Raw genomic sequence first — 56366 nt, forward strand, 5'->3', positions numbered from 1 at the left:
CATCCGGCGCAGACATCATACCGTCAACGCCGCCACCAGTTTCTCCAGTGCTGGCGTTGCCTGCTGCTGGTCATACACAATATACAAATCCGCCGGAATACGTTCCTCTAACGGACGGAACACCACACCCGGCCAGCTCATTTGCGCATAGCCATCAGCCATCAACGTAATCCCAATCCCCATACTGATCATCGCCAACACCGTTTGCGGCTCAACCACTTCCCGAATAATCATTGGCGAGAAACCCGCCTGTTGGCATACACGTTGTAAAAATCCCCAATCAGAATGCACGGAAGGCAGCGTGACAAAATATTCATTGCGCAACGCCGCCAGCGGCACAGAATCTCTGGATGCCAGATCGTGATCTTCCGGAACTGCAACCATGAATGCAGATTCATGCAAACGTATGCTGGTAAAACCGACTGCCGGTTCGATAGCCATACGCCAGATCCCTGCATCAAGCTCCCGACGCTCTAACAACGCCATTTGCATACCTGGAGACTTTTCGCGAAAAAGTACTTCAACATTGGGGTTTGCTTTCAAAAAGTGACGCATTGCAGGACGCATTCTTCCCCACAGCGCCGTACCAACCACACCCAGTTCAATGCGCCCCGCTTCACCGCGACCAATCTGCTCCACTCGCGCCAGCGCCTGATTTGCATTGGCTAACAAGCGACGTGACTCTTCCATCAAAACTTTCCCGGCATGGGTTAATGCAACGCTGCGGGAATGACGAATAAACAACAATGTACCCAGTTGCTGTTCAAGTTCTTTGATATGGATACTCAAGGGAGGTTGTGACATATTTAACCGGGCAGCAGCCCGGCCAAAATGCAATTCTTCTGCAACAGCGAGGAAATAACGTAATAGCTTTAGATCAATACGATGGGCTCGTTCCATCACTATCGCACTCCAGCAATAAGGGATAACGTCTGGAATTTACCATATTACCTAGTAAAAAATAGATTTAACGACAAGATACCCAATATACATAAATACAATAGATAACACCCCGGGTAAAACATTTGGTGCAGGAATAGGTATACGGCATAAAGTAAAAAATGCGCCAATACCAAATCCAATACCGGAGGAGAGAATAATTTCTTTCATGTTGTGTCCTTGTTCATAAAAATGGACTGGCGAACATCCTCTCGCCAGTCAAATAAAATTAATGTGCTAATGATTTGGTCGACAGTTTTTCTGGATGGTGCTGATATTTAAAGAACAATGCAAAAATAACGGCCAATGCCAGAGCGTAGGCGGCAAAGACCAGCCAGATGGTTTGCCAATCTTTTACACCATCAATAGAAAAATAATCCACGGCCATACCACTTAAAAGAGACCCAATCCACGCCCCCACGCCGTTAACCATGGTCATAAACAGCCCCTGCGCGCTGGCGCGAATACTTGAGTCCACTTCCTGCTCTACAAATACCGACCCTGAGATGTTGAAGAAATCAAATGCGCAGCCATAAACAATCATCGACAGCAGCAATAGCACAAAGCCAAACGGGGATGGATCGCCAAAGGCAAAGAAGCCGAAACGCAGCGTCCATGCCAGCATGCTCATCAGCATTACCGTTTTAATACCAAAGCGTTTAAGGAAGAACGGAATGGTGAGGATAAAGCCCACTTCCGCCATCTGCGAAACTGAAAGCAAGATAGAGGGATACTTCACCACAAAACTATCGGCAAACTCAGGATTACGGGCAAAATCATGCAGGAACGGATTACCGAAGACATTGGTAATTTGCAGCACCGCCCCCAACATCATCGCAAACAAAAAGAAGATTGCCATGCGTGGATTTTTAAACAGAACAAAAGCATCCAGTCCGAGCTTACTGGCAAGCGTGGTGTTCGCCTTCTTCTCGGCTACCGGAATTTTCGGTAACGTCAGTGCATACAGGGCCAGCAATAACGATGCGCCAGAAGCGATGTATAATTGCGCACTGCTCAGTTCCAGCCCCATCAGACTCACCGTCCACATCGCAACAATAAAACCTATTGTGCCGAAAACGCGCACAGGCGGAAATGACGTTACCGGATCCTGACCTGCTTTCGCCAGACAGGAGTACGAAACGCTATTGGATAATGCAATCGTTGGCATATACGCCATCGCATTAACCAACATCACCCAGAACATCGTCTGGGGATCGGTAACGGTGGTGGCGTACAATAACGCCCCCGCGCAAACCAGATGGCAAAGCATATAGGCTCGCTCAGCGCGCAGCCATTTATCAGCAATGATCCCCATAATGCCCGGCATGATAATCGCTGCCAGCCCTTTTGAGCTGTAGACCATACCGACATTCGCGCCGGTAAAATCCAGTGTATTGATCATGTAAGAGCCCAGGGTAACCAGCCAGCTCCCCCAGATAAAATATTGCAAGAACGACATGACTTTTAAGCGGGACGTAATACCCATTTTTTATTCCTTGCCGTGAGATAAAGCCCCAATACGGGGCCGTAGTCATTGTGTTTAGTCCAGCTTACGTAAAAAGCCGCAAATCAGATTTATAAAGTTCTGCCGAGAAAGTTCAGCCGCAGCCAGTGTTTGCGCATGGGAGAGTTTTACATCGCCCAGCCCTTCCGCCAGATTGGTGATCGCTGAGACAGCAACAACTTTGAGACCACAATGACGTGCGCTAATCACCTCAGGGACAACGGACATTCCGACCACATCGCCGCCAATAATCTGCATCATGCGGATTTCTGCCGCCGTTTCGAAGTTCGGACCCGGATAAGAAACAAATACGCCTTCAGTGAGGGGGAATCCCTCCTCTGCCGCAACGGACTGAAGCATGGCGCGATAATCTGCGTCATAAGCATTAGCCAGCGAGAAGAAGCGATCGCCATAACGATCATCGTTTGGCCCCACCATCGGCGTACCGGGCATCGTATTAATGTGATCGCTAAGCGCAACCAGGCTACCCGGCCCCACTTCCGGACGCAGAGATCCTGCCGCATTGGTGCAGAACAACACTTCACAGCCCAGTAATTTCAACGTGCGAATGGCATCGGTCATCACCGCCATTCCACGCCCTTCATAAAAATGCCCGCGGCCTTTCATACAGGCCACCGGAATACCCGCCAGATGGCCGAGCACCAGTTCACCAGCATGGCCGTGTACGGTGCTGACGGGAAATCCCGGCAATTTCTCGTAAGAAATGGCTACCGCATCTTCGATTTGGTCCGCCAGAGCACCCAACCCGGAGCCTAAAATAAACGCGACTCGCGGGGTAAATGCCGGTTTATGTGCATGAATAATATCAACACAATACTCAGGATTATGAGAAAAAAGAGCGTGAGGCATAAGTTTCCTTGTTCTATCGGATTTAATTTGACTCCTTTTTATAACGACCATCGCCCCTTGCTGACCAATACACTTTTCACGTGTCATCAATAGCCATTTAATATCGATAGATTTAGATCGCTTCTGTATTAATACAGAGGGAAAACAGTATTGGTTTTTGCTTGCACTTCATATTAACAATATGCCGCTTTCATATTTATAAACTGCCTCTTTTTAATTAACCCATTAATAATTATCGGCATAGGGAAATATGCTATGAAAAAAATCCTTACTCTGACGCTTTCTTCTTTACTCATTATTCCCACACTCATCCATGCGGAATTTAAAGGCGGGTTCGCCGATATCGGCCTCCATTACCTCGACTGGACATCAGACACCACGGAAAAAACCAGTAAAAAATCCCATAAAGATGATTTTGGGTACCTGGAACTGGAAGGCGGAGCGAATTTTAGCTGGGGAGAAATGTACGGGTTCTTCGACTGGGAAAATTTTTACAATGGCCGCCACGCCAAACCCGGCAGCGAACAGCGTTACACCTTTAAAAATACCAACCGTATTTATCTGGGCGATACAGGATTAAACCTCTATCTCCATGCCTACGGGACGTACGGTTCACCTCATCGCGCTAATTTCCATGATGACATGTTTCTCTATGGTTTAGGCTATAACTTCACAGGTAACGGTTACTGGTTTAAACCCTTCTTTGCCAAACGTTATACCGATCAGACCTACTACACAGGCGATAATGGTTATGTATTAGGTTGGGTGGCCGGCTATAGCTTCTCGTTGGGTAGTGAGAATTTCAGCGTAACGAACTGGAATGAGTATGAGTTTGACCGCGATGCGTCCTACGCTGCGGGCAATGGCGGGAAAGATGGCATTAATGGCGCAGTAGCGCTGTGGTGGAATGCGACTCCTCACCTGACCACAGGAGTACAATATCGTTACGCTGATAATAAGTTAGGAGAATCCTTCCTGCAGGATGGCATTATTTATTCCATCAAATACCTGTTTTAATACACTGCCCTGTCAAAAATGGCAGGGCAAGACCGCACCTCACGCACGGACAGATAGATATTTATAGCTGATACAGTGGATCTTTCGCCCTCGCGGCGGTTAATTCGCTGGCCTGGGTGCGTACTACATCCCATAACGCCTGCGCCGCGGTGGATAAAGAACGGTTTTTTCGCCGCGCCAGCATGAGCTGCCTTTCAACTACGGGCGTCAGCCGTTTAACCTGTAAGTGGCTGCCCTGCGGGAGCGGTAACGCCAGCGCGGGCAGCACGCTGATGCCGATTCCCGCTTCCACCATTGGAAAAAGCGTGGCCGGGTGACCAATCTCCTGAACAATATTGGCATCAATCGAAAAATGGGCCAGCGCCGCATCAATCAGCGGTCGACTGCCGGAAGCGTAATCCTGTAAGACCAGCGACGCCTGTTTAAGATCCTGCCAGCTTACCCATTCCTGATGCGCCAGCGGATGATCCTGGCGACACAACAGTAAAAAAGGCTCTGATAAGATGGCTTCACACTGTAAATCCACCGCTGCACCGGGATCGATAACGATGCCAAAATCCACTTCTCCCTGGCGGATACTCTCCAGCACCCACTGCTGCGGACGATCGTGCAATACAAAATCAATAGCGGGATAACGTGAATTACTTTGGGCAATGCATTGCGGAATAAGATGCGCAGAAATGGTTTGGCTCGCGGCAACGCGCACGGTGCCGGTTAATTGTGTCCCTACTCTGCCTGCATCGCGCAGTATGCTGTTCAGTTCATCAAGCACCCGCTCCAGACGCGTCGCCAGTTGTTGCCCCGCCTCGGTCAGCACCACCTCACGCGTAGTGCGATCCAGCAGTCTGACGCCGGTTTGCCGCTCCAGCTCTTTTACGCTATGACTGACCGCAGACTGGCTCAGTCCAATCCTGTCCCCTGCCCGACTAAAACTTTTGGCCTGGGCGACGGTAATAAAAATACGCAGTTGACGCAGTGAATAATTCATCGACTAGATTCATATATAGATGCAATAAATCAATTTTATTTCTCAAAGCGAAAAACGCAAAATAGCTGCACCGACTTTCAGGAGTTTTTATGAAACTTTTTCGTATCCTTGACCCTTTCACGCTGACACTTATCACCGTGGTACTGCTGGCCTCTTTTTTCCCGGCGGAAGGTGGCTTTGTGCCTGTCGTTGAAGGCATTACGACAGCGGCCATCGCTCTGCTGTTTTTTATGCATGGCGCGAAGCTTTCGCGTGAAGCGATCATCGCTGGCGGCAGCCACTGGCGGTTGCATCTGTGGGTCATGTGCAGCACTTTTGTGCTCTTTCCTGTCCTCGGCGTACTGTTTGCCTGGTGGGCGCCTGTCAATGTCGACCCTATGCTCTACAGCGGCTTTCTGTATCTGTGTATTTTGCCCGCCACCGTGCAGTCTGCGATTGCGTTTACTTCACTCGCGGGCGGTAACGTCGCGGCCGCGGTGTGCTCAGCGTCTGCGTCCAGTCTGCTGGGCATTTTCCTGTCGCCGCTGCTGGTCGGTCTGGTAATGAATATTCATGGCGCGCAGGGCAGTCTGGAAGAGGTGGGCAAAATTATGCTGCAACTGCTGCTGCCTTTTGTGCTGGGACACCTGTCTCGCCCGTGGATCGGCAACTGGGTCGCGCGCAACAAAAAGTGGATCGCGAAAACGGATCAGACCTCTATTCTGCTGGTGGTCTACTCGGCGTTCAGCGAAGCGGTGGTCAACGGCATCTGGCACAAAGTCGGCTGGGGATCGCTGCTGTTTATCGTCGTGGTCAGCCTCATACTGTTGGCGATCGTCATCGCTATTAACGTCTTTGTCGCCCGTAAATGCGGCTTCAATAAAGCCGACGAAATCACTATTGTTTTCTGCGGTTCGAAAAAAAGCCTGGCCAACGGGATCCCGATGGCCAATATTCTTTTTCCGACGTCAGTGCTGGGTATGATGGTATTACCGCTGATGATCTTCCACCAGATCCAACTGATGGTCTGCGCAGGGCTGGCGCGGCGCTACAAACGCCAGACCGAGAAGTTACAGGCGCAGCAGGAAAGCCGCGCCGCGAAAGCTTAAAGCGGGCGTTTCAGGGGCTGTACCAGTTGCGTCAGCCCCTCGGTTTTAATCAGCAGAGTGATTTGCATCAACTCCCCCAGTTTACCCGCCGGAAATTGATCTTTACGGGCAAACCACAGCAAATACTCTTCCGGAAGGTCGATCAATCGACGTCCCTGATATTTGCCGAACGGCATCACGGTGTTGGCGATTTCAACCAGCTGCTCTTTTTCCATCTCAGGCACCCAGTAAGCGGATCATTTCCGCTTCATCAATCACGGTAATACCCAGTTCCTGCGCTTTGGTCAGTTTGGAACCCGCCGCTTCACCGGCAATCACCAGATCGGTTTTCTTCGATACGCTGCCTGCCACTTTCGCGCCCAGCGCCACTAAACGCGCTTTAGCGTCATCGCGGGACATCTGGCTCAGGCTACCGGTTAGTACCACGGTTTTACCGGCAAACGGGCTATCGATCTCTTGCACATTAATGACTACCGGCGCGGGCCAGTGAACCCCTTCCGCCAGTAGCTGCCCAATCACGTCACGATTACTCTCTTCGGCAAAAAAGTTAAAGACGTGCGTAGCGACCACAATCCCCACGTCAGGTACTTTCTGCAACTCGTCAATGGTGGCGGCCTGCAGCGCCTCCAGCGTGCCGAAATAAGCCGCCAGCCCCGCCGCCGTCGCCTCACCCACTTCACGGATGCCCAGCGCATAGAGAAAACGCGCAAAGGTCGTCGCTTTGGCTTTTTCCAGCGCGTTTACAACATTTTGCGCGGACTTTGGCCCCATTCGGTCCAGGCCGGTCAGTTTACCCGCCGTCAGACGGAACAGATCCGCTGGCGTATGGACATACTCCCTTTCCACCAGTTGGTCGATGATCTTATCGCCCATCCCGTCTACATCCATCGCCCGGCGCGACACAAAATGTTTCAGCGACTCTTTACGCTGCGCGCCACAAATCAGCCCGCCGGTACAACGGGTAACGGCTTCGCCTTCAACGCGCTCTACGTCCGATCCGCACACCGGACAGTGCGTTGGAAACACAATCGGACGCGTCTCTTCAGGGCGTTCGGACAGAACCACGTTGACCACCTGAGGGATCACATCTCCTGCCCGACGGATAACCACCTTATCGCCAATACGCAAGCCAAGCCGTTCAATTTCATCGGCATTATGCAACGTGGCATTGCTGACCAGCACACCAGCCACCTGAACCGGTTCCAGACGCGCCACCGGCGTAATCGCCCCGGTGCGCCCGACCTGAAACTCAACATCGCGCACAAAAGTCATCTGCTCCTGAGCAGGGAATTTAAACGCCACCGCCCAGCGCGGCGCGCGGGCCACAAAGCCCAGCTGTTCCTGCAAAGCCAGCGAGTTGACCTTAATCACCACGCCGTCGATATCAAAACCGAGCGTGGGGCGATCTTTTTCGACGTTGCGATAAAAATCCAGTACCGCCTGGGGAGAATCGCACAGCGTCACGCGATCGCTGACCGGTAACCCCCACGCTTTAAATTGCAGCAAACGTCCCAGATGCGTATCCGGCAACTCGCCGCCTTCCAGAATACCGACGCCGTAGCAGAAAAATGTTAGCGGTCGCTTCGCCGTAATACGCGGATCGAGCTGACGCAGCGAGCCCGCCGCCGCGTTACGCGGGTTAGCAAACACTTTGCCGCCAGTACGGCGCGCGTCTTCATTGATCTTTTCGAACCCGGCCTGCGGTAAAAATACCTCTCCGCGAACTTCAAGACGCGCCGGAATGTTATCGCCATGCAGCTTTAAAGGAATGGCGCGAATCGTGCGCACGTTTGAAGTGATATCTTCACCGGTGGTGCCGTCGCCACGCGTCGCAGCGCTCACCAGCACGCCGTTTTCATACAGAATGCTGACCGCCAGGCCATCCAGTTTTAGCTCGCAGCACCAGATGACATTTTCCGTGCTTTTTAGACGATCCTGCACTCGCTTGTTAAACGCCAGGAAGCTTTCTTCATCAAATACGTTATCGAGCGACAGCATCGGTACTTCATGGCGAATCTGGTTGAATGCCGTCAGCGGCGCCGCGCCAACGCGCTGCGTGGGCGAATCCGGCGTGATAAGGTCCGGACGTTGCGCCTCCAGCTCTCGCAGTTCCCGCATCAGGCGGTCATATTCGGCGTCGGGAATCTCCGGCGCATCCATCACATGATACAGATATTCATGATGGCGAAGCGTGGTTCGCAGTTCTGTCAGTTGTTGTTCGATTGGTTCCATATCACACCATCAATGATAAAAAACCCCCGACAGGCGGGGGTTACGTTAAAAATGTCACACCTGCGTTAACCTCAGGCGTTAGCGTCCATCACCTCGCGGATGCGGTCCTGATATTCGCGCAGTTTCTGCGGCGTCATCATCCGACGCTGGTCATCCAGCACGACGCCGCCGACCTCATCAGCGATATGCTGCGCGGATTGCAGCATCAGCTTGAAGTTCTGCAGCGCATCGCCGTAAGACGGTACCTGCATAAAGATAGTGACGCCAGGCGTAGTGAAGTCCGTCATTTCAGGATCGAACGTTCCCGGATTGACCATATTCGCGAGACTGAACAAGGCCGGGCCGCTGCCGTCCGGGCTCAAATGACGATGGAAAATATTCATATCGCCAAATTTAAAGCCTGACTGCTGAATACTGTTCAGTAACACTTCACCATTAAGCTCGCTGCCATGATGGGCCGCGACGTTCATAATGATGACCGCCTCTTTACGCTGCGGTTTTTCCACAACCGGCGCTTCTTCCACTACCGGTTCTGCCTCAACCACAGGTTCCGCAGGCTGGAAGGTTTGCGCTGATGGCGGCGGCGCGGGCTGCGCAACAGGCTGCGGCGTTTGCGACGGCGGTGCAGGCTGCTGTTGCGGCGGCTGTACCGGCGGCGCAGATGGCTGAACCTGCTGAGGCTGCGGCGCAGGTTGGACCGGTTGCTGAACCGGCTGTTGCATCGGCGCTTGCGGCTGCGGCGGCGCCGCTGGACGCGGTTGCGCAGACGCATAAGGCGGCTGGTACTGGTGTTGCGGCGACTGACGAGGGGCATCATGCTCCTGCGGCTGGCCGGGGGCATGATTTACGCGGTGAACACGAACTTCACCCACGCCTTCGTCTTCTTCAACATCGTCGTCATACGAGTCGTCGTCGCGTTTCGATTTCATGCGTTTTAGTGGACGATCGCGGAACATAGAAGATCGTTCTTTACGGCTGGTCCAGAAACCATGTACCAGTAAAGCGATTATGGCGATCGCGCCAACAATGATTAATATCAGACGCAAATCCTGCATCATTATATTCTCTGTTGTTCTAACACCTTGCCACCACGGCAAACATTTACTCACTAAGAGTATTTGCCGATTACGTCAAGTGCAAGTGTACTGTTGGCTTTCGCAGCATAAAGATGAAGGAAAATGTACTTTTTGCTGTTTTTTCGAACATTTCCGAACTATCCACCGTCTGATAACCGGGTAAGATATCCCACGTTTACCCAGGGCTTTAAGAAAAAGGAGTATGTCCTGAATATGGTTTCATCATCCACAACCGTACCACGTAGCGGCGTCTATTATTTCTCGCAAGGATGGAAGTTAGTCACCCTACCGGGAATCCGCCGCTTTGTTATTTTACCTTTGCTGGTCAACATTGTGCTGATGGGCGGCGCATTTTGGTGGCTGTTTACGCAGCTTGACGCCTGGATACCTTCGTTGATGAGTCATGTGCCGGACTGGCTGCAATGGCTGAGCTATCTGCTGTGGCCGATTGCGGTTATCTCTGTTCTGCTGGTCTTTGGCTATTTTTTCTCTACCCTCGCCAACTGGATCGCCGCGCCGTTTAACGGCCTTTTAGCCGAACAGCTTGAGGCGCGGTTAACCGGCGCCACGCCGCCAGATACCGGCATACTCGGCATCATGAAAGATGTACCGCGCATTATGAAACGTGAATGGCAAAAGCTGGCGTGGTATCTGCCGCGCGCTATTGTGCTGCTGGTTCTCTATTTCATTCCTGGCATTGGCCAAACCATCGCGCCGGTGTTGTGGTTTTTGTTCAGCGCCTGGATGCTGGCGATCCAGTATTGCGACTACCCGTTTGATAACCACAAAGTGCCGTTTAAAACGATGCGCGCCGCGTTGCGCACGCAGAAGGTGGCGAATATGCAATTTGGCGCGCTCACCAGCCTCTTTACGATGATTCCGGTGCTTAACCTGTTCATTATGCCTGTCGCCGTCTGTGGCGCGACGGCAATGTGGGTTGATTGCTGGCGTGCTAAGCACGCGTTATGGAAATAACGTAAAAATGTATAAATAAGAGATGGCTTATGCTGTCTCTTATTCCATACTGATAACCATTATTTCCCATCAGCATATAGATATGCGAAATCCTTACTTCCCCATATCTGGCTGGAAGGTATGCTGGGAAGGTATCCCAATTTCATACAGTTAAGGACAGGCCATGAGTAAGATTTATGAAGATAACTCGCTGACTATCGGTCATACGCCGCTGGTTCGACTGAACCGTATCGGTAATGGACGCATTCTGGCGAAGGTGGAGTCGCGCAACCCGAGCTTCAGCGTCAAGTGCCGTATCGGCGCCAATATGATTTGGGATGCCGAAAAGCGTGGCGTACTGAAACCTGGCGTGGAACTGGTGGAGCCGACCAGCGGCAACACCGGTATTGCGCTGGCGTATGTCGCCGCCGCGCGCGGTTACAAACTCACCCTGACCATGCCGGAGACCATGAGCATTGAACGCCGCAAGCTACTCAAAGCATTAGGCGCGAATCTGGTGCTGACCGAAGGGGCGAAAGGGATGAAAGGCGCTATTCAGAAAGCCGAAGAAATTGTCGCCAGCGATCCGCAAAAATATCTCCTGCTCCAGCAGTTCAGCAACCCTGCCAACCCGGAAATCCATGAAAAAACTACCGGCCCGGAAATCTGGGAAGACACCGATGGTCAGGTGGATGTGTTTATCTCCGGCGTCGGCACTGGCGGTACGTTAACCGGCGTCACGCGTTATATCAAAGGGACGAAGGGTAAAACCGATCTTATCACCGTTGCGGTAGAACCCACTGACTCCCCGGTTATCGCCCAGGCGCTGGCTGGTGAAGAGATCAAACCAGGCCCGCATAAAATTCAGGGCATCGGCGCAGGCTTCATCCCGGGCAACCTGGATCTGAAACTGATTGATAAAGTGGTTGGCATCACCAATGAAGAAGCCATTTCTACCGCGCGCCGTCTGATGGAAGAGGAAGGTATTCTGGCAGGAATTTCTTCCGGCGCCGCGGTTGCTGCAGCGCTTAAGCTGCAGGAAGATGAAAGCTTTACCAATAAGAATATTGTGGTTATCCTACCTTCATCGGGTGAGCGTTATCTGAGCACCGCGTTGTTCGCCGATCTCTTTACTGAGAAAGAACTGCAACAGTGATGCCAGCATGTTAAAAACGCGTAAAAAAGCACCTTTTTGGGTGCTTTTTTGTGGCCTGCTTCAAACTTTCACCTCACCTGGCATTGATTCACCCTGCCGGAACTGGTATTTAACCAGACTAATTATTTTGATGCGCGAAATTAATCGTTACAGGAAAAGCGTTAGCTGAATCGATTTTATGATTTGGTTCAAATCTTCCTTTCGCGGCATAATGTTTAATGACGAGCGAAACGTCAGCGGCCATAAGTTGCCAGCAACGGATTGCGTAGAACACCTTTTGTGTCGCGTCCCGTTTACGCCGGCGCTAACAATACAGGCTAAAGTTGAGCCGCCAGGCTAGACTTTAGTTCCACAACACTAAACCTATAAGTTGGGGAAATACAATGTTCCAGCAAGAAGTTACCATTACCGCTCCGAACGGTCTGCACACCCGCCCTGCTGCTCAGTTTGTTAAAGAAGCAAAAGGCTTCACTTCTGAGATTACTGTGACTTCCAACGGCAAAAGCGCCAGCGCGAAAAGCCTGTTTAAACTGCAGACTCTGGGCCTGACTCAAGGCACCGTCGTCACCATCTCCGCAGAAGGTGAAGATGAGCAGAAAGCGGTTGAACATCTGGTCAAACTGATGGCGGAACTCGAGTAAGTTTTTTTCCGGGTTCTTTTAAAAATCAGTCACAAGTAAGGTAGGGTTATGATTTCAGGCATTTTAGCATCCCCGGGTATCGCTTTCGGCAAAGCACTGCTGCTGAAAGAAGACGAAATCGTCATTGACCGGAAAAAAATTTCTGCCGACAAGGTTGATCAGGAAGTTGAACGTTTTCTGAGCGGTCGTGCCAAGGCATCTGCGCAACTGGAAGCGATCAAGACAAAAGCTGGTGAAACGTTCGGTGAAGAAAAAGAAGCCATCTTTGAAGGGCATATTATGCTGCTCGAAGATGAGGAGCTGGAGCAGGAAATCATAGCCCTGATTAAAGATAAGCACATGACGGCTGACGCAGCCGCACATGAAGTTATCGAAGGTCAGGCCACTGCCCTGGAAGAACTGGATGATGAATACCTGAAAGAGCGCGCGGCTGACGTACGTGATATCGGTAAGCGCCTGCTGCGCAACATCCTGGGTCTGGCCATTATCGATCTGAGCGCGATTCAGGAAGAAGTTATCCTGGTTGCCGCTGACCTGACGCCGTCAGAAACCGCGCAGTTGAACCTGCAGAAAGTGCTGGGCTTCATCACCGACGCGGGCGGACGTACGTCTCACACCTCCATCATGGCGCGTTCTCTGGAACTGCCGGCGATCGTAGGTACCGGTAGCGTCACCGCTCAGGTGAAAAACGGCGACTATCTGATTCTGGATGCCGTAAACAACCAGGTTTACGTCAACCCGACCAACGATGTTATTGAGCAACTGCGCGCCGTCCAGGAGCAGGTTGCGACCGAGAAAGCGGAACTCGCAAAACTGAAAGATCTGCCGGCAATCACGCTGGATGGACATCAGGTCGAAGTTTGCGCCAACATCGGTACCGTTCGCGACGTTGAAGGCGCTGAGCGTAACGGCGCGGAAGGCGTTGGTCTGTATCGTACTGAATTCCTGTTCATGGATCGCGACGCGCTGCCGACAGAAGAAGAGCAGTTTGCCGCCTATAAAGCGGTCGCTGAAGCGTGCGGCTCGCAGGCGGTTATCGTCCGTACCATGGACATTGGTGGCGACAAAGAGCTGCCTTACATGAACTTCCCGAAAGAAGAGAACCCGTTCCTGGGCTGGCGCGCCGTGCGTATCGCCATGGATCGCAAAGAGATCCTGCGTGACCAGGTTCGCGCGATTCTGCGTGCCTCCGCTTTCGGTAAATTGCGCATTATGTTCCCGATGATCATCTCTGTTGAAGAAGTTCGCGCGCTGCGCAAAGAGATTGAAATCTACAAACAGGAACTGCGTGACGAAGGTAAAGCATTTGACGAAAGCATTGAGATTGGCGTGATGGTGGAAACACCGGCTGCGGCGACAATTGCGCGTCATTTAGCCAAAGAAGTTGATTTCTTTAGTATCGGTACCAATGATTTAACGCAGTACACCCTGGCAGTTGACCGTGGTAATGATATGATTTCACACCTTTACCAGCCAATGTCACCGTCCGTACTGAACTTGATCAAGCAAGTTATTGATGCTTCTCATGCAGAAGGTAAATGGACTGGCATGTGTGGTGAGCTTGCAGGCGACGAACGTGCTACACTTCTGTTGCTGGGGATGGGTCTGGACGAATTCTCTATGAGCGCCATTTCTATCCCGCGCATTAAGAAGATTATCCGTAACACGAACTTCGAAGATGCGAAGGTGTTAGCAGAGCAGGCTCTTGCTCAACCGACAACGGACGAGTTAATGACGCTGGTTAACAAGTTCATTGAAGAAAAAACAATCTGCTAATCCACGAGATGCGGCCCAATTTACTGCTTAGGAGAAGATCATGGGTTTGTTCGATAAACTAAAATCTCTGGTTTCTGATGATAAGAAAGACACCGGAACTATTGAGATTGTTGCCCCGCTCTCTGGCGAGATCGTCAACATCGAAGACGTGCCGGATGTAGTTTTTGCTGAAAAAATCGTTGGTGATGGCATCGCTATCAAACCAACCGGTAACAAAATGGTCGCCCCTGTTGACGGTACCATCGGCAAAATCTTTGAAACCAACCATGCGTTCTCTATCGAATCCGATAGCGGCATTGAGCTGTTCGTTCACTTCGGTATCGACACCGTTGAGCTGAAAGGCGAAGGCTTCAAGCGTATTGCTGAAGAAGGTCAGCGCGTGAAAGTTGGCGATCCGGTCATCGAGTTCGATCTGCCGTTGCTGGAAGAAAAAGCCAAGTCTACCCTGACTCCGGTTGTTATCTCCAACATGGATGAAATCAAAGAACTGATCAAACTGTCCGGTAGCGTGACCGTGGGTGAAACTCCGGTTATCCGCATTAAGAAGTAATTCTTGCCGCAGTGAAGAATGGCGCCTTTGGGCGCCATTTTTTTGCCTGTACTTGCGCCGCCATCCGGCGATGGTGCGGCGTACTGCCTGATGGCGCTACGCTTATCAGGCCTACAAGGTTGCGAACATTTCAGCGCCAATCCACGGGTTACAACTGCGAGGTCACCGGGCGAAAGCACTTCTCGCGCATCAGGATCTTCATCCCATCCGGGCCACTCTCCAGCATCCTGCGTTCGGAATCGGACACTTGCAACTCGCACTGATAGCCGCCAGTGATGCCAAACATCGCCCGCGCCACGCAGATATCTTCCAGCGCGTCCAGCCCGCTCGTTTCAAAATGCCCCACGATACGTCCCTGCTGGCGAACTACCAGCCGATAACTCTTCATCGCGCCTCCCCTGCCGGCGGCAGAATTAACTCATCACAGCCACACTGCTGTGTCCAGGTCATCACTTCCAGCACGCGCTGCGCCGCATCTTTTGCCGCGGTCGTCAGTTTTTTTCCCTGCACAATACCGCTGACCAGGTCGGCGCAGAAGAGATCTCCCGTCCCTTTTAATTCCGTCGCCACCCGCGGGTGGGCAAAGACCTCCACGACCTGCGCGGTAACGACGGCAACCGTTATGGTCTCCAGAGATTCGCCCGGCGCGCTGGTGATAACCACCCATTTCAGCGTATCGGAAAGCAGCGATTGCGCCGCCGCCACCGCCTCTTCCAGCGTGCGACACGGTTTACCACTCAGCATCTCCAGCTCAAATACGTTCGGCGTTAGCCCCTGCGCCTGCGGCAACAAATGTGTGCGATAAGCCTGCGGAATTTCCGCCTGCACATACATTCCACTGTCGGTATCGCCAATGACCGGATCAACAAGAATACACACATCCGGATGCGAAGCCCGGATCGCCATTAGCCACTTCGAAAGCAAGACAATTTGGTCTGCGCTGCCCATGTAACCGGTGGTAATCGCTTTTAATTCACGTAGCGCATCGCGCTCATTCAACGCCGTAAGGTAGCCTGCAAACCACTCGGCGGGAATAATGCCGCCATAAAACGTTTTATAGTGCGGCGTATTGCTGAACAGCACCGTCGGGACAGCCGCCACGCGTAATCCCTGCGCTTTAATGGCCGGAACAGCGATGCTGTTGCCTACGCTGCCGTACACGACCTGTGACTGGACGGCGACGATATCGGTCTGTAACGCCCGATGGTTGTCGTCGAAGAGCACTGACTGAATATCACTCTCTTGTCCCATAAAATTTTCCTCTCGCTGGACAGCAGGCTACCGCCTCATTATCATTGTCATATGCTAAAATTCATTTTGTCATAGGTCAATAATGATCGACGGAAAAACCGCTAACGAAATTTTTGACAGTATCCGTCAACACATTATCGCCGGCACGTTACGGGCGGAGGATTCGCTCCCGCCGGTACGGGAGCTGGCAAGCGAATTAAAGGTGAACCGCAATACCGTCGCAGCGGCGTATAAACGGCTGATAACGGCGGGACTGGCGCAAAGTTTAGGCCGCAATGGGACGGTGATTAAAGGCAGTCCGTCTCCCGTAGCGCTGGAAGGCGGCGATCCACATACGCCTCTGCACGACCTTTCCGGCGGCAATCCCGATCCGCAGCGTCTGCCTGACCTTAGCCGTTATTTTGCTCGTCTCAGCCGCACGCCGCATCTCTACGGCGATGCGCCCGTTTCCCCTGAACTACACGCCTGGGCGGCGCGCTGGCTACGGGATGCCACCCCCGTCGCAGGCGAAATTGATATCACCAGCGGAGCTATCGACGCTATCGAAAGACTGCTTTGCGCGCATCTGCTGCCGGGCGACAGCGTCGCGGTGGAAGATCCCTGTTTTTTAAGCAGTATCAATATGCTGCGCTATGCCGGTTTTAGCGCCAGCCCGGTCAGTGTGGATAGCGAAGGAATGCAGCCTGAAAAGCTGGAACAGGCGCTAAACCAGGGCGCGCGGGCAGTGATCTTAACGCCGCGCGCACACAACCCTACCGGCTGTAGCCTGAGCGCTCGCCGCGCCGCTGCGCTGCAAAATATGCTGGCGCGTTACCCTCAGGTACTGGTCATTATCGACGATCACTTCGCTCTACTTTCTTCGTCGCCCTGGCAGCCGGTTATTGCGCAGACAACGCAACACTGGGCGGTGATACGCTCCGTTTCCAAAGCCCTCGGCCCCGATTTACGTCTTGCTATTGTCGCCAGCGACAGCGCGACCTCGGAAAAACTTCGGCTGAGGCTAAATGCCGGTAGTCAGTGGGTCAGCCATCTGTTACAGGATCTGGTCTACGCCTGCCTGACCGACCCTGAGTATCAGCACAGGCTGGCGCAAACGCGGCTGTTTTACGCCGCCCGGCAACAAAAACTGGCCTGCGCCCTACAGCAATATGGCATCGCCATTTCTCCCGGCGACGGCGTGAATGCCTGGCTCCCGCTGGACACCCATAGCCAGGCTACCGCGTTTACGCTGGCAAAATCCGGCTGGCTGGTACGTGAGGGAGAAGCCTTTGGCGTAAGCGCGCCGTCTCACGGTCTACGTATCACGCTGTCGACATTAAATGACGGCGAGATCAACACGCTGGCGGCTGATATCCATCAGGCGCTAAATCGCTAACAGGAGAAAATAACGTGCGAGTTCATTTTGTTGTCCATGAGTCGTTTGAATCCGCTGGCGCTTATCTGAAATGGGCTGAAGATCGCGGTTATACCATTTCATGGTCGCGCGTCTATGCCGGAGAAGCGCTACCGCCCAATGCCGATGAGTTCGATATGCTCGTGGTATTTGGCGGTCCGCAGTCGCCGCGCACCACCCGCGAAGAGTGCCCGTACTTTGACTCTCGCGCCGAACAGCACTTAATTAATCAGGCGATTACGGCCCGGCGAATGGTTATCGGCATTTGTCTTGGTTCGCAGCTCATTGGCGAGGCGCTGGGCGCCGCTGTGTGCCAAAGTCCGGAAAAAGAGATTGGCCACTACCCTATTACGCTCACTGAAGCCGGTCTGCGGCATCCGCTTATCGCCCACTTTGGCTCCCCGTTAACCGTCGGCCACTGGCACAACGATATGCCAGGACTCACCGATCAGGCGACCGTGCTGGCCGAAAGCGAAGGCTGTCCACGTCAGATAGTGCAGTACGGCAATTTTGTCTACGGCTTCCAGTGTCATATGGAATTTACCGTCGAGGCGGTTGAAGGATTAATCCAACATTCGCAGCAGGAGCTGGCCGACGCGCAAGGGAAGCGTTTTATCCGCTCGGTTGCCGAAATGCGCGCATGGGATTACCAGCAGATGAATGAAAAGCTGTGGCGTTTTCTGGATGAACTCACGCTGGCGCACTCACAGAAATAACCCCACCAGGAGTGCAACTTATTACCCGGCTAACGGTCTGAGGTGCAGTGATTCTCGCATGAAAAAGGATTTTACCATGAAGAAAATTGTCTGCGCCGTCGTTGCGCTCCTGCTGACCCTACCCGCCTGGGCGAAGCTGAACGCCCATGAAGAAGCGCGTATTAACGCCATGCTGAATGCGCTGGCGCAGAAACAGGATCTGACATTCGTTCGTAACGGTGATGCGCATAACTGCGAGGAAGCCGTATCGCACCTGCGCTTAAAACTGGGTAACACGCGCAATCGTATCGACACCGCCGAACAGTTTATCGATAAAGTCGCGTCGTCGTCGTCCATCACCGGAAAACCCTATATCGTAAAAATTCCTGGTAAAAGCGATGAAAACGCGCAGCCTTATTTACATGCGCTTATTGCGGAAACGGATAAGAATGTTGAGTAAGAAAAAATCATAATGCCAGGCGTGTTACTGTGGTTTTTTAAAGGCGTTATCGCGCTTCTGTTAGCGTTTGCTGTAGGGTTAACCGTTTACTATTATCTGGAAATTCGTCCCATAGCCCAGACCGCATTACAGAGCGCCTCTTTCTGGTTGTCCGAATCGCCGCAGACGCATTTTTTGCGCCGCGCTGCGGCCAAAATACACCCCAAATCTTATACTGCCAGATTGCTCTATACCCAAGCCGGCGTGGATGGGCATTTCAGGACCGCGATCTGGGTGTTCTGGTTGGACAGCCTGTACCGCGACGACGAGCTGTATGCCATGATGCTGGCGCAAGCGTATTATGGCCGGGATTCGCAGGGTAACGCGGTTTACGGTACGAAAAATGCGGCGTTAACGTTATTTCACGTACCAGTGACAGAGATGACCTGCCAGCAACAAGTACAACTGATTTATATGTTTAAAGCACCGTCACTTTACCGGCCTGGTTCAGCCAGGCTGGTAGAAAGCAGCAAGCATTACATGACGCTTTGCCAGGAACAAATACAACAATAAAAACAACAGACGAGCTTTTATTATAAAAGACGGCGGTAATGCGCTGGCGCACATAGAAAATCGGCAGGATATTCCCACTTGTCAAAGGCGGCCGTTGCCTGTGTTTATTCCAATCAGTTGAACCCGTTAGTTTAAATCCCTGCCCCCTGGCTGAAATGCTCTTCACCAAACACGCCGGTAGACAAGTAACGGTCGCCGCGATCGCAGATGATCGCCACCACTACCGCGCCGGGCGTGGCTCGTGCGACGCGTAACGCGCCCGCTACCGCGCCGCCAGAGCTGACGCCGCAGAAAATGCCTTCACGAACGGCCAGTTCACGCATGGTGTTTTCGGCATCATTCTGATGAATATCCAGCACCTCATCTACCAGCGAGGCGTTAAAAATGCCCGGCATATATTCCGCAGGCCAGCGGCGAATGCCCGGAATACTGCTGCCCTCTTCCGGCTGCAGGCCAACGATAGTGACCGGCTTTTCCTGCTCGCGCAGAAAACGCGACACGCCGGTAATGGTACCGGTCGTCCCCATACTGGAGACAAAATGGGTGATGCGACCTGACGTTTGCCGCCAGATTTCCGGGCCGGTGGTCGTGTAGTGGGCGTAGGGATTATCAGGATTATTAAACTGATCGAGCAGTTTGCCCTCGCCTCGTTCAGACATAGCGAGCGCTAAATCGCGCGCCCCTTCCATTCCCTGCTCTTTAGTGACCAGAATCAGTTCCGCGCCATAGGCCCGCATTGCCGCCCGACGCTCCTGGCTCATGTTGTCCGGCATCAACAGCTTCATGCGATAACCTTTCAGCGCGGCGATCATCGCCAACGCAATGCCAGTGTTGCCGCTGGTCGCTTCAATCAAGACATCGCCCGGTTTAATTTCCCCGCGCTTTTCCGCCTCGACAATCATCGATAGCGCCGCGCGATCTTTCACCGATCCTGCCGGATTATTGCCTTCCAGCTTGACCCAGATTTCACTGCCATTATCCGGCGCCAGACGTTGTAATTTGACCAGCGGCGTATTGCCGATGGTTTGTTCTAATGTATTCACGTTTTCAGCTCGTAAAAAAGCCCGGTATGCGTAGCGCCACCGGGCGATAACTATACAAATTAACCTATCAGGCCGATTGCGCCAGAGCAAGTTCCTCTTCACGCGTTTCAATACGCTGGTCGCCGTTATACAGACGCGCTTTTTGCAGTCCAACAAACAAACGCTCGCCGCGAACCGGAACATCCTCACCCGCCATCACCACCGTCAGCGGATCGTGATACCACCCCAGCGGCTGTACCACTAACTGTGTATAATGACCTTTCGGGCTGGCCTCAATGACCTGTACTGGTAGCGGAGAATCCAGGCTGGTGCGGCGGCTAATATCCACCTCCCACGGACGCAGGAACAGATCGACCGGCCCCTGGTACGCGGGCGTATAACCCAGCGGCCAGCGATGCGCGCCAACGTGAAACTGCCCGCCGCGGACGGTGCCTGTCAGGCGGTTCACCTCGCCCATAAACTCCAGTACGAAGCGGGTTGCCGGTTCACGCCACACCCGATCCGGCGCATCAGCCTGTTCGATATTGCCCTGACTCATCACCACCACCCGATCCGCCACTTCCGTCGCTTCTTCCTGATCGTGGGTGACAAAGACGCTGGTGAATTTCAGTTCTTCATGTAGCTGGCGCAACCAGCGACGTAACTCTTTACGTACCTGGGCATCCAGCGCGCCAAAGGGTTCATCCAGCAGTAGAATTTGCGGTTCCACGGCAAGCGCGCGCGCCAGCGCCACGCGCTGTTTTTGTCCGCCGGAAAGCTGGGCGGGGAAGCGATCCGCGAGGTGCGCCAGTTGCACCATCTCCAGCAATTGCGTCACTTTAGTTTTAATCGCCGCCGCAGTTGGGCGGTCGCGTCGCGGCAGCACCGTCAGGCCAAAAGCGATGTTGTCAAACACCGTCATATGGCGAAACAGCGCATAGTGCTGAAACACAAAACCGACTTTACGCTCACGCGCGTGCAGGCGGCTAACGTCCGTACCGTGGAAACGAATATGGCCGCTGGACTGATGTTCCAGCCCGGCAATAATGCGCAGCAGCGTCGTTTTACCGGAACCTGACGGCCCCAACAAGGCAACCATCTGGCCGGAAGGAATATCCAGCGAGATATCATTCAGTACCTGAGTGCGACCAAACGATTTCTTAATTCTGGCGATCTCAATGCTCATGATTTTCCTCCTGTTGCGCGCGTTTTTCCTGATTCTCCAGACGCCATTGCAACATGCTCTTCAAAAACAGGGTAATAATCGCCATTAGCGTCAACAATGCGGCGGCGGTAAAGGAGCCGACGGTGTTGTAGTCCTGCTCCAGTAATTCAATCTGTAACGGTAGCGATAACGTTTCGCCGCGAATCGAGCCGGACACCACCGACACCGCGCCAAACTCGCCAATCGCGCGGGCGTTGGTTAACACCACGCCGTAGAGTAGCGCCCAGCGAATATTCGGCAATGTCACGCGGCGAAACATTTGCCAGCCGGATGCGCCCAGTAAAATCGCCGCCTCATCTTCCTGACTGCCCTGGCTGAGCATCACTGGCACCAGTTCGCGCACCACAAACGGACAGGTGACAAAAATAGTGACCAGTACCATCCCCGGCCAGGAGAACATCATTTGCAAATTATGCTCATCCAGCCAGCCACCCAACGGGCCGTTGGAACCATAAAACAGCAGATAAACCAGACCGGCCACCACTGGCGAGACGGCAAAGGGAATATCCAGCAGGGTCAGCAATAGCTGACGTCCGGGGAAGTTAAAGCGCGTCACCAGCCACGCCAGCAGAATGCCGAACACCAGATTCACCGGCACTGCGATCAAGGCAATCAACACCGTCAGCCAGATGGCGTGCAGCATGTCCGGATCGGCCAGATTTTGCAGTACCGGCATTAACCCTTTGCTGAACGCCTGCACGAAGATGTAAATCATCGGCACCAGCAGGATAAACGCCGAGACCAGCATCCCGACGCCAATCAAAAACCACTTTCCCCAGTTAATGCGGGGGACGTCGTATCGCTTCAATTGAGTCACTTCCGTCATTAATGACCTACCACACGTCGACCAAAGCGACTTTGCAGAGTGTTAATTGAGAACAGCAGCAGCAGTGATGCCGCAAGGATCACCGAGGCAATGGCGCTGGCGGCGGGGTAATCAAACTCCTGCAAACGCACAAAAATCATCAGCGAGGTCACTTCTGTTTTCCAGGCGATATTTCCGGCGATAAAAATCACCGCGCCAAACTCGCCCAGGCTACGGGTAAAAGAGAGCGCCACGCCGGCAATCAGCGCAGGCGACAGCTCAGGCAGCACGACTTTGCGAAAACTTTGCAGGCGGGTGGCCCCCAGCGTTTGTGCCGCTTCTTCATATTCCGGCCCCAGCTCTTCCAGTACCGGCTGGACGGTTCGTACCACAAATGGAATGCTGGTAAAGGCCATCGCTACCGCAATACCGAGCCAGGTATAGGTCACTTTGATATCAAACTGCGCAAGAAACTGACCGTAGAAACCGTTCACTGAGAACAGCGAGGCCAGCGTTAACCCCGCCACCGCTGTCGGCAGCGCAAACGGCAGATCCATCAGCGCATCCAGTAACGTGCGCCCTGGAAAACGGTAGCGGGTTAAAATCCACGCCATCAGCAGGCCAAACACGCCGTTAAAAATCGACGCCACAAATGCCGCCAGCAGCGTCACTTTATAAGCAGCCACCACCTGTGGGTTGGTCACGACATCCCAGTATTGCGACCAGCTCATCTGTGAGAGCTGCATCACCAGCGCGCTCAACGGCAACAGCAGGATCAGGCAGACAAACAGCAAACTGGTGCCGAGGCTTAACGTAAAGCCGGGCAGCACGCGTCGGGAAGAAACGGCAAGCATTACTTACGCCCCGCCGCCAACAGTTTGTCCAGCTCGCCGCCGCTGGCAAAGTGCGTTTTCATCACTTCCGGCCAGGAACCAAACTTGTCTTCCACGCGGAACAGTTCGGTCTGCGGGAATTTATCTGCTTGCTTGCCCATGATTTCCGGGTTATTCACGCGGTAGTAGTAATGGGTGATGATGGTCTGCGCCTGCGGGCTATACAGCCAGTTCAGGTAAGCTTTGGCGGCTTTTTCTGTGCCGTTGGCCTTCACGTTTTTATCCACCCAGGCAACCGGGAATTCAGCAAGAATGTTCGTTTTCGGGATCACCACTTCAAATCCCTGGGCTTCATATTGTTTGCGGATGTTGTTCACTTCCGATTCAAAACTAATCAGCACATCGCCCAGACCACGCTCGGCAAAGGTAGTCGTAGCGCCGCGACCGCCGGTATCAAACACTTCGACGTTTTTCAGGAACTGGGTCATAAACTGTTCGGTTTTGGCTTTATCGCCGCCGTCCGCGTTATCCGCCGCGCCCCATGCCGCCAGATACGTGTAACGGGCGTTGCCGGAGGTTTTCGGGTTAGGGAAAATCAGCTTCACGTCGGAACGTACAAGATCGCTCCAGTCGTGAATATTTTTCGGGTTCCCCTTGCGCACCAGGAAGCCCATCGTGGAATAGAATGGCGAACTGTTGTTCGGCAGACGGCTTTGCCAGTCGGCAGGGATCAGTTTGCCTTTATCATGAAGAATCTGTACGTCGGTCACCTGATTGTAGGTCACGACGTCTGCCTTCAGTCCCTGCAAAATCGCCAGCGCCTGTTTTGATGACCCGGCATGAGACTGCTTAATCGTCAGCTTATCGCCGCCGTTATCCTTCGCCCATTGTTGCTCAAACGGCGGGTTAAGGGCGGCAAACAGCTCGCGGGAGACATCGTATGAGCTGTTCAGCAGCTCCGTTGCCTGCGCCTGCCCTGCCAGTAACAGCATTGCTGCCAGCGTCAGGGGTCTCTTTTTCAGTAAGTTAACGGCCATTGCGCACCCTTATAAATTTAATGACTTTCTTATGGTCATCATATTTATAACCAGCGCTAAAGGAGTAACGGTTTTATATACCGTTTGATGATTTGAAAGTTGAAAAGGGAATAAGAGAATCCCTCCCCACGCGGCGCGGGGAGGAGACCGGCATCAATCAGACGCCTACGCTTACGCTTTCAGGCAGGGTACTGCCGCCATCAATGACGTTTTGCGTTCCGGTAAGATAGCTGGACTCATCGGAAGCCAGAAATGCCGCCAGTTCCCCTACTTCCAGCGGATCGGCAAGACGGCGTAGCGGAATAGCTTTTGCCATTTCCGTTAATACCGATTCCGGATCGTCAGGGTTAGACTGACGGGCAATGCTTTCCGCCATCGGCGTTCTTACATAACCGGGGCAAATGGCATTCACACGAATACCGGACTGCGCATACTCTACCGCCAGCGATTTGGTTAAACCGACAATGGCGGCTTTTGACAGCGCATAGGCCGTTTCACCCGGGTCCGCCACCATATCTCCCGTGACGGAAGACATCATCACAATGCGGCCATCTTTACGTTTAATCATCTCCGGCAGGACGGCTTTGGTGACGTTCCAGACACCTTTAATATTAATATCAATGTGGAAATCGCGATCTTCTTCACTCATATCGAGGAAGTTGCCCAGACGGCACACGCCAGCGTTATTCACCAAAATATCAATTCTACCTTCAGTCTCTTTGGCGCGCGCAACCGCCGCCTGCACCGAAGCAAAATCTCTGACGTCAGCCTTAACGGCAGTACAGCGATGTCCGCGCCCGCCCAGCTCATCCGCCAGCTTTTCAATCTCATCGGAGATATCCAGCAAGATTAAGTTCGCGCCGTGGCGTGCGAATACGCGAGCGATCCCTTCGCCAATGCCCTGCGATGCGCCCGTAATCAATGCTGTCTTGCCCGTGAGTTTACCCATTTTCAATGTCTCCTTTTGAATATGGAGTCTTACACTCCATTAACACTGAAAATACAGTAATAACAAATAAGTGCTGAGGAATAGCTCACTAATTCAGGTAAATATTAGGTAAAAAAATCCCCGCGGAGGCGGGGATGGGCATTTTTATGCTGTTCTGCCTGATGGCGCTGCGCTTATCAGGCCTACCAATCGTAGGTCGAATAAAGCGTTTGCGCTGCCATCCGACAGGGTTTTACCTTATAGCGCTAACAGGCGATCCAGCGACGGCGCAAAATAGTAGCCGCCAGTCACCGGTTTGGTGAAGCGCAGCATCGCGTCGCGTTTACCGTCGGTATCGCCGAACATACTCAGAAGCTGCTGTTCGATATTGTGCAGGCGTGCGCAGTAAGCGCAGAAATAGAGACCATGAGTACCGCTGGCGGAGCCGTATGGCAGGCTCTGGCGCACAATCTTCAGCCCTTTGCCATCTTCTTTGAGATCCACGCGGCTCAGGTGAGACGTTGCCGGACGCGCATCGCCGTCAATCTCTTCATTGGCTTCTTTGGTACGCCCAATCATCATCTCCTGATCGTGAATACTCATCCGGTTAAGTTGCTTGAGATTGTGTTCCCAACGTTGCACGAACACATAACTGCCGCCGGCATCCACGCCATCTTTGATCACCGCCACTTCACGACGCGTCTCTTCGCCCGCTGGGTTCTCTGTCCCGTCGACAAAGCCGCTCAGATCGCGTTCTTCCACCCAACGGAAGCCGTGAACTTCTTCTTTCACGTCGATACAGTCGCCGAAGGCTTCCATCGCCGCCTGGGCAACAGAAAAATTCACATCGTGGCGCAGGGAAAGGATATGGATCAGCACGTCATACTGCGTGGCCGGCGCCAGCCCTTTACCATAAGGAATAAAATCTTTCAGTTCTTCCGCCCCGACGCCGCCGCTCAGGGCGCGCCAGGTGTTGTTGCCAAACGCCACAACGGCCCCAAGATGGGCGTCCGGAAATTTGACTTCGAAGGTCGCCAGTTTATCGGCAAATGTTCTGCTGGCCGCGCGCAGGGCGTCCAGGTCGCCTTTCACATTGGCTTCAATCCAAATTGCCGCACGGCAATGTTCCGGCAAAATGCCACTTTGAACCTGAGACATGATTCCTCCTGAAAATGAGAATGCCACGCAGTCGTGGCATTAATGGAGGCTATTTTACCTTGTTTTTAAGCGAAGCGGTTTGTTCAGGCGCAAATTAACGACGCCAGATAATTTTGCGCACGTCCCAGTTTTTTAAGATGTCATCAGGAGGCATTAAGCCTTCCGGTCCGCTCCACTCGCCGGAGAAAACATAGCTAATATGCTGACTTCCCTCGGCTTTACATTCGACGCTGGTATGGCTATCGCTGGAAACCGGCTCGCAGTGACCAAACGCTTTGCTATAAAGGTCGCTAAACGGCGTACCGATTTTGCCCCCCGCGGCGGTTGGGATATCGCTGTCCAGCACATCAATACGGCTCACGGTTCCCTGCTCGCCGTTGATCACCATCGCGACATTGTCGCCCTTCATCGCTTCGAAAAAGCGCACCACGTTGCCGTTATCGGTTTTCATACCGCTACGCAGGCGATAATCGCCATCTAATGCCTCTGCAATAGCCGGCTCTTCCAGCGGCGTGGCGGCGGTCAGCGCTCCCACGCCTTGCTCAGTGACTTCTGTCGAGGAACCAAACCAGTTCCATGGATTTGCGGCAGACCAGTTGACCGAGGAGAGCGTTGAGCAGCCGGTCAGCGCCAGCGGCAGTGCGAGTAAAGTCAAACGCAGCGATTTCATCTCACTTCCTTTCTTTTATTAATTAACGTTGGTTGGAGTGCGGGTTCGCCAAAAAGTGCCGTTATTCTTTCTCAAGGGAAAAACAGGCACGCAAACGTTGATTGGTTAACAGCCAGATCAGCGCGACGATGTCCGCCAGCAGCAGCGCCAGCCCGACGCCGTTGACCGGGTCGCCACCCAGCCACATCACCGGCAGCCAGCACAACGACACCAGTTGAGCAAGGATCAGGAGTCCGCGCAGCCAGCGCCACACACCAGGAACCGCTTCACGCCGCCCGCTGAGTAAAAATGCCACTACCGCCGGAACGCCGGGCAACAGCCCCAGCCAAAAATTGTCATGGTCGGGATAAAAAAAGTTTAACAAAGTATTACCCTGTCCACGGGATGAACCGGCAATGACAAAGAGTACCCAGGCGCGCGCCTGAAGTAGCAGTACGCACCAGAACAGAAACGGCAGGCGTAAACGTCCGTGTACATCATAATCGGCTGGATGAAACTCAGTACTCTTCATCTTCAATCAGGCGTTTACCCAAACTTAGGGCGTCAGAATGCTCATACCCCAGACGTTCATACATGCCCAGCACAACGTCGTTATCATCACGCACCATAATTTGGATTTTCGGACACCCGCGGGCGATGAGTTTTTTTTCCAGCCGGTTAAGCAACGCATTCGCAATGCCGCGCCCGCGGAACTCCGGGTGAACGCCCAGGTAATACGCCGAGCCGCGATGCCCGTCATAACCGCCCATTACCGTACCGACGACTTCGCCGCTAACTTCCGCAACGAGGAACAAGCTGACATCGTGATTCACCTTGCGTTCAATATCCATTTCAGGATCGTTCCATGGACGCAGCAGGTCGCAACGCTCCCAGAGGGTGATCACCTCTTCGAAATCTTCCTGGCGAAAAACGCGTATTTCCATGGTATTCGTTGCCTTTTCGGGTGGAAAAACCAAGATTATGGCGCAAACATCTGATTCAGCCAATATCTGACGCGATGTAGCGGAAAAAATGGCATAATGGCGATGTGTCACGTATTGAAATGAAAAGTAAAACAATTCTCATCACCAACCGTCGTAACGGATTACGCGATACGATATAACATCTTGAACTTAATTTTCACAACTCAGGCCGTATGAGCACTTTTAAACTCCTAAAAACTCTCACATCGCGCCGCCAGGTACTCAAAACAGGTCTGGCGGCCCTGACGCTGTCAGGTATGTCGCACGCAATAGCCAAAGAAGAAACGCTAAAAACCAGTAATGGTCACAGCAAACCCAAAACCAAAAAAACCGGCAGTAAACGGCTGGTGATGCTCGACCCCGGACACGGCGGCATCGATACCGGCGCGATTGGCCGCAACGGTTCTCAGGAAAAACACGTCGTGCTGGCAATTGCCAAAAACGTGCGCGCTATTTTGCGAAATCACGGAATCGATGCGCGTTTAACCCGGACAGGGGATACCTTTATTCCGCTGTACGATCGGGTGGAAATCGCCCATAAGCACGGCGCGGATCTGTTTATGTCCATTCATGCCGATGGTTTTACCAACCCGAAAGCGGCGGGCGCTTCCGTTTTTGCGCTTTCCAACCGCGGGGCCAGTAGCGCCATGGCGAAGTATCTCTCCGAGCGTGAAAACCGCGCGGACGAAGTGGCGGGTAAAAAAGCCACTGACCGGGATCATCTATTACAACAAGTTTTGTTTGATCTGGTGCAAACCGATACGATTAAAAACAGTCTGACGCTGGGTTCGCATATTCTCAAGAAAATCAAACCTATACATAAATTACACAGCCGCACTACCGAACAAGCGGCTTTCGTGGTGCTAAAATCACCGTCAATTCCGTCGGTACTGGTCGAAACCTCGTTTATTACCAATCCGGAAGAAGAACGCCTGCTGGGCACGACGGCGTTTCGCCAGAAAATCGCTACGGCGATCGCCAACGGCATCATCAGTTATTTTCACTGGTTTGATAATCAGAAAGCACACACGAAGAAACGGTAATCATGAAACCCGATGCACATCACGTAAAACAGTTTCTGCTACGCCTGCAGGATGATATTTGCCAAACGTTATCCGCTGTGGATGGCGCAAACTTTGTCGAAGATAGCTGGCGACGCGAAGCGGGCGGCGGCGGACGCAGCCGGGTATTACGCAACGGCGGGATTTTCGAACAGGCGGGCGTTAATTTCTCTCACGTTCACGGCGATGCGATGCCCGCGTCCGCCACCGCGCATCGGCCAGAGCTGGCCGGGCGTAGCTTTGAAGCGATGGGCGTATCGCTGGTGGTGCATCCGCACAATCCGTATATTCCCACCAGCCATGCTAACGTGCGCTTTTTTATTGCCGAAAAACCGGGCGCCGATCCGGTGTGGTGGTTTGGCGGCGGGTTCGATTTAACGCCCTACTACGGCTTTGAAGAGGATGCCGTTCACTGGCACCGCACCGCCCGCGACCTGTGTCAGCCGTTTGGCGACGATGTGTATCCGCGCTATAAAAAGTGGTGCGACGACTACTTTTTCCTCAAGCATCGTAACGAGCAGCGCGGTATCGGCGGCCTGTTTTTTGACGATTTGAATACGCCGGATTTCGACCACTGTTTTGCTTTTATGCAGGCGGTCGGTAACGGCTACACCCAGGCGTATTTACCGATTGTCGAACGACGCAAAGCGATGGTCTGGGGCGAGCGGGAGCGTAATTTTCAACTTTATCGCCGCGGGCGCTACGTGGAGTTCAACCTGGTGTGGGACAGAGGCACCCTGTTTGGTCTGCAAACCGGCGGGCGCACTGAATCTATCCTGATGTCGATGCCGCCGCTGGTGCGCTGGGAGTACGACTGGCAGCCGGAAGCGGGTAGCCCGGAAGCGGCGCTGAGCGAGTTTATTCAGGTACGCGACTGGGTGTAACTTATTTATAAAGTAAAACAATGCAAACAAATACACGGAAAGTAGTAACCAGTGACGCCAAATGGCATCCCCATCTGGGTATAAGTTTTATTGGCTGCCTGCTTGCCATTACGCTAGAAATATATTTTGAAGAAAGAATATTCATCCCTCATAGCGGAGGGGTGAGCTTCGGTCTGATCGTGCTTCTGGTTATCAATATGGTGACCATCCCTGTGGTCATGGCCCTGATAGCATTACTCTGCTTTATTATTCATATTCCGCGTAAAAGCGTTAACTGTATCTTGCTATGCATACTGGCATGTATTTTGACGATAGCCGGTTTGTTTATCGCCTATCCGGTTGGTCGTTGAATAAAAGCAGGCTCGTAGAAATAAACGAGTTCATTGTAGATAAAGAACTCGGTAATTCGCATTCTGACCTGGTAGTGTTGTACGGCATATAACACCGTTTTCGCCACGGCCGTTCCTAATTCACCCACGACCTTCTCACAGCTCGGCGGCCACCCGGCCTGGGTTCAGGATGCGGAATATCCAACGTGCCCAACGTGCGCGCAAACGATGATGTTCCTCGCACAAATAAGTTATGAAGATATTGAGAAATATGCCGATGGAATGCTTTACGGGTTTATCTGCGGAGACAAAATTGCGCGCGGTTCCCCGGAGGCGGCGCTGGCGCGCCTTGTCCGGGCTACCAACCACAGACAGCAGCGAATCCGTAGGCCCGGTAAGGCGCCAGCCGCCACCGGGCAATTCCCGACACGCGCACGTTATCAGCAACCGGAGATCCTACCCATCAATATCAAGCCCATTGCCGCATCCGTTGATGCAGCGTCAACGACGGTTTTTCGGCAAATAATTGCTGATAATCGGTGGCAAATTGCCCCAGATGCCAGAATCCCCACTGCATCGCGGCATCTTTGACCGTGGTGCTCTGCGACCACGGGCTAATCAGTTCCCGGCGTACCGCGTTTAAGCGAATACGTTTCAGCCACGCATTGGGGCCAATGCCCAAAATGGCGTGAAACGCATTTTGCAGCGTGCGACGGCTTACGTGTAGCTGGTTACATAAGTCGAGCACCGTCAACGGCTCCGACATATTTTCCAGCACATATTCCCGCGCCCGCGACAGTAGCCTACGATATCCCTGATGGCTGATGCTCTCGGCGCTATGAATCGGCTTCGCCTCTTCCAGCATCGTGCCCATCGCCAGCAATAAATTATCACTCAAGACCTTACGCACCGCAGGTTGATGCAGGGTTTCAGGACTCTCGCTGAAGGTGGCCAGCGCCTGCTGCACAAAGCCCCACAGCGCCGCTTTATGCTGCTCTTTTACCTCCAGCGCTAACTGGTTACGCAGCATATGCAGCACCCTTTCCGGGTTATGCAAAAACGTGGCCTGACGGGAAATAACATCTTCCGAGATAACGACGCCCAGAATGGTGTAATCATCCGGCGTGCTCAGTTCAAACTCGGTGCCTCCCGGTCGGGTGGCAATCTCGGCGCTGCCGAGCCCCTGCGCGCCGATAAATCCCTGTTCGCCGCGCGTCGCCGGAATACCAAACCAGAAAGAGTTTGGCCAAACCAGACACGACTGACGCAGCGCCAGGCCGGTGTATTCACGGAACACCTGAATCTCATCAAGCAGGATTTCCGTGAACTCGCCATGAAATTTACCCGGGTGTAACTGATCGTAGATCTGCTGCCAGGCGGTGATAGTCAGAGCATGTTCATAGACATCCGTCGTCCGTCGCTGATGAACATTGTCCACCTCGACTCTGGGCGTAAGTTTAACGTCTTCGGGTAACGCTTCATGATAAAGATGGTGCAAATTCGCTGTACGGGTCTTTTTCATGATCTTCTATGCCGGACGCCCGCCAGGACGCCCGGCCCTCCGACAGATTAATTTTTGATGCGATAGCGACTACTGCGTTTACGCAACGCTCCGTCAGAAAAGAGTTGTTCCAGCACGTTTCTGGCCTGCTCCAGCGGCCAGCCAAAATGCGCGGCAACCTCTCCCGCCGTCATTCCCTGGCGTACTGATGCCAGCAGCGCCAGTAACGCTTCAGCGAACTCAGGCGTTGCGGGTACCTGGGGCGCTTTCTCAGTCGGCGTTGTCGCACGCGCAAACCCGCCAATCAGCCACTGGGTGTCCTCTTCCGGACGACCAATTTCTTTGCGGCTAATCACACGGCCTGTGCGCTGCGCGGCGGCGCTTCCGGCATCCAGCGCCGCACGACACGCCGCCAGATCGCCCTCCACCACCAGCGTGAGCCTGCCAGGGTCGAGCACTTGATGACTGAGCAAACGCACGTTGGCCGCTTTCAGCATGGCATCCGCCGCATCGACGGCGGCGACCATTCCGTCCACTTCCAGTAATCCCAGGGCATTGATCATTGGCAGCCTCCGTTACGCACGCTGGACAGGGTTACGGGCGATATCCAGCACGGCGTCGGTAAAGGCATTGCAGGCGGCTTTACACGCGGCCTGGCTTCCCGTTAAGAACGCGGCCGAATAGTTGGTTTCCGACGGCGGCGGCACGTAAGTCACCAGCTGAACGTCAGCGGCTTTCATCGCCGCGTCAATGCCGAATGTCGCTTCCAGCGGCGGCGCCACCAGATAGGCCATTGGATCGCCCAGCGCGATACCTGCGGTAGACGAGAGGTACGAGCCGGTACGCGAAACCACATGCGCCAGGAACGCGGTATTTTCCGCATCGTTCGCCCACTGGAACGCCGCGCCGTTTTCAATGCTGGCGACCATCGCATCCAGACCGGCGCGCACTTCCGCCGGGTTCGGTCCGCCCAGCATAATCAACACCTCACCGGCGGTCGGCGACGGCCCGTGAGCCGCCCCGGCATAGAGGGAGCGACCATAGACCACTTCCACCATCGCCTGTTTTGTCGCTTCATCAGCGGCAATATAGGTCACATCATCAGAATCTGCCGTGATGAGTCCGAGGCTACGGATATGTGGCGGTAATTTAAGTTCCCGCGCAAAGCCGTCATTCACGGAGGCAATCACGCGCATGGCAGTCACTGAAGGTCGAATCAAATCTAATGCAGGCATGATGTCTCCTTAACGGGTCATGTTGATGCCGGACGCTTTCTGCTCCAGCATCCGTTTGGCCAAATCCACAATCACGGCGGCGGCTTCTACTGGCGGCGTCCCCCCCTGATGAATGTTTGAAATACAGGTTCTGTCGGCCTCGACGGTGGTCGCCACGCGCGGGGAATAGACGGCGTAGCAGGAGAGGCTTTCCGACTGCCCCAGCCCCGGACGTTCGCCCACCAGCAGGATGACGACCTTCGCGCCGAGAATTTCGCCAATCTGATCTTCAATCTTCACGCGGCCATAGCGCACAAAGAACGGCGTGCCGACGTTCAGCCCGGCCTGCTTCAGACCGGCAAGCAGCGGCGGCAGGATCTCTTCATAGTTGGCGGTGATCGCATCCGTAGAGAGGCCATCGGAGACCACTACCTGCACATCCGGGTTCATCACGCACTGTGACTTCAGCGCGTCAATGGCTTCCGGACTCAGGCGACGCCCCATATCCGGGCGCGTCAGGTACAGGTTTTTGTCGCTGATCTCCGAACGCACTTCCAGCAGCCCTTGCGCTTTTACCCACTCTTCCGGCACTTCTTTGAGCACGGTGTCTTTCGAACGGGAGTGATCCGCCAGGAAGCGCAACAGCGCCTGGGTACGTGGACGCGGCCCGGCACGACCCGTACAGACACGTGCCGCAGTACTGCGACGCAGTTCGGTCAGCACGTCCGCACGATGCGGGTTCTCGACGCCAATCCAGGCTTTTGCCTCCGCAGAACCTAAATCCAGCGCGCAGCTTTCGGCCACCGTCGGCACGGCGCACTGCGGCTTTGCGCCTTCCTGCGTTGACGGCGCGGCGGGTTGCGGTACGTCCTGTCCCATTGACGCCATCACGCTACGTACAATTTCTTCAATCTGTTTTTGATCCATGGTGTTATCCCCGCGTCATCAGAAGAACAGTGACGGATCGCCCGCCCGTTTGGTCAGACGACCGTTTGCCATAATGCCCATCGTTTCCAGCCAGCATTCAAACTCCGGCGACGGCCGTAAATTCAGCAACTGACGGACGGTGGCGGTATCGTGGAAAGCGGTGGTCTGGTAGTTGAGCATGATGTCGTCGCCGAGCGGCATCCCCATGATGTAGTTACAGCCGGCAGTGGCGAGCAGAATCATCAGGTTTTCGTTAAGGTTCTGGTCGGCGTCGGCATGGTTGGTATAGCAGCAGTCGCAGCCCATCGAGATGCCGCTCAGCTTGCCCATAAAGTGATCTTCGAGACCGGCGCGGATAATCTGCCTGTCGTTGTAGAGATACTCCGGCCCGATAAAGCCCACGACGGTGTTCACCAGGAACGGATCGTAGTGGCGCGCCAGCCCGTAGTTACGCGCTTCCATCGTCACCTGGTCGGCACCAAAGTTCGCGCCAGCCGACAGCGCCGAGCCCTGTCCGGTTTCAAAGTACAGGCAGTTTTCCCCGGCGATGCGGTTGAACTCCGCCCCCACAGCCCGCGCTTCGTCGAGCATCGCCAGCTCGACGCCGAACTCTTTTAAGCCCTTCTCGCTGCCGCAAATGCTCTGGAAAATCAGTCCGCCCGGCGCGCCGCGACGAATCGCTTCAATCTGGGTGGTGACGTGCGCCAGCACGCAGCCCTGGGTCGGAATATTGAATTTATCGATAACGCCGTAAACGGTGTCGAGCACGCGGGTCAGGTTTTCCACGTCATCGGTCACCGGGTTAACGCCGATCACCGCATCGCCTGCGCCGAAAGAAAGCCCTTCGTAGATTTGCGCGGCGATACTCTGTACATCGTCACGGGTATCGTTCGGCTGCAAACGGCAGCTAAAAGTGCCCGGAATACCGATGGTGGTATTGGCTTTTTTGATCACCGGCATTTTCTTGCCGCCGTAGATCAGGTCAGCGTTGGAGCAGATTTTCGCTACTGCCGCCACCACTTCGGAGGTCAGGCCTTTGCGGGTAAACGCGATGTCGTCCACGGAGGTTTCATCGCTCAGCACGTATTCACGCAGTTCGCTGATGCTCCAGTTTTTAATCCGGTTATAGGCCGTTTCGTTGACGTCGTCCTGAATCAGGCGCGTCACGCAGTCCTCTTCATAGGCAATCACCGGATTGTTGCGGATATCCGCCACCGTCATTTCCGACAGTACCTGTTTTGCCGCTACGCGCTCCTGCGAACTTGCCGCGGCAACCCCGGCCAGCACATCCCCCGAACGCAGTTCGTTGGCTTTAGCCAGTACCTCTTTTACATCCTTAAACTGATAAACATTGCCGAACAATGTGGTCTTTAGTTTCATAAGTCGTTCCCTCAGGAAGGAAATGCGAGTGATTTCACCGTCACCGGCACAACCGATCCGCCAAAAAGAGGCGTACCAATGTCGATATAGTCTCCCGCCCGCACGACCACCTCATCGATGACCGCCAGCGGAAGTTGCGGTAACTGTGGGCGCAATAACATGCCCAGCGCTTTACCAAAATCCTGCTCGGCCACCACCAGCAGGGGATGTGGATTGGGATAACGCGCGACAAAAGCCGTCAGCGCGTTGATGACCGTGAGTAATGCGGCGTAACGCACCGGGAGCGTGGCGGGAAGCGCCAGCACGTAAGCGTCGGTTTGCGGGTCGAGATCAAGCTGGAGAAGCGCCTGCCGCCAGGCGTTCACCAGATCGGCGTCATCCTGCGGGATCGCCACCGGCAGGTTGCGCAGCGGCAGTTGGACGTCTTCCAGCCAGATAGTACTGCCGGAAAGCGAGAGCGTATGGGCCCCCGCGCCAATCACCGTGGCGCGCACGGTTTGCGCCGGAAACTGCACGTTCATCTCGCGCAGACGCGGGTGCTCATGCAGCGCGGTCGCCAGCAGCGGCCCGATATCAGAAAAGCAGAACGGATCGGCAGGTTGGTTGCGGTAGCATTCACCTACCCCACCGGAAAGGGTGATCACCTCCGGCGTAATATCGGCGGGCAGCAGCCCGGTTTGCATCAGCGATTGCGCCAGCGGCGAGAGCGCGCCAGTGATAACCTCGACGATGAGATCCGCCATCCGCCGCGCCACCTGCCCCAACTGTGCGGCAGCTAAGGCGCGAGCATCAGTACCCGAACCGAACACCTCATCGATAATCATCTGCCCCGGCTGATGGGCATAAACCACGCGCCCCTGAGCGTCGGTTTCCAGCAGGCGACCACCGACGTTAAGGCAGGCGGTGCCGCTGACTTTTCCCGCGTCAAACAGCGCGTAGTTAGACGTGCCGCCGCCGATATCAATATTCAGCACCCGGCACATCCGCTGTTCAGACAGGCTTTGCGCTCCGGCGCCGTGACCGGCAATGACTGATTCCAGATGCGGCCCGGCGCTGGCGACCACAAAGTCGCCCAGCGACTGCGAGAGCGCCATGACCGCCGGACGGGCGTTGCGGGTTTTGGCGCTTTCGCCGGTGATAATGATAGCCCCGGAGTCCACCGATTCAGGCGCGATGCCTGCGGCCTGATACTGGGCCAGAATCAGCGCTTTAAGTTCGGCCTCTTTCAGACCGCCCTGCTTATCCACGGGCGTAAAGAAGACCGGGCTTTGCCAGCTAATGTCGCGTTTGATGAATTCGTAGCGCGGCACCTGCGACACCGCCGCACGGTTAACCAACTCCAGGCGCGAGAAGATCACCTGCGTGGTGGTGGTGCCGATATCGATACCGACGCTCAGTAGCTGGCGAGTGTTCACGATTGCGCCTCCACTTCGGTTTTCACCTGGGCGGCGTCATCTTTCGGCACCAGCATCATCGCCACGCCAATCGCCGTCACGCCGCCGATCAGCTTGCCAACGATCATCGGGAAGATCATGGCGTTCATGTTGGCGGCGGCGAAGCCTAAATGGTCGCCCAGCGCGAACGCCGCAGAGACGGCAAATGCGCAGTTAATCACTTTGCCGCGGGTATCCATCTGCTTCATCATGCCGAACATGGGGATATTGTTCGCCAGGGTCGCCACCATGCCTGCCGCCGCAATATTATTTACGTTCAGCAGCTTACCGACATTCATCAACGGTTTTTCAAACCAGCGGGTCAGTAACAGCACCATCGGATACGCGCCGAGCAGCACGCAGGAGATAGAGCCGATCACTTCAATGGCGCGCATCACTTCGCCGGGTTTGTCGCCTGGCGCCATAAAGATCGGGTCGAGTCCCGGAATCAACTCCCAACCCAACAGGAATTTAACCACCGCAGCTGCCAGGCCGATGGTGATCAGCGCCACCAGAAATTTGGCGAAAATCTGGAAACCGTTGATCATTTTTTCCGGGATGAACTTCAGCCCCAGCGCTACCAGCACCGCGACGATCAATACCGGGATCATGTTCATCAGGATCAGCGCGAAGGTAAACTCCACTGGCTGACCATTGATCTGCACGCCTGAGTACATGGCGATCAATCCCCCCGCAATGCAGCCAATGGGAATGGTGACGATACCCGCCAGTACGCCAAGCGCCAGGTAGCGGCGGTCAGACGGTTCGATAATGCCGAGCGCCACCGGAATGGAGAACACAATGGTCGGCCCCATCATCGACCCAAGGATTAACCCTGAGTATAGCCACGCCGCGACATCACCGCCGGCCAGCTCTTTGGCGAGGAAGAATCCGCCCATATCACAGGCCAGCAGCGTACCCGCGAACATGGATGGGTTCGCGCCCAGCATTTCGTATACCGGGATAATAACCGGCCCCAGTACATGCGCCAGCACCGGCGCCAGCGCGGTCATACCGACCATCGCCAGTCCCAGCGCGCCCATCGCCATAAAGCCCTCTTCAAACTGGCCGCCAGACCCCTCGATACTCTTGCCGAATTTACCGAGGAAGCGCGCCGACCCGCCGAACTGCGACAGGATTCTGTCCACGGCGGCAATCAGCATAAAGAACATCATGATGTACATGATGATTTCGTTAATTCCCATAGCCTTTACTCCCTGCCATTTATGATTTGTAGGCCGGATAAGACGTTTACGTCGCCTCCGGCATTAACGCCGTGTTATTGCCGGATGGCGGTGCGAGCACCTTATCCGGCCTACAGGCATTCCCCGGCAGCCGCGTACAGATCGATAATCTGTGCCTGTGTGGCGGTGCGTGGGTTACTGCGCAGACAAATATCCTCCAGCGCGGCTTGCGCCCATGCGCTGTAGTGTTCGGGTTTGGCGCCAGCGTCAGCCAGCCGTTTGCTCTGCCCTACTTCGGCAATCAGCTCGCTCACCGCCGCAATCGCATCGCGATCGTCCGATTTCTTATTGGTTAACGCCCGACCGATTTGACTGAAGCGTTCGCGGCATACCATCCGGTTAAAGCCCATGACCGTTGGCAGCAGCATGGCGTTGGCCTGGCCGTGCGGAATATGCAGCGCCGCCCCTGGCTGGTGCGCCATCGCATGACACAGCCCCAGACCAGCGCTGGAAAAGGCCATTCCCGCCATACAGGAGGCCAGCAACATATTTTCACGCGCCGCCAGATCGTGGCCGTAACCCACGGCTTTCGGCAGCGATTTGCCAATCATCGCTATCGCGCCAATCGCCAGGCTGTCGGTAAACGGCGTGGCGTTGAGCGCGCTGTAGGCCTCAATCGCATGAGTCAACGCATCGATACCGGTCATCGCCGTCACGTTTGGCGGAACGCCTTCGGTCACGGCAGCATCAAGAATCGCTACGTCCGGCATTAGTGACGCGTGTGCCAGCACCTGCTTGCGCCCGCTGACCGCGTCGATAATCACCGTCACGTTGGTGGTTTCAGAACCGGTTCCGGCGGTGGTCGGCACCGCAATCAGCGGCAGACGCGGGCGTAATGTACTGCGCTCGGTCATGGCGCTCAGCGTCTGGTCAGGGTTAGTCACCAGCAGGGCAACCGCTTTCGCCGCGTCCAGCACCGAACCGCCGCCAAAGGCCACTACGCCGTCGCACGCCGCCTCACGCAGTTGCGCCACCGCCGCGCAGACATCGGTAATGCACGGCTCGCCTGGCGGACACGGCCAGACTGTCATCGCCACGCCTTTCATCGCCAGGCTGCGTGCCAGCGGCGCAGTCATTCCCGCCTGATGCAGGAAGCTGTCGACCATCACAAACAGATGGCTTACGCCTCGCGCTTGCGCTTCCTGGCCGCAGGCGCCGAGCGCCCCAAGCCCGCACAGCGTGACCGGCGGTACGCTGAACGTTTTCACCCGTTGCAGATTCAGGGTGTCGAATGCCTGAAACAGCGCCGTCTGTAGTTCAGCTTGCATAGAGTCCCTCCGCTTTCGCTCTCCCGCTGTTAGCTATCGCCAGCGGGGTCATAAACAGGCTGTGCTGTGGTAAATGCACCTGTAACTCCGGGAAACGCTGGCGAAATAACGCCTCCACGCCCGGCTGCATACAGGAACCGCCCGCCAGCCATAAATCAGCAATTCCTTGCCCTTCAATGTGGCGAGCAACGATCTCCGCCATTTTTTCGTACACCGGTTTCACTACCGGCCAGATCTCCTGGGCGTTGCTGCGCTTGTACTGCTCCGCCTCTTCCAACGGGATGCGGCGGTTTCCGGCGAGCGTCAGGGAGATATGATGACCACCGGTCGCTTCATCGGCGGAGTAAGTCACTTCTCCCTGCTTAACGATGGCGATCCCGGTGGTGCCGCCGCCGATATCCACCACCCCGGCGTTATCGAGCTGTAAAAGATCCGCCACCGCGGTCGGCTCATCCAGTACGTGGCTGACTTCTAACCCGGCAGACTCCAGCACGTTGATCGAAATACGCGGGTCGGTGCCTGGCGGGAACGAGGTCGCCGCGTGGGTAAAGCGGCAGCCGAGCTGCTGTTCAAGGGTGTCGAGATGGCGGCGCACGAGGGTGACGGCGCCGAAGAAATCCCAGACGATGCCGTCACGCACAACGTCGGCCCAGTCAAGGCACACCGCCACCGGCTGGGCGTTGCCGTCGACCACCATCGACACCACGTCGCAGGTGCCCAAATCGACGCCCAGCCACAGCGGTGTGTCGCTGGCGGCGGGCGTCTGGTTACACAGGGCCGCCGCTTTTTGCAGTCTTGGGGTGAGCCAGAGTTGTTCGTCGTGCGCCATGAGTCATCCCTTATACAATGCGAAACGCATCCACCAGCACGCATCGACGCAGCCGCACAAAGGTACGCGCGCTGGTCACGCCTTCGCCGGTTGGCGTGGTGATGGTCATGGTGGTCCAGCCTTCTCCGCCCAATCCAAGCCCGGCAATGCACGGCCCGTTTTTGACGAAAATGCTGGTGTCGATGGCGTTCGCCATCTGGTTCATGTTGTCGATATTGCGCGAGTGCATCGCCGCCGTATGGTGGCAACCGCCTTCAAGCTGAACCGCCAGGGCGATGGCTTCTTCGACGTTGGCGACCCGCACCACCGGCAGTACCGGCATCATCATTTCAGTGACGGCAAACGGATGGTTAGCTGGCGTTTCCACAAACAGCAGGCGCGTTTGATCCGGGACGTTCAGGCCGATGGCTGCGGCAATCTTGCCCGCGTCACGACCGACCCAGTCACGGCTGACGGTGCCTTTGCCGCGCTCATCAATATTCTTCAGCAGCACCGGCTGGAGCTGTTCGGCCTGAGCGGCGGTCAGTTTCACCGCGTGCTGACCTTCCATCAGACGCATCAGCTCGTCGGCGACGCTATCCACCACAATCAGCACTTTTTCGTCAGCACAGATGATGTTGTTATCAAACGACGCGCCTTTGACGATGGATTGTGCAGCGCGAGGCAGGTCGGCGGTCTCATCCACCACCACCGGGGGATTACCGGCACCAGCGGCAATCAGGCGTTTATTAGTATGTTTGCGCGCCGCGTCCACCACCGCTTCGCCGCCGGTCACCACCAGCAGGCCAATACCGGGATACTTGAACAGCCGCTGGGCGGTTTCGATATCCGGGTTCGCCACGGTGACCAGCAAATTTTCCGGGCCGCCGGCGGCGACCACCGCCTGATTGAGGAGGGTGATTGCCCGCTGAGAGACCTTTTTCGCCGCCGGATGCGGAGCAAACACAACGCTGTTGCCTGCGGCAATCAGGCTGATGGCGTTATTAATCACCGTCGCCGCCGGATTGGTGGACGGCGTGACCGAGGCCACCACGCCCCACGGCGCATTTTCAATCAGCGTCAGGCCGTTATCGCCGGTCAGCACCTGCGGAGATAAACACTCGACGCCCGGCGTGCCGCGCGCCTGCGCCACGTTTTTAGCAAATTTATCGTCAACGCGTCCCATGCCGGTTTCGCTGACGGCAAGTTCCGCTAATTCTCGGGCGTGTTTTTCGCCCGCTTCGCGAATGGCATGAATGGCAAGCTGGCGCATCGCCACGCTCTTCAGCCCCTGCTGGGCCCGTTTTGCTGCCGCCACTGCGTCATCCAGGGAGGCAAAAACGCCCATCTCATGAACAGTGCTGTCCGGCTGGCTGCTGTCTTTCATTTTCAGCAGTACCGCTTTCACCACCTGTTCAATATCCTGTTGATTCATGATGTTCAGTCCTATTTATGGAAAACCACTTTCCCGCCAGCCACCACTTCATCGACGATGCCAATGACGCACAGATCGACCGGTGATAATTCGCTGCGATGCGCCTGGCGTGCGGAACTGCCGCTGACCAGCAGTACCCACTCTCCGGTTCCCGCCCCGATACTGTCGATAGCGACGGCACACTGCCCGTCGGGGTTGCCCTGGGCATCGATCATTTCCACCATCAGCAATTTGTCATGCGCCAGTCCCTGATGGCGGACGGTACATACGATTTGTCCTGTGACGACTGCCAGTTTCATATCCGCCTCCATGGATTGCCCGTTGGGTCGTAGGCCTTGAATCTGCGCACCATCAGGCAATGGCGCGCATTCATGCCGGATGGCGACGCTGCGCGTCTTATCCGGCCTACCATCAAATGTTGCTGTCGCCTTTGAAGCTGATCGGGAACACTTCTTCCAGATCGCCGTGCGGGCGTGGAATCACGTGTACGGAGACCAGCTCGCCAATGCGCTGCGCCGCAGCGGCGCCAGCATCGGTTGCGGCTTTGCACGCCGCCACGTCGCCACGTACCATGGCCGTACACAGGCCACCGCCAATCTGCTTCACGCCGACCAGCTTCACGCGTGCGGCTTTTACCATCGCATCTGAGGCCTCAATCAGCGCAACCAGGCCCCGGGTTTCAATCATTCCTAATGCTTCCATCGTGTTTTCCTCTCATTAAAGGGGTCCAGAACGGGACCGTTCATTCAACCAGTGTGTGTAAGCTGCGTTCGCGGCTCACGTCAGCCTGGCGCGGCACGGCTGCCACCAACGCCAGTTCGATAATTTCCTGCACGCTACAGCCTCGGGAGAGGTCGTGAAGCGGCGCGGCAAGCCCCTGAATTAGCGGCCCAACAGCGCGATAGCCTCCCAGACGCTGAGCGATTTTGTAGCCAATATTGCCCGCCTCCAGCGACGGGAAAATCATCACGTTGGCGCGGCCTTGCAGCGGGCTGTCAGGCGCTTTTTGCGCGGCGACCTCCGGTACGAAAGCGGCGTCAAACTGCAATTCACCGTCCACAAGCAGTTGCGGCGCACGTTCGCGAACGAGCTCTGTCGCCTGCTGCACGTTGGCAACATTGGGGTGACGGGCGCTGCCGTTGCTTGAAAATGACAGCATCGCCACGTGCGGCTCTTCGCCGGTAATGGCCCGCCAGGTGTCGGCGCTGGCGATAGCGATATCCGCCAGCTGCGCCGCCGTCGGCTGCGGCACTACGCTGCAATCGGCGAACCCTAATGCCCGACCGGCATACTGCGGCAGCATCAGGAAAATAGACGACAATGTTTTGCATCCGGGTTGCAGGCCAATCACCCGCAGCCCTGCGCGCAGCACATTCGCCGTTGACGACAGGTTGCCTGCGATACACACATCAGCCTCACCGGCGCTCACCATGGCGGCAGCGAACATTAGCGGGTCGCTAAGCTTTTCCACTGCGTCCGGCGGCGTTTTTTCTCCGGCACGGGCAAGCCAGCGTTGCGCAAAACGCTGGCGCATACTCAGGTTGCTGTGTGGGTCGATGACCTGAATGCCATCCATCGCCATACGATGACTCAGGGCAAACTGACGCAGCGCAAACGGACTGGCGACCAGAACGGGGCGAGCCAGACCGCACTGTTGCAGGTAATGCGCCGCTTTCAGCACGCGTTCGTCCAGCGCATCGGGAAAGACGACTCTGGCGGGGGCACGTACCGCCAGTTCGCGGGCGCGTTCAATGATCATGGCTTCTCTCCCAACCGTTGTTGAATTTGGGCGACCGTCAGCGGATGTTTCGCCACGCTCAAAATCATCATCACGTAAACCGTGCTGGAGAGACGGTTCAGCGCCTGTAAAATGTCCGGGCGCAAGACCTCAAAACTACGGGTAATAAACACTTGTGCGGCGAGGGTTTCCGTTTCACGGACTTTGGTTCGCAGCAGATTAAGCAGCGCCGCATCGCGACCGTGGCTGGCCTCCGGCACCAGGTGATCGTGGTCGAGATAGCGCAGCGGCTGGTGGGAAAGGCGATGCAGCTCATCCTCGTTCAGCCCGACGATAGACTGCGCCGCCAGCGGTTCATCTATAGCGTCGGCGCGCATAATGTTGCCCAGCCGCGAACGGATATCGAAAAGCCACGGCTGCCAGGGTTCCGCCAGTTCGATTTGTAGCCACACGGTCAGCGCGATGGCGCTGTCGAGCGCGGCGCGAAAGCCGAGGCGCGGGTCGCTTTTGGCGACCATTTTGTCCGCCGTCAGATGGGTCAGCGTATCGGGCTTTTTCACCACCGGCTGGCGGCACAGTTCACAGCAGGCCTGTGGGTGCGTATCGCTACTGGTTAAGCCATGTACCGGCTGCGGCTGCTGTTCGTCATCATCAACAAACAGCCGGCCTTGCTGATCCAGAAACTTAATGCGCAAGCGGCGGCTTTCCAGCAGTTCCCGGGCCGAGGGCGTCAGTCGTGCATCAGCGGGCAGATGGATTTCCGATCCTTCGCTGAGCGTGTGATTCGCTCTGAGCCACGTTTCGGTGATGAAATCGTTCATACGGATTGCCAGTTCGCAGGCCAGGCGACGTACAGAAAGCGCACAGTCGTCGGCGTGCCAAATTCAATGCTGGAGCCTTTAGGGATGAACATGACATCTCCGGCTTTGGCAATCATGGTTTCGCCTTCATGGCGTACGTGCAGTTCGCCCTCCAGCACCATGTCGATTTCGTCGTAGTTCAGCGTCCACGGGAAAAAGGCGTTGTCCCACTGCATAAACCCGGCGGCCATGCTGCTGCCGTCCTGCTCTGTAACCAGATCGGTTAAGCCGACGCAGTGCGGTTCGGCGCCGTCGAAGCGGCCAAATTTCACGCTGCTGCCGTCAATGACTTTCACGCCGCCTTTACCCGTGACGGAGGTAAAGCTCGGCTGCATCGTCCCCAGTTCCAGCGACTGCTTTTCCTTGAGCACTTTTTCCATCAGCTGCGCCACCAGGCTTTCAGTAAACTGCCCTTCCGGGAGCTGCGCGATGATGGCTTCCCGAATGCGCTGGCTTTCGCTTTTACACGCCTGCGCCGATGTGGATGCCGGGACGGACTCGTCGCATTCGGTAATCGTGAAGCCCAGTAGTTCCGCCACTTCGCGAGCCTCCGGGGTAATAATGCTGGCGCGCAGCACTACCGACATCGCCTGTTCGCCGCGGGCGTGGGCCGCACGAATATCGTTAGCTGTGATAAGTTTTTTCACCTGCCTCTTCCTCCTGTTCACTGAGAGCCGCCAGATAATCCACCAACTGCCGCACGCTTTGCGGGTCGTGACCGTTGAGCTCGAAAATCGGCTCCCGTAATCCAATCTCGCAAAGCAACTGCCGCGTAGCGGCGACGTCGGCATCCGGCATGTCCGTTTTGCTGATAACGGCGATATGTCGTTTACGGGTTCCAACATCCAATAACCCGGCAGGTAAGCGACTTTCTTTATCGTTTGCCGCGTGGACATAAATCAGCGTGTCCACATCCTGCAACGTGGTAATTAAGGCGTGATACCAACGGGGATGGCTAAAATATTCACCCGGCGTATCGATATCGCCATGATCATTAAATTCCACGGCCTGCGTTTTTCTGGCGAGGGAATAATTTCCCCGTAACGCGTTAAAAAGCGTTGTCTTTCCGGCACCGACCGCGCCGACAAAAGCAATACGTTTCATTACCGCCACCAATTAACTTTTTGTTAACTCACACAGGGTAAAGTTTAATAATCGCCCCAGCCCGCTGACCGTCTGTAATAGCGCTTCTTCTACTGCGCCGACGGTGCCATAAATCACCAGCGCGCCGCTAAATCTGTCGAGAAAAACGATGTGTACATCCGCAGCCTTCATCGCTAAATCGCCAGCAATCATGGCTGTTTCCCCCGGCGTTAAGGTCATAATGCCAATCGCGCCAGCATCGGGAACGCCGATCTTTTTCGCCAGTTCTTCACCAGGGTGCGCAATGAGATGCGCCAGCGTGACCTGTTTGCCCGGCACAAATTCCTGAATAATGCGTTCTTTATTCATTGCTCACCGTCTCCACTGAAACTGCCGTCATCGTGGCAATTTTTTGTCGGAGTAAATAACAAAATTCGGCAAGGTGATGTAAAAGGTGAGGTAGATCACTAAGAGAAAGAAAATAAAAGTGACTTCTGTCGAAGGTGTTAACGATAAATATCGTGGTACATCACATTTTCAGGCGTCATTCTGAATTTAAACCTGTTCCGCAATAAATACCCACCGGCTATTCTTTGCATTACTACTATTGATAAAAATAATGCGTATCACTCGATTTGTGCATAGTACAGATTCAGTGAAATAAGTAGGGGTAACGCAATAGGTTCCAGAATATCCCCACCCGAGCCTTTCATGCCATGGCGAAGCCCAGCGGCGCATAAAAAAAGCGCAGGAGAACCTGCGCCAGAAGAGAGAGTAATGCGTTATTAAAGCGGCGTGGTTTGCGCTTCAACTACCGCTAACGCCACCATATTCACGATACGGCGTACAGAGGCGATCGGCGTTAATACATGTACCGGTTTAGACACGCCCATCAGGACCGGGCCGACCGTGACGCCTTCGGAACTGGAGACGCGGAGTAAGTTGTAACTAATGCGGGCGGCTTCCATATTCGGCATCACCAGAATATTGGCGGCTCCCTTCAGCGGGCTATCCGGCATCCGGTCATTACGAATACTTTCCACCAACGCTGCATCACCGTGCATCTCACCGTCAATCATCAGATCGGGCGCTCGTTCGCGTACCCGCTCAAGGGTTTCGCGCATTTTGCTGGCGGACAGCGAATTTGAGGAACCAAAGTTAGAGTGCGACAACAGCGCGACTTTCGGCTCAATACCAAAGCGGCGAACGGTTTCCGCCGCCATTACGGTGATCTCCGCCAACTGTTCCGGCGTGGGATCTTCGTTAACATAAGTATCGGCGATAAAAGTGTTGCCGCTTGGCAGCAGTAAGGCGTTCATCGCCCCTGCCGTATGCACGCCGTCACGGTAGCCAAAGACGGCTTTCACGACGCTGAAATGCTCATGGTAGTCGCCGATGGTGCCGCAGATCATCGCATCCGCTTCCCCACGCTGCACCATGATCGCGCCAATGGCCGTATGGTTGCCGATCATCGCACGCTGCGCCTGTTCCTGAGTTACCCCGCGACGCTTCATGATCTGGTAATACTCGCTCCAGTACTCTTTGAAGCGCGGATCGGATTCATTATTCACGATCTCGAAATCAACGCCCGCTTTGATCTGTAGCCCCAGTTTCTGGATACGCATTTCGATCACGCTCGGACGTCCGATCAGGATGGGTTTCGCCAGCCCCAGGGTGATCAACTCCTGGGTTGCGTGCAGCACGCGCGCCTCTTCCCCTTCCGGCAGCACTACGCGCTTCGGATCTTTGCGTGCCTGCGAGAAGATCGGCTTCATGAACAGGTTGGTTTTGTAGACAAACTCGGTCAGTTTATCGATATAGGCATCAAAGTCAGCAATCGGGCGCGTCGCCACGCCGGAATCCATTGCCGCTTTCGCGACCGCCGGAGCGATTTTGACAATCAGACGCGGATCGAACGGTTTCGGAATAATGTATTCCGGCCCAAAGCTCAGGTCCTGATCGCCATAGGCCGAGGCCACCACTTCGCTCTGTTCGGCGTGCGCCAGCTCAGCAATCGCACGGACCGCCGCCAGTTTCATCTCTTCGTTGATCGCCGTCGCGCCGACGTCCAGTGCGCCGCGGAAGATAAACGGGAAGCACAATACGTTGTTCACCTGGTTCGGATAGTCGGAACGACCGGTACAGATAATGGCGTCCGGGCGCACTTCTTTCGCCAGCGGCGGCAGAATTTCCGGTTCCGGGTTAGCCAGCGCCAGAATCATTGGCGCGCGGGCCATTTTCTTCACCATCTCCTGAGTCAGCACTTTCGGGCCTGAACAGCCGAGGAAAATATCCGCGCCGTCAATGACCTCATCCAGCGTGCGCTTGCCGCTGTCGTCTACCGCATAGGCCGCTTTGGTCTCCGCCATATTCGGCTCACGGCCTTTGTAAATAACGCCCTTAGAGTCGCACACCACGATGTTGTGCTTTTGCATCCCCAACGCGACCAGCAGGTTCATACAAGCGATTGCCGCCGCCCCTGCGCCGGAGACGACCATCCGCACGTCGGAAATATTTTTCTCTACGACTCGCAGGCCATTAAGAATGGCGGCCGTACTGATGATCGCCGTTCCGTGCTGATCGTCATGGAAAACCGGGATGTTCATGCGCTCGCGCAGTTTCTGTTCAATATAGAAACATTCCGGCGCTTTAATGTCTTCGAGGTTAATGCCGCCAAAGGTCGGCTCCAGCGCCGCGACCACGTTGATAAATTTGTCCGGGTCAAGCTCATCGACTTCAATGTCAAACACATCAATGCCGGCGAATTTTTTAAACAGAACGCCTTTGCCTTCCATGACCGGCTTGCCGGCCAGCGCGCCAATGTTGCCTAACCCCAGCACCGCTGTACCGTTGGAAATGACCGCGACAAGGTTGCCGCGCGCGGTGTATTTGTAGGCTGCCAGCGGATCTTTTTCGATTTCCAGGCAGGGCGCCGCCACGCCTGGCGAGTAAGCCAACGCCAGATCGCGTTGGGTGGCAAGGGGCTTAGTCGGAGAAACCTGAATTTTACCGGGTACCGGAAATTCGTGGAAATCAAGGGCGCTTTGTTTTAACTGCTCATCCATCTTGTTGTTCCTTTCACGTATCGTTCAAAAAGTGACGCGGCCTGGTGCGCCGCACATTATCACCGTACTGCGCAACACAAACTTTGAAGGTCTGCAAACTATCACGACGCGGCGCAAGAGTTTGTTATCAACTTATAACGGCCATGTTACCTGCTTATACCAGCAATACCATGCCTGTCTGCTATGCTTTTTGGTTATGTAGTGTATCAATCTTTCAGAAGTGTGAATCAACACACTCATCTAACACTTTACTTTTCAAGGAGTATTTCCTATGAACCAGCTAGACGGCATCAAACAATTCACTACCGTCGTCGCCGACAGCGGCGACATCGAGTCCATCCGCCACTACCAGCCGCAGGATGCCACGACAAATCCCTCTTTACTGTTGAAAGCCGCCGGGCTTGAGCAGTATGGTCATTTGATTGAGGATGCGATTGCCTGGGGAAAAAAACACGGCGGTACGCAGGAACAGCAGGTTGCAGCAGCCAGCGATAAACTGGCGGTCAATTTTGGCGCGGAAATACTGAAAAGTATTCCCGGTCGCGTCTCCACTGAAGTCGACGCGCGGTTATCATTCGATAAAGAAAAAAGTATCGAGAAAGCGCGCCATCTGGTGGATCTCTACCAGCAGCAGGGTATTGATAAATCGCGCATTCTGATCAAGCTCGCCGCAACCTGGGAAGGTATCCGCGCCGCCGGGCAGCTCGAAAAAGAGGGCATTAATTGCAACCTGACGTTGTTGTTCTCTTTTGCCCAGGCGCGCGCCTGCGCCGAAGCGGGCGTCTATTTGATCTCTCCGTTCGTGGGCCGAATTTACGACTGGTATCAGGCGCGTAGTCCGCTGGAGCCGTATGTCGTGGAGGAAGATCCCGGCGTGAAATCGGTACGCAATATCTACGATTACTTTAAACAGCATCGCTATGAAACCATCGTGATGGGGGCAAGTTTCCGCCGTACTGAGCAAATCCTCGCGCTAACCGGCTGCGATCGACTGACTATCTCCCCTAACCTGCTTAAAGAGCTGAAAGAAAAAGAAGAACCGGTGATCCGTAAACTGGTGCCTTCCTCGCAGATGTTCCACCGTCCTACGCCAATGACGGAAGCGGAGTTCCGCTGGGAACATAATCAGGACGCGATGGCCGTAGAGAAGCTGTCGGAAGGTATCCGTCTTTTTGCCGTTGACCAGCGCAAACTGGAAGACCTGCTTGCCGCCAAACTATAAACCTTGCATGGAGTGATTTATGTCCCGTAAAGACCTTGCCAATGCGATTCGTGCGCTGAGCATGGATGCCGTTCAAAAAGCCAATTCCGGGCACCCCGGCGCGCCGATGGGGATGGCGGATATCGCTGAAGTGCTATGGAACGATTTTCTTAAACATAACCCCACCGATCCGACCTGGTATGACCGTGATCGTTTTATCCTTTCCAACGGTCACGCCTCCATGCTGCTCTATAGTCTGCTGCATTTAACCGGTTATGACCTGCCGCTGGAGGAGTTAAAAAACTTCCGTCAACTGCACTCTAAAACGCCCGGTCACCCGGAGATTGGCTATACGCCCGGCGTTGAAACCACCACCGGACCGCTGGGCCAGGGGCTGGCGAATGCCGTCGGGCTGGCGATTGCCGAGCGTACGTTAGGCGCACAGTTCAACCGGCCGGACCACGAGATTGTCGACCACTACACCTATGTCTTTATGGGCGACGGCTGTCTGATGGAGGGGATCTCGCATGAGGTGTGTTCGCTGGCTGGTACGCTGGGACTGGGCAAACTGATCGGCTTTTACGATCACAACGGCATCTCCATTGATGGCGAAACCGAAGGCTGGTTTACCGACGATACCGCCAAACGTTTTGAAGCCTACCACTGGCATGTCGTGCATGACATTGACGGGCACGATCCGGAGGCGGTGAAAAAAGCCATTCTGGAAGCCCAGAGCGTAAAAGACAAACCTTCGCTAATTATCTGTCGGACGGTGATAGGTTTTGGCTCGCCGAATAAAGCCGGGAAGGAGGAGTCGCACGGCGCGGCGCTGGGCGAAGAAGAGGTGGCGTTGACCCGCCAGAAGCTGGGATGGCATCATCCGGCGTTTGAGATCCCAAAAGAAATTTACCGCGCGTGGGATGGCCGTGAAAAAGGTGAGAAAGCGCAGCAGCAGTGGCAGGAAAAGTTTGCTGCTTATGAGAAGGCTTATCCTGAGCTGGCCGCAGAGTTTACCCGCCGGATGAGCGGCGGACTGCCGGAGACATGGGAATCCGCCACGCAAAAATTTATTAACGACTTGCAGGCTAATCCGGCCAAAATCGCCACCCGTAAAGCATCGCAAAATACGCTCAATGCCTACGGTCCCCTGTTGCCGGAACTGTTGGGCGGATCGGCGGATCTGGCGCCGAGCAACCTGACTATCTGGAAAGGTTCGACCTCGTTGAAAGAGGATCCGGCAGGTAATTACATCCACTATGGCGTGCGCGAATTCGGCATGACCGCCATTGCCAACGGCATCGCCCACCACGGCGGCTTTGTACCGTATACCGCCACGTTTCTGATGTTTGTCGAATATGCCCGTAACGCGGCGCGTATGGCGGCCTTAATGAAAGCCCGGCAGATTATGGTCTATACCCACGACTCCATCGGTTTGGGCGAAGATGGCCCGACGCACCAGGCCGTGGAACAACTGGCGAGCCTGCGCTTAACGCCAAACTTCAGCACCTGGCGTCCCTGCGATCAGGTTGAGGCGGCGGTCGGCTGGAAGCTGGCCATTGAACGTCAGCACGGGCCGACGGCGTTGATTCTCTCGCGGCAGAATCTGGCGCAGGTGGAACGCACGCCGGAACAGGTGAAAGCAATTGCTCGCGGCGGTTATATTCTGAAGGATAGCGGCGGCAAGCCGGATATCATTCTGATCGCTACCGGATCGGAAATGGAAATTACCCTCCAGGCGGCGGAAAAATTGACTGGCGAGGGGCATAACGTTCGCGTGGTGTCGTTGCCTTCAACGGATATTTTCGATGCGCAGGACGAGGCATATCGCGAATCAGTGCTACCGGCGCACGTGACCGCCCGCGTCGCGGTGGAAGCCGGTATAGCCGACTACTGGTATAAATATGTTGGCCTAAAAGGCGCAATTATCGGCATGACGGGATACGGTGAATCCGCCCCGGCTGACAAACTGTTCCCGTATTTTGGCTTTACCGTGGAAAATATTGTAGAAAAAGCCCGCCGGGTGCTGAACATCAAAGGCTAAGGCGAGCGTTAGCAACACAGACTTTGCGCAGTCTGCAGACCTGTTCTGTAGGCTGTGCAAAATTACTTCGTAGACCCAGGCGCATCTGACTGCCCGATGACGACCTCATCAATGGATTTATGGCACATCAGGCAAAAGGCCTTTTTTTTATGCGCCTGCAATGTTGAATCCCACGCCGCTGATCCGCCTTCTTTATTCACTTTTTCTCTTATCGCCGCCAGCCGATCTATTTCATAATAAGCGCTCAGGCAGCCACAATGGGGGCATAATACGGGGCCATTATTTATTTTCATACTATTTCCTGCTGTGGTGAGGCTATCGGGTAAAGTAACAATCCTACCGTAACGTAGCAATCTCTATACCATAAATGAAACCTCAATAGGTGTATCCCTATTCTGAAAAGGGGATAACAACCAGGATTCAACGCGTGATCCACAGCGTAGGCCAGGCATCCGGCCCGTGCCAGCTATCGCAGCTCGGTTCTTCGGCATAACGCACCAGACGAAAACGATCGCCATCATAACGCCAGCGCGTCTGGATACCGCAGTCGGTTAACCCCCGCCCTTTCGCCAACGTCACCAGCTCGCGCGTTTTCTCGTCAAAGAAGGCGTTCATCAACTCCATGTCATTACTTTCGACGCCGCGATTAAACGGCAGCCGCAAACGTACGGCGCGCGAGGCGAGCGTTTTTTTGCGTGAAACTACCCAGGCGAGATCAATGGTGTTATAGGCGCCGGCTTCGCAGTTAACAATCAATAACGCTTTATCATCCGTCAACGCGCTGACCTGCGTCTCGCGACGCAGCGGGTCAAGCGAACAGCGAATGCCGTTTACCCGCCATGCTGCGTAGTCCAGCAGATCGTCGCGTTCTTCCTCACTCAGCGGTACGGGCGTTGGATTAATCACGGCGATCCCCTTTAATGCCGGCGCCGGGGGCACGCTGAGCGGCGGTTCGTTTCCTTTTTCAATCCAGGCGGTTTCGCTACCCACACGTTTTTGTTGCGCGTCGATAAACAGTAATGCCGCTTTTAATCCCGCCAGCGAAAGCGTCTGAACGCCGTTTTTTAAGGTGATGGCCTGCGCATCCTGAATCGTCTGTAAAAATGCGGTGATGGTGGCAGGATCGCCGGTCATGAGATGCCAGGGCGACACGCGCCAGTGTGGACTGTTGAACGAAAGCGGTTTGCCATCCAGCAATAAGCGAGGCGCAATTGCGGCTTCTTTAGCGTCGGGCGGCGCCAAACCGCCGCGGTCGATACGCAGTACCGCATCGGTACGCGCCCCGGCGCTGCGGCTTAATGTCATCACCAGCCCATGATGTTCGCCAGTATTGCGCGCTACGCAAAAATTTTGGTTATTGCAGGTGACCTGCCAGTCGGAAAAAGTCCGTTGCGCTGGCGCAGCCCACAGTAGCTGGACCGGCAACAGGCCAAACAGACAAAAAAGAATAACGCGGTAGCGCATGAACGGAACAACCCCAGATTCAGAACAACACAGCTAAGGCGGTATCTTCCTTGCGCGCCTCAGGGTTCTCAATCAGATTTATCGGATTGGTCTTTTTTGTGTAAAGAAATATATTTCTTTTTTTTCAGTCCATTAGATGAGATGTCTGTAAATAGTTAAGCAATAACACGGTCTTACCGTCCCGAATCTCGCCTGAGCGCACCATTTCCAGCGCCCGGGAAAACGGCAGTTCAAGCACCTCAATCTCTTCGTCCTCCACGCCGCCGCCGATGCTGGCACGCTCGCTATCATGATATTCGGCAATGAAGAAATGAATCAGCTCCGTGACGCCGCCTGGCGACATATAAAGCTCAAATATCTTGCGTACCTCACCAACGTCATACCCTGTCTCTTCAATGGCCTCTTTACGGATACAGACCTCCGGCTCGTCGTTATCAAGCAGGCCAGCGCAGGTTTCAATTAACATACCGTCTTGATTACCGTTGACCCATGTCGCCACGCGAAACTGACGAACCAGAAGCACGGTTTTTTTAGTTGAGTTGTAAAGCAGAATGGTTGCGCCATTCCCGCGATCGTAAACTTCACGCTTGTGACGGATAACCTCACCATTACGACGGGTCAGGTCATAGGTAATGTTGCGCAGAGTAAAATAATTATCAGAAAGAATTTTATCCTTAATAAGCGTAATGGTTTGCGACATGCTGGCTCCAGGGTGTAAAAAGAGCATTAATATTACGCCGTGAGGTCGGTTTTGTCTGCTGAAGGGTTAATCCTTAACGCCGACTGAACAGATGTACAGCCATATTTTTCTGTCACTGCCATGACCATATTCTGCTTCTCCGGGCCGCAAAGTCCATGCTCGCGATATGATTTGACGGCCGGAGTGAGACTGAGGGAATCATCATGAAATTTACTCTCGTTGCGACGGTTCTACTGACGTTTTCCCTTTCAGCTTTTGCCGTTGAGTATCCGGTATTGACCACCGCGAGCCCTGATCAGGTGGGATTTGATAGCCAAAAACTTCACCGACTTGATGGCTGGATTCAAAATCAAATTGATGCCGGATATCCCAGTATTAATCTTCTGGTGATAAAAGATAATCATATTGTTCTACAAAAAGCCTGGGGCTATGCCAAAAAATATGACGGTTCCACGCTGTTAGCCCATCCCATTCGGGCGACCACTAACACGATGTATGACCTGGCTTCAAACACAAAAATGTATGCCACTAACTTTGCATTGCAAAAACTGGTGTATGAAGGGAAAATAGATGTCAATGATTTGGTATCAAAATACATCCCCGGCTTTAAGGATATGCCTGGGGATAAAATAAAAGGCAAAGATAAACTCCGCATTATTGATATTCTTCATCACGTCGCGGGCTTTCCTGCCGACCCACAATATCCTAATAAAAACGTCGCCGGTAAATTATTCTCACAGAGTAAAATCACTACTCTGGAGATGATTAAAAAGACGCCGCTGGAATATCAACCTGGGTCAAAGCATATCTACAGCGACGTGGATTATATGATTCTTGGTTTTATCGTTGAATCGATAACGGCAATGCCATTAGATCGCTACGTCGAAACCACCATTTATAAACCGCTCGGATTAAAACATACCGTCTTTAACCCGCTGATGAAAGGCTTCACGCCGCCGCAAATCGCCGCAACGGAACTACACGGCAATACGCGTGACGGCGTGATTCATTTCCCCAATATTCGCACCAATACACTATGGGGCCAGGTGCATGATGAAAAAGCCTGGTACTCAATGGGCGGCGTTTCAGGACACGCCGGACTGTTTTCTGACACCCATGATATGGCTGTGTTAATGCAAGTCATGCTCAATGGGGGCGGCTACGGTAACGTGAAGCTATTCGACGACAAAACGGTTGCGCAGTTTACTCGCCGATCGCCAGAAGACGCTACCTTTGGTCTGGGGTGGCGCGTTAACGGCAACGCCTCAATGACCCCCACGTTCGGGGTATTAGCCAGTCCGCAAACGTATGGACATACCGGATGGACCGGAACGCTGACGTCTATCGATCCGGTTAATCATATGGCGATTGTGATTTTAGGTAACAGGCCGCACTCGCCGGTAGCAAATCCTAAAGTGAATCCGAATGTTTTTGTCAGTGGATTATTACCTGCGGCGACGTATGGCTGGATTGTTGACCAGATATATGGTTCCTTAAAATAAAAATTAAGAGCCTGTCCCACCAGGCGTTATTGGCGCAGCCAGTTTGGACACGGACAGCGCGCAAAAACCGGAGCGTACACGTAGTACGTGAGGTTTGACTCGCTACGCTCGCCCTTCGGGCCGCCGCTAGCGGCGTTCAAAACGCTAACGCGTTTTGGCGAGCACTGCCCAGGACCAAAATGGCAAGTAAAATAGCCCTAATGGGATAGGCTCTAAGAAGGGATTCTGATAGCGTCCCTTCCTTCAATTTACACTCTATTTTCAATACTAAGATTGGCCTCATCAGGCCTGTTAAACGTCGCCCCGACGGGAAAATGTTTATCGCAGGGCGTCCAGCCCTGCGAGCGTCAACATTTCTGCAAACGGAGTAAGGTTAGCCAATAAGTTTAAGATTTTTTATCACTCAATCATTTAACCGTTCCAGGCCTTAACCGGCCTACAAATACGCTTATTTAGCTAACCAGTCGAGTATCCCCTGCGCTGCATGTCGGCCTTCTGCCATCGCCGTCACCACCAGATCGGCGCCGCGCACCGCATCGCCGCCGGCGAAAATTTTCGGGTTGGACGTCTGGTAACGAAACTCGCTCTCGACGCTGGCGGCAATACGTCCCCAGTTATCCACCTTCACGCCATGCGATTCGAGCCACGACATACCATGCGGATGAAAACCAAACGCCATAATGACCGCATCCGCCGGCATCACGAACTCGCTGTCCGGTACAGGTACCGGGCGGCGTCGCCCCTGACCATCCGGTTCGCCAAGCCGCGTACGCAAAAAGCGAATACCGCTGGCGCGCCCGTGCGTATCCAGCACCAACTCAACCGGCTGAACGTTAAATTCAAAGTTCGCGCCCTCTTCCCGCGCGTTTTTCACCTCTTTTTTCGACCCCGGCATATTGGCCTCATCGCGGCGATAAGCGCAGGTGACATTGGCAGCGCCATGACGCAGCGCCGTACGTACGCAGTCCATTGCGGTGTCACCGCCGCCCAGCACAACCACGTTAAGGCCCGCAGTATCAATAAACGGCTCGTCAGGCAACGCCGGAAGGCCCATCACCTGTTTGGTATTGGCGATGAGGAATGGCAACGCATCATATACCCCTGGCGCGTCTTCATTCGGTAAATCAGCCTTCATGGAACGATAGGTTCCTACCCCGACAAAGACGGCGTCATAACTCTCCAGCAGCGTCTCCAGAGAAATATCTTTCCCTACTTCGCAGTTAAGCTCGAAACGAATCCCCATCGCGCTGAAGATTTCCCGACGGCGCGCCAGCAGAGATTTATCCAGTTTGAAAGCCGGAATACCAAAGGTGAGCAAACCGCCGATTTCCGGATGGCGATCGTAGACGGTGGCGCTTACGCCATGGCGCGCCAACACGTCAGCGCAGGCAAGACCTGCCGGCCCCGCGCCGATAATCGCCACGCGCTTATCGCTCTTCTGTACGT

The 56366-nt window shown here is 54.5% G+C and carries 59 protein-coding genes and 1 pseudogene (1 of these 60 cut by a window edge); 18 read left to right on the plus strand and 42 right to left on the minus strand.

Annotated features, from left to right (window positions below):
- Positions 1–15 precede the first annotated feature (15 nt).
- Genes NA624_RS18185 through xapA form a run of 4 tightly spaced genes read right to left on the minus strand, consistent with a single transcriptional unit; the run spans position 16 to position 3313 of the window.
- Positions 16–900 carry a LysR family transcriptional regulator gene (locus NA624_RS18185; RefSeq protein ID WP_000438884.1) on the minus strand — a complete coding sequence of 295 codons (885 nt, stop codon included), beginning with the start codon at positions 898–900 and terminating at the stop codon, positions 16–18.
- 51 nt (positions 901–951) lie between these two features.
- Positions 952–1110: a XapX domain-containing protein gene (locus NA624_RS18190; RefSeq protein WP_000658727.1), complete on the minus strand. Its 159-nt coding sequence runs from the start codon at positions 1108–1110 to the stop codon at positions 952–954.
- A gap of 58 nt (positions 1111–1168) precedes the next feature.
- Positions 1169–2425, minus strand: coding sequence for a nucleoside permease (locus tag NA624_RS18195; RefSeq protein WP_000513241.1), 1257 nt, complete (start codon positions 2423–2425; stop codon positions 1169–1171).
- 54 nt (positions 2426–2479) lie between these two features.
- A complete protein-coding gene (gene xapA / locus NA624_RS18200) occupies positions 2480–3313 on the minus strand; it encodes a xanthosine phosphorylase (RefSeq protein ID WP_001119754.1) in 834 nt (277 codons plus the stop codon).
- Between the two features lie 255 nt (positions 3314–3568).
- Here xapA and NA624_RS18205 point away from each other — a divergent pair, with 255 nt between their 5' ends.
- Positions 3569–4330: a nucleoside-specific channel-forming Tsx family protein gene (locus tag NA624_RS18205; protein ID WP_000722935.1), complete on the plus strand. Its 762-nt coding sequence runs from the start codon at positions 3569–3571 to the stop codon at positions 4328–4330.
- A 61-nt stretch (positions 4331–4391) separates the two neighbouring features.
- Here the strand turns inward: NA624_RS18205 and NA624_RS18210 are convergent, their stop codons facing one another.
- Positions 4392–5318 carry a LysR family transcriptional regulator gene (locus NA624_RS18210; protein WP_001109836.1) on the minus strand — a complete coding sequence of 309 codons (927 nt, stop codon included), beginning with the start codon at positions 5316–5318 and terminating at the stop codon, positions 4392–4394.
- A gap of 89 nt (positions 5319–5407) precedes the next feature.
- Here NA624_RS18210 and NA624_RS18215 point away from each other — a divergent pair, with 89 nt between their 5' ends.
- Positions 5408–6406: a bile acid:sodium symporter family protein gene (locus NA624_RS18215; protein ID WP_000765569.1), complete on the plus strand. Its 999-nt coding sequence runs from the start codon at positions 5408–5410 to the stop codon at positions 6404–6406.
- Here the strand turns inward: NA624_RS18215 and NA624_RS18220 are convergent.
- From NA624_RS18220 to zipA, 3 genes are all read right to left on the minus strand, one after another.
- On the minus strand, positions 6403–6621 hold the full coding sequence (locus tag NA624_RS18220; RefSeq protein ID WP_001519708.1) for a DUF3820 family protein: 219 nt from the start codon (positions 6619–6621) through the stop codon (positions 6403–6405). The genes NA624_RS18215 and NA624_RS18220 overlap by 4 nt on opposite strands.
- A 1-nt stretch (position 6622) precedes the next feature.
- Positions 6623–8638 carry an NAD-dependent DNA ligase LigA gene (gene ligA / locus NA624_RS18225; protein WP_000433282.1) on the minus strand — a complete coding sequence of 672 codons (2016 nt, stop codon included), beginning with the start codon at positions 8636–8638 and terminating at the stop codon, positions 6623–6625.
- Between the two features lie 71 nt (positions 8639–8709).
- Positions 8710–9696, minus strand: a complete 987-nt coding sequence (zipA, locus tag NA624_RS18230; protein ID WP_000983115.1) for a cell division protein ZipA — start codon at positions 9694–9696, stop codon at positions 8710–8712.
- A gap of 231 nt (positions 9697–9927) precedes the next feature.
- On the opposite strand from zipA, the gene cysZ reads away from it, so the two are divergent.
- The 5 genes from cysZ to crr all read left to right on the plus strand — a co-directional run bounded on the left by cysZ (position 9928) and on the right by crr (position 14791).
- Positions 9928–10689 carry a sulfate transporter CysZ gene (cysZ, locus tag NA624_RS18235; protein ID WP_000255008.1) on the plus strand — a complete coding sequence of 254 codons (762 nt, stop codon included), beginning with the start codon at positions 9928–9930 and terminating at the stop codon, positions 10687–10689.
- A gap of 163 nt (positions 10690–10852) precedes the next feature.
- Positions 10853–11824 carry a cysteine synthase A gene (gene cysK, locus NA624_RS18240; protein ID WP_000036904.1) on the plus strand — a complete coding sequence of 324 codons (972 nt, stop codon included), beginning with the start codon at positions 10853–10855 and terminating at the stop codon, positions 11822–11824.
- Positions 11825–12207: 383 nt separating this feature from the next.
- Positions 12208–12465, plus strand: a complete 258-nt coding sequence (gene ptsH / locus NA624_RS18245) for a phosphocarrier protein Hpr (RefSeq protein ID WP_000487600.1) — start codon at positions 12208–12210, stop codon at positions 12463–12465.
- A gap of 48 nt (positions 12466–12513) precedes the next feature.
- Complete coding sequence (gene ptsI, locus NA624_RS18250; RefSeq protein WP_000623114.1) at positions 12514–14241, plus strand: phosphoenolpyruvate-protein phosphotransferase PtsI; 1728 nt, start codon at positions 12514–12516, stop codon at positions 14239–14241.
- Positions 14242–14281: 40 nt separating this feature from the next.
- A complete protein-coding gene (crr, locus tag NA624_RS18255) occupies positions 14282–14791 on the plus strand; it encodes a PTS glucose transporter subunit IIA (RefSeq protein WP_000522253.1) in 510 nt (169 codons plus the stop codon).
- A gap of 148 nt (positions 14792–14939) precedes the next feature.
- On the opposite strand, the gene NA624_RS18260 is transcribed toward crr, so the two are convergent.
- Both NA624_RS18260 and pdxK read right to left on the minus strand, forming a co-directional pair.
- On the minus strand, positions 14940–15179 hold the full coding sequence (locus NA624_RS18260; protein ID WP_000844541.1) for a hypothetical protein: 240 nt from the start codon (positions 15177–15179) through the stop codon (positions 14940–14942).
- Positions 15176–16042, minus strand: a complete 867-nt coding sequence (gene pdxK, locus NA624_RS18265; RefSeq protein WP_000529600.1) for a pyridoxine/pyridoxal/pyridoxamine kinase — start codon at positions 16040–16042, stop codon at positions 15176–15178. Before pdxK ends, NA624_RS18260 begins: the two co-directional genes overlap by 4 nt.
- 82 nt (positions 16043–16124) lie before the next feature.
- Between pdxK and ptsJ the strand changes: the two genes are divergently transcribed.
- From ptsJ to NA624_RS18285, 4 genes are read left to right on the plus strand one after another with little or no spacing between them, the layout of a single operon-like run.
- Complete coding sequence (gene ptsJ, locus NA624_RS18270) at positions 16125–17417, plus strand: transcriptional regulator PtsJ (RefSeq protein ID WP_000565116.1); 1293 nt, start codon at positions 16125–16127, stop codon at positions 17415–17417.
- Between the two features lie 14 nt (positions 17418–17431).
- Positions 17432–18151: a type 1 glutamine amidotransferase gene (locus tag NA624_RS18275; RefSeq protein WP_001263752.1), complete on the plus strand. Its 720-nt coding sequence runs from the start codon at positions 17432–17434 to the stop codon at positions 18149–18151.
- A gap of 58 nt (positions 18152–18209) precedes the next feature.
- A complete protein-coding gene (locus tag NA624_RS18280; protein ID WP_000710734.1) occupies positions 18210–18590 on the plus strand; it encodes a YfeK family protein in 381 nt (126 codons plus the stop codon).
- Between the two features lie 12 nt (positions 18591–18602).
- Positions 18603–19142 carry a transglycosylase domain-containing protein gene (locus NA624_RS18285; protein WP_001119687.1) on the plus strand — a complete coding sequence of 180 codons (540 nt, stop codon included), beginning with the start codon at positions 18603–18605 and terminating at the stop codon, positions 19140–19142.
- 131 nt (positions 19143–19273) lie between these two features.
- Here the strand turns inward: NA624_RS18285 and cysM are convergent, their stop codons facing one another.
- The 10 genes from cysM to NA624_RS18335 all read right to left on the minus strand — a co-directional run bounded on the left by cysM (position 19274) and on the right by NA624_RS18335 (position 27743).
- On the minus strand, positions 19274–20185 hold the full coding sequence (gene cysM, locus NA624_RS18290) for a cysteine synthase CysM (RefSeq protein WP_001093875.1): 912 nt from the start codon (positions 20183–20185) through the stop codon (positions 19274–19276).
- A 67-nt stretch (positions 20186–20252) separates the two neighbouring features.
- The gene (cysA, locus tag NA624_RS18295; RefSeq protein WP_000021076.1) at positions 20253–21350 is read right to left on the minus strand and encodes a sulfate/thiosulfate ABC transporter ATP-binding protein CysA; all 1098 of its coding nucleotides are present in this window, start codon (positions 21348–21350) and stop codon (positions 20253–20255) included.
- Positions 21340–22215: a sulfate/thiosulfate ABC transporter permease CysW gene (cysW, locus tag NA624_RS18300; protein WP_000141289.1), complete on the minus strand. Its 876-nt coding sequence runs from the start codon at positions 22213–22215 to the stop codon at positions 21340–21342. Before cysW ends, cysA begins: the two co-directional genes overlap by 11 nt.
- A complete protein-coding gene (gene cysT, locus NA624_RS18305; protein ID WP_000881746.1) occupies positions 22215–23048 on the minus strand; it encodes a sulfate/thiosulfate ABC transporter permease CysT in 834 nt (277 codons plus the stop codon). Before cysT ends, cysW begins: the two co-directional genes overlap by 1 nt.
- A complete protein-coding gene (cysP, locus tag NA624_RS18310; RefSeq protein WP_000290270.1) occupies positions 23048–24064 on the minus strand; it encodes a thiosulfate/sulfate ABC transporter substrate-binding protein CysP in 1017 nt (338 codons plus the stop codon). Before cysP ends, cysT begins: the two co-directional genes overlap by 1 nt.
- A 157-nt stretch (positions 24065–24221) precedes the next feature.
- Positions 24222–25013 (minus strand): SDR family oxidoreductase UcpA, encoded by a 792-nt coding sequence (gene ucpA, locus NA624_RS18315; protein ID WP_000517460.1) that lies wholly within the window; start codon positions 25011–25013, stop codon positions 24222–24224.
- A gap of 237 nt (positions 25014–25250) precedes the next feature.
- Positions 25251–26150, minus strand: a complete 900-nt coding sequence (locus NA624_RS18320; protein ID WP_000084582.1) for a Dyp-type peroxidase — start codon at positions 26148–26150, stop codon at positions 25251–25253.
- Between the two features lie 94 nt (positions 26151–26244).
- The gene (locus NA624_RS18325; protein ID WP_000838967.1) at positions 26245–26820 is read right to left on the minus strand and encodes an RpoE-regulated lipoprotein; all 576 of its coding nucleotides are present in this window, start codon (positions 26818–26820) and stop codon (positions 26245–26247) included.
- 61 nt (positions 26821–26881) lie between these two features.
- Positions 26882–27331 (minus strand): DUF2919 domain-containing protein, encoded by a 450-nt coding sequence (locus tag NA624_RS18330; RefSeq protein ID WP_000842940.1) that lies wholly within the window; start codon positions 27329–27331, stop codon positions 26882–26884.
- Positions 27318–27743: a GNAT family acetyltransferase gene (locus tag NA624_RS18335; RefSeq protein WP_000406008.1), complete on the minus strand. Its 426-nt coding sequence runs from the start codon at positions 27741–27743 to the stop codon at positions 27318–27320. The genes NA624_RS18330 and NA624_RS18335 overlap by 14 nt, the downstream gene beginning before the upstream one ends.
- 212 nt (positions 27744–27955) lie before the next feature.
- On the opposite strand from NA624_RS18335, the gene amiA reads away from it, so the two are divergent.
- From amiA to NA624_RS18355, 4 genes and pseudogenes are all read left to right on the plus strand, one after another.
- A complete protein-coding gene (amiA, locus tag NA624_RS18340) occupies positions 27956–28825 on the plus strand; it encodes an N-acetylmuramoyl-L-alanine amidase AmiA (RefSeq protein ID WP_000102880.1) in 870 nt (289 codons plus the stop codon).
- Between the two features lie 2 nt (positions 28826–28827).
- Positions 28828–29727 (plus strand): oxygen-dependent coproporphyrinogen oxidase, encoded by a 900-nt coding sequence (gene hemF / locus NA624_RS18345; RefSeq protein WP_000801343.1) that lies wholly within the window; start codon positions 28828–28830, stop codon positions 29725–29727.
- Positions 29728–29747: 20 nt separating this feature from the next.
- Positions 29748–30077: a hypothetical protein gene (locus NA624_RS18350; protein WP_001194342.1), complete on the plus strand. Its 330-nt coding sequence runs from the start codon at positions 29748–29750 to the stop codon at positions 30075–30077.
- A 75-nt stretch (positions 30078–30152) separates the two neighbouring features.
- Positions 30153–30359, plus strand: a pseudogene (locus NA624_RS18355) (DUF1963 domain-containing protein); the annotation flags it as partial.
- A 166-nt stretch (positions 30360–30525) separates the two neighbouring features.
- Here the strand turns inward: NA624_RS18355 and eutR are convergent.
- From eutR to maeB, 18 genes are all read right to left on the minus strand, one after another.
- Positions 30526–31578: an HTH-type transcriptional regulator EutR gene (gene eutR, locus NA624_RS18360; RefSeq protein WP_000753666.1), complete on the minus strand. Its 1053-nt coding sequence runs from the start codon at positions 31576–31578 to the stop codon at positions 30526–30528.
- A 47-nt stretch (positions 31579–31625) separates the two neighbouring features.
- Positions 31626–32120, minus strand: a complete 495-nt coding sequence (gene eutK, locus NA624_RS18365; protein WP_000606266.1) for an ethanolamine utilization microcompartment protein EutK — start codon at positions 32118–32120, stop codon at positions 31626–31628.
- A 12-nt stretch (positions 32121–32132) separates the two neighbouring features.
- Positions 32133–32792, minus strand: coding sequence for an ethanolamine utilization microcompartment protein EutL (gene eutL, locus NA624_RS18370; protein WP_001111054.1), 660 nt, complete (start codon positions 32790–32792; stop codon positions 32133–32135).
- A gap of 9 nt (positions 32793–32801) precedes the next feature.
- Positions 32802–33698 (minus strand): ethanolamine ammonia-lyase subunit EutC, encoded by an 897-nt coding sequence (gene eutC / locus NA624_RS18375; protein ID WP_000372336.1) that lies wholly within the window; start codon positions 33696–33698, stop codon positions 32802–32804.
- 18 nt (positions 33699–33716) lie between these two features.
- Positions 33717–35078 carry an ethanolamine ammonia-lyase subunit alpha gene (gene eutB, locus NA624_RS18380; RefSeq protein WP_000769988.1) on the minus strand — a complete coding sequence of 454 codons (1362 nt, stop codon included), beginning with the start codon at positions 35076–35078 and terminating at the stop codon, positions 33717–33719.
- Between the two features lie 11 nt (positions 35079–35089).
- On the minus strand, positions 35090–36493 hold the full coding sequence (gene eutA, locus NA624_RS18385; protein WP_001097518.1) for an ethanolamine ammonia-lyase reactivating factor EutA: 1404 nt from the start codon (positions 36491–36493) through the stop codon (positions 35090–35092).
- On the minus strand, positions 36490–37716 hold the full coding sequence (gene eutH, locus NA624_RS18390; RefSeq protein WP_000512360.1) for an ethanolamine utilization protein EutH: 1227 nt from the start codon (positions 37714–37716) through the stop codon (positions 36490–36492). Before eutH ends, eutA begins: the two co-directional genes overlap by 4 nt.
- Before the next feature lie 110 nt (positions 37717–37826).
- Positions 37827–39023, minus strand: coding sequence for an ethanolamine utilization ethanol dehydrogenase EutG (gene eutG / locus NA624_RS18395; protein WP_001147506.1), 1197 nt, complete (start codon positions 39021–39023; stop codon positions 37827–37829).
- Complete coding sequence (gene eutJ / locus NA624_RS18400; RefSeq protein ID WP_000929678.1) at positions 39013–39852, minus strand: ethanolamine utilization protein EutJ; 840 nt, start codon at positions 39850–39852, stop codon at positions 39013–39015. Before eutJ ends, eutG begins: the two co-directional genes overlap by 11 nt.
- A gap of 10 nt (positions 39853–39862) precedes the next feature.
- Complete coding sequence (locus tag NA624_RS18405; RefSeq protein ID WP_001075649.1) at positions 39863–41266, minus strand: aldehyde dehydrogenase family protein; 1404 nt, start codon at positions 41264–41266, stop codon at positions 39863–39865.
- An 11-nt stretch (positions 41267–41277) separates the two neighbouring features.
- Positions 41278–41565: an ethanolamine utilization microcompartment protein EutN gene (eutN, locus tag NA624_RS18410; RefSeq protein ID WP_001522340.1), complete on the minus strand. Its 288-nt coding sequence runs from the start codon at positions 41563–41565 to the stop codon at positions 41278–41280.
- Positions 41566–41677: 112 nt separating this feature from the next.
- A complete protein-coding gene (eutM, locus tag NA624_RS18415; RefSeq protein WP_000387716.1) occupies positions 41678–41968 on the minus strand; it encodes an ethanolamine utilization microcompartment protein EutM in 291 nt (96 codons plus the stop codon).
- 40 nt (positions 41969–42008) lie between these two features.
- Positions 42009–43025, minus strand: coding sequence for a phosphate acetyltransferase (gene pta / locus NA624_RS18420; RefSeq protein ID WP_000582917.1), 1017 nt, complete (start codon positions 43023–43025; stop codon positions 42009–42011).
- Positions 43022–43825, minus strand: a complete 804-nt coding sequence (gene eutT / locus NA624_RS18425) for an ethanolamine utilization cob(I)yrinic acid a,c-diamide adenosyltransferase EutT (RefSeq protein ID WP_000997661.1) — start codon at positions 43823–43825, stop codon at positions 43022–43024. The genes pta and eutT overlap by 4 nt, the downstream gene beginning before the upstream one ends.
- On the minus strand, positions 43822–44511 hold the full coding sequence (gene eutQ, locus NA624_RS18430) for an ethanolamine utilization acetate kinase EutQ (RefSeq protein WP_000733868.1): 690 nt from the start codon (positions 44509–44511) through the stop codon (positions 43822–43824). The genes eutT and eutQ overlap by 4 nt, the downstream gene beginning before the upstream one ends.
- Positions 44489–44968, minus strand: coding sequence for an ethanolamine utilization acetate kinase EutP (eutP, locus tag NA624_RS18435; RefSeq protein WP_439040281.1), 480 nt, complete (start codon positions 44966–44968; stop codon positions 44489–44491). Before eutP ends, eutQ begins: the two co-directional genes overlap by 23 nt.
- Positions 44969–44980: 12 nt before the next feature.
- Positions 44981–45316, minus strand: coding sequence for an ethanolamine utilization microcompartment protein EutS (gene eutS, locus NA624_RS18440; RefSeq protein ID WP_001031446.1), 336 nt, complete (start codon positions 45314–45316; stop codon positions 44981–44983).
- Positions 45317–45732: 416 nt separating this feature from the next.
- Positions 45733–48012, minus strand: coding sequence for an NADP-dependent oxaloacetate-decarboxylating malate dehydrogenase (maeB, locus tag NA624_RS18445; protein WP_000344300.1), 2280 nt, complete (start codon positions 48010–48012; stop codon positions 45733–45735).
- Between the two features lie 271 nt (positions 48013–48283).
- On the opposite strand from maeB, the gene tal reads away from it, so the two are divergent.
- On the plus strand, positions 48284–49234 hold the full coding sequence (gene tal / locus NA624_RS18450) for a transaldolase (protein WP_001072443.1): 951 nt from the start codon (positions 48284–48286) through the stop codon (positions 49232–49234).
- Between the two features lie 19 nt (positions 49235–49253).
- Positions 49254–51254, plus strand: coding sequence for a transketolase (gene tkt / locus NA624_RS18455; RefSeq protein ID WP_000087331.1), 2001 nt, complete (start codon positions 49254–49256; stop codon positions 51252–51254).
- Between the two features lie 62 nt (positions 51255–51316).
- Here the strand turns inward: tkt and NA624_RS18460 are convergent, their stop codons facing one another.
- The 3 genes from NA624_RS18460 to nudK all read right to left on the minus strand — a co-directional run bounded on the left by NA624_RS18460 (position 51317) and on the right by nudK (position 53418).
- Complete coding sequence (locus NA624_RS18460; RefSeq protein ID WP_000700636.1) at positions 51317–51547, minus strand: hypothetical protein; 231 nt, start codon at positions 51545–51547, stop codon at positions 51317–51319.
- 127 nt (positions 51548–51674) lie between these two features.
- Positions 51675–52718, minus strand: a complete 1044-nt coding sequence (locus tag NA624_RS18465) for a DUF1176 domain-containing protein (protein ID WP_001270669.1) — start codon at positions 52716–52718, stop codon at positions 51675–51677.
- Positions 52719–52842: 124 nt separating this feature from the next.
- Positions 52843–53418, minus strand: coding sequence for a GDP-mannose pyrophosphatase NudK (gene nudK, locus NA624_RS18470; RefSeq protein ID WP_000084033.1), 576 nt, complete (start codon positions 53416–53418; stop codon positions 52843–52845).
- 203 nt (positions 53419–53621) lie between these two features.
- Here nudK and pbp4b point away from each other — a divergent pair, with 203 nt between their 5' ends.
- Positions 53622–54920, plus strand: a complete 1299-nt coding sequence (pbp4b, locus tag NA624_RS18475; RefSeq protein WP_000673291.1) for a penicillin binding protein PBP4B — start codon at positions 53622–53624, stop codon at positions 54918–54920.
- Positions 54921–55368: 448 nt separating this feature from the next.
- Here the strand turns inward: pbp4b and aegA are convergent, their stop codons facing one another.
- Positions 55369–56366 carry the 3' portion of a formate-dependent uric acid utilization protein AegA gene (aegA, locus tag NA624_RS18480; RefSeq protein ID WP_001078934.1) on the minus strand. 964 nt of this gene lie beyond the right edge of the window, so the window shows 998 of its 1962 coding nt (coding positions 965–1962); the start codon falls outside the window, past its right edge; its stop codon occupies positions 55369–55371.

Source organism: Salmonella sp. NW38, from assembly GCF_051807745.1.
GTDB classification, from domain to species: Bacteria; Pseudomonadota; Gammaproteobacteria; order Enterobacterales; family Enterobacteriaceae; genus Salmonella; species Salmonella enterica.

What these genes read in the sequence shown, in the direction of transcription:
- NA624_RS18185 (WP_000438884.1), bottom strand. Translation starts at nt 900, where the DNA reads ATGGAACGAGCCCATCGTATTGATCTAAAGCTATTACGTTATTTCCTC.
- NA624_RS18190 (WP_000658727.1), bottom strand. Translation starts at nt 1,110, where the DNA reads ATGAAAGAAATTATTCTCTCCTCCGGTATTGGATTTGGTATTGGCGCA.
- NA624_RS18195 (WP_000513241.1), bottom strand. Translation starts at nt 2,425, where the DNA reads ATGGGTATTACGTCCCGCTTAAAAGTCATGTCGTTCTTGCAATATTTT.
- xapA (WP_001119754.1), bottom strand. Translation starts at nt 3,313, where the DNA reads ATGCCTCACGCTCTTTTTTCTCATAATCCTGAGTATTGTGTTGATATT.
- NA624_RS18205 (WP_000722935.1), top strand. Translation starts at nt 3,569, where the DNA reads ATGAAAAAAATCCTTACTCTGACGCTTTCTTCTTTACTCATTATTCCC.
- NA624_RS18210 (WP_001109836.1), bottom strand. Translation starts at nt 5,318, where the DNA reads ATGAATTATTCACTGCGTCAACTGCGTATTTTTATTACCGTCGCCCAG.
- NA624_RS18215 (WP_000765569.1), top strand. Translation starts at nt 5,408, where the DNA reads ATGAAACTTTTTCGTATCCTTGACCCTTTCACGCTGACACTTATCACC.
- NA624_RS18220 (WP_001519708.1), bottom strand. Translation starts at nt 6,621, where the DNA reads ATGGAAAAAGAGCAGCTGGTTGAAATCGCCAACACCGTGATGCCGTTC.
- ligA (WP_000433282.1), bottom strand. Translation starts at nt 8,638, where the DNA reads ATGGAACCAATCGAACAACAACTGACAGAACTGCGAACCACGCTTCGC.
- zipA (WP_000983115.1), bottom strand. Translation starts at nt 9,696, where the DNA reads ATGATGCAGGATTTGCGTCTGATATTAATCATTGTTGGCGCGATCGCC.
- cysZ (WP_000255008.1), top strand. Translation starts at nt 9,928, where the DNA reads ATGGTTTCATCATCCACAACCGTACCACGTAGCGGCGTCTATTATTTC.
- cysK (WP_000036904.1), top strand. Translation starts at nt 10,853, where the DNA reads ATGAGTAAGATTTATGAAGATAACTCGCTGACTATCGGTCATACGCCG.
- ptsH (WP_000487600.1), top strand. Translation starts at nt 12,208, where the DNA reads ATGTTCCAGCAAGAAGTTACCATTACCGCTCCGAACGGTCTGCACACC.
- ptsI (WP_000623114.1), top strand. Translation starts at nt 12,514, where the DNA reads ATGATTTCAGGCATTTTAGCATCCCCGGGTATCGCTTTCGGCAAAGCA.
- crr (WP_000522253.1), top strand. Translation starts at nt 14,282, where the DNA reads ATGGGTTTGTTCGATAAACTAAAATCTCTGGTTTCTGATGATAAGAAA.
- NA624_RS18260 (WP_000844541.1), bottom strand. Translation starts at nt 15,179, where the DNA reads ATGAAGAGTTATCGGCTGGTAGTTCGCCAGCAGGGACGTATCGTGGGG.
- pdxK (WP_000529600.1), bottom strand. Translation starts at nt 16,042, where the DNA reads ATGGGACAAGAGAGTGATATTCAGTCAGTGCTCTTCGACGACAACCAT.
- ptsJ (WP_000565116.1), top strand. Translation starts at nt 16,125, where the DNA reads ATGATCGACGGAAAAACCGCTAACGAAATTTTTGACAGTATCCGTCAA.
- NA624_RS18280 (WP_000710734.1), top strand. Translation starts at nt 18,210, where the DNA reads ATGAAAAAGGATTTTACCATGAAGAAAATTGTCTGCGCCGTCGTTGCG.
- NA624_RS18285 (WP_001119687.1), top strand. Translation starts at nt 18,603, where the DNA reads ATGCCAGGCGTGTTACTGTGGTTTTTTAAAGGCGTTATCGCGCTTCTG.
- cysA (WP_000021076.1), bottom strand. Translation starts at nt 21,350, where the DNA reads ATGAGCATTGAGATCGCCAGAATTAAGAAATCGTTTGGTCGCACTCAG.
- cysW (WP_000141289.1), bottom strand. Translation starts at nt 22,215, where the DNA reads ATGACGGAAGTGACTCAATTGAAGCGATACGACGTCCCCCGCATTAAC.
- cysT (WP_000881746.1), bottom strand. Translation starts at nt 23,048, where the DNA reads ATGCTTGCCGTTTCTTCCCGACGCGTGCTGCCCGGCTTTACGTTAAGC.
- cysP (WP_000290270.1), bottom strand. Translation starts at nt 24,064, where the DNA reads ATGGCCGTTAACTTACTGAAAAAGAGACCCCTGACGCTGGCAGCAATG.
- ucpA (WP_000517460.1), bottom strand. Translation starts at nt 25,013, where the DNA reads ATGGGTAAACTCACGGGCAAGACAGCATTGATTACGGGCGCATCGCAG.
- NA624_RS18320 (WP_000084582.1), bottom strand. Translation starts at nt 26,150, where the DNA reads ATGTCTCAGGTTCAAAGTGGCATTTTGCCGGAACATTGCCGTGCGGCA.
- NA624_RS18325 (WP_000838967.1), bottom strand. Translation starts at nt 26,820, where the DNA reads ATGAAATCGCTGCGTTTGACTTTACTCGCACTGCCGCTGGCGCTGACC.
- NA624_RS18330 (WP_000842940.1), bottom strand. Translation starts at nt 27,331, where the DNA reads ATGAAGAGTACTGAGTTTCATCCAGCCGATTATGATGTACACGGACGT.
- NA624_RS18335 (WP_000406008.1), bottom strand. Translation starts at nt 27,743, where the DNA reads ATGGAAATACGCGTTTTTCGCCAGGAAGATTTCGAAGAGGTGATCACC.
- amiA (WP_000102880.1), top strand. Translation starts at nt 27,956, where the DNA reads ATGAGCACTTTTAAACTCCTAAAAACTCTCACATCGCGCCGCCAGGTA.
- hemF (WP_000801343.1), top strand. Translation starts at nt 28,828, where the DNA reads ATGAAACCCGATGCACATCACGTAAAACAGTTTCTGCTACGCCTGCAG.
- NA624_RS18350 (WP_001194342.1), top strand. Translation starts at nt 29,748, where the DNA reads ATGCAAACAAATACACGGAAAGTAGTAACCAGTGACGCCAAATGGCAT.
- eutR (WP_000753666.1), bottom strand. Translation starts at nt 31,578, where the DNA reads ATGAAAAAGACCCGTACAGCGAATTTGCACCATCTTTATCATGAAGCG.
- eutK (WP_000606266.1), bottom strand. Translation starts at nt 32,120, where the DNA reads ATGATCAATGCCCTGGGATTACTGGAAGTGGACGGAATGGTCGCCGCC.
- eutL (WP_001111054.1), bottom strand. Translation starts at nt 32,792, where the DNA reads ATGCCTGCATTAGATTTGATTCGACCTTCAGTGACTGCCATGCGCGTG.
- eutC (WP_000372336.1), bottom strand. Translation starts at nt 33,698, where the DNA reads ATGGATCAAAAACAGATTGAAGAAATTGTACGTAGCGTGATGGCGTCA.
- eutB (WP_000769988.1), bottom strand. Translation starts at nt 35,078, where the DNA reads ATGAAACTAAAGACCACATTGTTCGGCAATGTTTATCAGTTTAAGGAT.
- eutH (WP_000512360.1), bottom strand. Translation starts at nt 37,716, where the DNA reads ATGGGAATTAACGAAATCATCATGTACATCATGATGTTCTTTATGCTG.
- eutG (WP_001147506.1), bottom strand. Translation starts at nt 39,023, where the DNA reads ATGCAAGCTGAACTACAGACGGCGCTGTTTCAGGCATTCGACACCCTG.
- eutJ (WP_000929678.1), bottom strand. Translation starts at nt 39,852, where the DNA reads ATGGCGCACGACGAACAACTCTGGCTCACCCCAAGACTGCAAAAAGCG.
- NA624_RS18405 (WP_001075649.1), bottom strand. Translation starts at nt 41,266, where the DNA reads ATGAATCAACAGGATATTGAACAGGTGGTGAAAGCGGTACTGCTGAAA.
- eutN (WP_001522340.1), bottom strand. Translation starts at nt 41,565, where the DNA reads ATGAAACTGGCAGTCGTCACAGGACAAATCGTATGTACCGTCCGCCAT.
- eutM (WP_000387716.1), bottom strand. Translation starts at nt 41,968, where the DNA reads ATGGAAGCATTAGGAATGATTGAAACCCGGGGCCTGGTTGCGCTGATT.
- pta (WP_000582917.1), bottom strand. Translation starts at nt 43,025, where the DNA reads ATGATCATTGAACGCGCCCGCGAACTGGCGGTACGTGCCCCCGCCAGA.
- eutT (WP_000997661.1), bottom strand. Translation starts at nt 43,825, where the DNA reads ATGAACGATTTCATCACCGAAACGTGGCTCAGAGCGAATCACACGCTC.
- eutP (WP_439040281.1), bottom strand. Translation starts at nt 44,968, where the DNA reads ATGAAACGTATTGCTTTTGTCGGCGCGGTCGGTGCCGGAAAGACAACG.
- eutS (WP_001031446.1), bottom strand. Translation starts at nt 45,316, where the DNA reads ATGAATAAAGAACGCATTATTCAGGAATTTGTGCCGGGCAAACAGGTC.
- maeB (WP_000344300.1), bottom strand. Translation starts at nt 48,012, where the DNA reads ATGGATGAGCAGTTAAAACAAAGCGCCCTTGATTTCCACGAATTTCCG.
- tal (WP_001072443.1), top strand. Translation starts at nt 48,284, where the DNA reads ATGAACCAGCTAGACGGCATCAAACAATTCACTACCGTCGTCGCCGAC.
- tkt (WP_000087331.1), top strand. Translation starts at nt 49,254, where the DNA reads ATGTCCCGTAAAGACCTTGCCAATGCGATTCGTGCGCTGAGCATGGAT.
- NA624_RS18460 (WP_000700636.1), bottom strand. Translation starts at nt 51,547, where the DNA reads ATGAAAATAAATAATGGCCCCGTATTATGCCCCCATTGTGGCTGCCTG.
- NA624_RS18465 (WP_001270669.1), bottom strand. Translation starts at nt 52,718, where the DNA reads ATGCGCTACCGCGTTATTCTTTTTTGTCTGTTTGGCCTGTTGCCGGTC.
- nudK (WP_000084033.1), bottom strand. Translation starts at nt 53,418, where the DNA reads ATGTCGCAAACCATTACGCTTATTAAGGATAAAATTCTTTCTGATAAT.
- pbp4b (WP_000673291.1), top strand. Translation starts at nt 53,622, where the DNA reads ATGAAATTTACTCTCGTTGCGACGGTTCTACTGACGTTTTCCCTTTCA.